Source organism: Gelidibacter salicanalis (genome assembly GCF_007997285.1).
Classification (GTDB): domain Bacteria; phylum Bacteroidota; class Bacteroidia; order Flavobacteriales; family Flavobacteriaceae; genus Gelidibacter; species Gelidibacter salicanalis.
In genome coordinates, this window is sequence record NZ_VORX01000004.1 from 173,014 (window position 1) to 230,684 (window position 57,671).

A 57,671-nucleotide genomic window follows, 5' to 3' on the forward strand; every position below is an offset into this window, starting at 1 on the left:
GATGATGTCATTCAAAACCCCGGTGAAGGCGGTACAGAACAACCTTCAGGTGCTGTAGCAGGCTTCTATGTTTTGAATGAAGGCAATATGTCCATGAACAAAGCATCGCTTGACTATATGGACTATGAGTCTGGAACCTATAAGCGAAATATATTTAGTCAGGCCAATCCAAATCTGGTAGGAGGGTTAGGAGACGTGGGCAACGATCTGGGCATCTATGGCTCAAAATTGTATGTCGTGGTCAATGCATCTAATAAAATTGAAGTGCTTAATGCCGAGACAGGTGTCCGCATCAAACAAATAGATCTTGCTAATGGTCGCTACGTTACGTTTTATAAGGGGAAAGTTTATGTGAGTAGTTATTTGGGCAGCATTGGAGATCCTAAAGCACCCCAAGGCATCGTGGCCGAAATTGACACCACGAGCTTAAACATTACGCGTCGTGTAGAAGTAGGGAGGCAGCCTGAAGAGCTGGTAGCTTACAATGATAAAATTTACGTAGCCAACTCAGGAGGCTATAGTCCGCCAGATTATGAATCTACCATTTCTGTGATTGACATCCCTAGTTTTTCGGAAAGTAAACGCATAGAGGTGGCGGTAAATTTGCACCGTTTAAAAATTGATAGTGAAGGCGATTTATACGTGACCTCTAGGGGTGATTACTATGAGATTCCGTCAAAATTATTTGTAATCGACACAAAAACTGAAACGATTAAAAAAAGCTTCGATATCGGCGTGACTGATTTTACCATACATAATGATGTGGCCTATATGTACAGCACAGAATTTAGTTATATATCAGGAGATTATGATATTTCTTACCGAATGCTGGATACACAAACTGAAACCTTTTTGGAAACTACATTTATTTCTGACGCACACAAAGCACTTATTGAAATGCCCTATGGAATTGCGGTTCATCCGGAAACTGGCGACGTTTTGATTACGGACGCCAAAGATTATGTGACCCCAGGCACCCTCTATTGTTTCTCTCCTGAAGGCGCCTTGAAATGGTCGGTTGAAACAGGTGATATTCCTGCGCATATCGCTTTCAAATACAAATAATCTAAATCTTAAATAACAAAAAAATGAAAACAAATTACAACCAACTATTACTGGCCTTTTTCAGTATCGCTTTTTTATTAACCTCGTGTTCCAACGATGACGATAACGGAGTTTTAGCACCTGAAGTGGCCATGGCCGTTCAAGAACAGGCGCTGCAATATTACGTTGGAGACATTTCAACCTTCTCGGCCATTAATGAAAATAATTCAGTGTACACGGAAACCTGGTCTTTGGGCGATAGTATTGTATCTAATGCTGATACCTATATTTTTGTACCGAAAAACTCGGGGACTTATAAGCTTAACTATGCTGCCGTCAATGAAGCAGGAACGTTCACCTATGATTACACCATTACGGTACTACCAAAATTAAGACCCATCACGGACGACAGCAAGGCTTTCGTAACGGAACTCATAGAATATATGCCTTCTCCGGGTCAGTTTATCAATAAAAAACCAGGAAATTTAGAAAGTGCAGAAGGCGTTCTTGGAGGTCGTGGCCTGGTAAGTTTAGGAGGCTGGGGAGGTTCAGTAACCTATGCATTTGATCATACTGTTCTTAATCATGCTGATAAAAATGACCTGATTATTTATGGTAACGCCATGCCAACATTCTCTGAGCCGGGGATTATTTATGTAATGCAAGATGATAATGCTAACGGATTACCAGATGACATGTGGTATGAAATTAAAGGCAGTGCTCACGATTTGGAAGGTACGGACCGTGCTTATGAAATCACTTACTTCAGACCTGTCACTGCTGAAGGGGATGTGGATTGGAAAGATAGCAAAGGCAACACGGGGGTGATCGCCAAAAACGCGTTCCACAAACAAGCCTATTATCCTGAATGGATTACCGAAGATTCCTATACCATTTCTGGCACCTTGTTGTCCGATAGTAATGTTGACATGAGCAATCCTTCATATATCACTAGTAAACCTTTTGAATACGGTTACGCTGATAATACGAGCGGTGGCGATCAAATTGATTTAGCCGATGCTATTGATGCTGAGGGTAACCCCGTTAATTTAAGCGGAATTGATTTTATCAAGATTCAAACCGGAGTACAGGCCAATATGGGCTGGTTGGGCGAACTGTCTACTGAAATTACCGGGATTGCTGATTTAAATTTAATTGACTAATTTTTATATAACTAGAACCACATGAAACTAAAATTTTCTTTTTTAAACCGACTTTTCTTCCTCGTTTTTGCAGTGAGCATTGTAGGCTGTAGCAATGATGACGCCGTATTTATCAATCCTCCGTCTGTAGAGGGTGCTCAACAATTGCTAGATACCATCACCATGGGGGAGAGCCTTTTGCTAAGCCCAAAATTCAGCAATGCCAAAAATTCAATGTTTGAATGGAAAGTAGATGGCGAATTGGTAGGCAATGATTCGACCCTTGTATACATTCCTGAAGCCCGCGGAACACATCAAATAAGCGTTCTAGCAAAAAATGAAGGAGGTGAAGCTTCTTTAACTTACGACATCCACACTTGGGGCGCTTTTGAGAATGGTTTTTATCTCATTAACGAAGGTTGGTTTGGGCGTGGTACCGGAACCGTTGGGTTTTACCGTTATGATACTCAAACCCTGGAAGACAGTGTGTTTGTAAAGACCAATCCAACTAAAGACCTATTACCTTTAAATTCTACTTTAGGTTTTGGGGCGATCCATAATCAAAAATTATATCTGGTGAGTAAGGTTGGAGGTCCCGTTGTGGTTTCTGATGCGTATTCATTAAAAGAAGAACAACGTATTCCAGCCAGTTCCGGAAACAATTGGCGCGCCTTTGTGGGAGTTTCAGACACCCAAGGTTTGTTAAGTTCTAGTAATGGCATCTACAAGGTCAATCTTGAAACGCTGGTCTTAGAAGGTACTTTACCCGGTATTGAAGGACAAATTGGCGATATGATGAAAGTGGGCGAACATATTTTTGTATTATCTCAGCGCGAAGGTGTTATTGTATTAAATGCCGCGACTTATGAAGTTGAAAAACGCATCCCGGACATGGCTTTAGGTTTTGCGATAACTGAAGACCATACCGTTTGGGCAGCCGGTGGTACATCATTGGTTAAAATAAACCCGAGTACTCTAGAAACAAAAACTATTGACCTTGGCTTTAAGGCAAATAGTAGTTGGGGAGCGTGGCATCCAAGTTCTATTACCGCCAGTGCCAATACCGTTTTTATTGCTAAAAACGGTTCTTTTGGAGGTGGAAATGAGATATATAGCTATTCTAATGACCCAAGCTCTTTGCAAACTCCATTTATCAAACTTCCAGAAACAGAGGTTCTTTATGGCCCTGGATTGGCATTTAATCAAGCTAAAGGCCAATTAGTAGTAAGGACAGTGCGTGATGGTTGGGGCGAAAACTTCAGTTATAATAAATTGCATTTTTATAATGCCAATTCTGGAGTTTTAGAAAAAACCGTTGCCTATGATGGCTATTACTTTCCAGCATCTCCGGTATTTCACAACTAGTTAAACAATTATCTGGGAGCATATGTTTTCAGAGGATAGGTGTAAAGGCTCCAAAGTTTTGGAGCCTTTTTCTTATTAATACCAGAGCTCAGGTGTTCCTTTTTTTCTAAATGTTTTTTTGATTTTTACCTTTTAATATCAGTGATACGAAATACCCTAGAAATACATTTTTAAAGATGTGTTACCTGCTTGTTGGGCTTGCATATTGGCGTGAAGCCAGAAACCTTACATCAAATCGGGATTTAAAATATGGCGCTCTGAATCATTTCGATAGCATAGATGATCCTTTTAATAGGAGCCAAATAAAATATTGGTCACCAGAAAGGAACATTTTCAGGTTCCGTTTCATTTAGGGTTAAGTGGGTTATCTAAAAGATGTTGGGCAACCTGTAAGTACCTTTCGCCAATTTTAGGCCAGATGATGTCCTGACCATAAACCACAGCTTCCTTTTGAATTGTCCTTAACATTTCTGGATTATCTAGAAGCTCGGTCAAAATTATTGCCAATCCCTTTTCGTCTTTAAAATTAAATAGGCGACCCTTATTTTCTGAAAGTAATTCAGCCGCATGCCAGTAAGGGGTAGATACCACAGCGCAGCCAGAACCCATGGCATAGGTCAGCGTGCCACTTGTAATTTGAGCTTCATTAATATATGGGGTAATATAAATATCGCAGGCCGCCAAGTACTTAAAAAGTTCTTCTTCTTCAACAAACTTATTAATCAGAATCACATGATCGCCGAGATGTAATGATTTTATGAGTAATTTGAGCTCATTTCTGTAAATTTCTCCATCACTTCTGAGCACGTTTGGATGTGTTTTTCCCAAAATAATATAACACACTTCGGGGTGGTCTTTAATGATTTGCGGCAACGCTTTTATGACTGTTTCAAGGCCTTTATTCCGTCCAACGAAACCAAAGGTTAGGAGCAGTTTTTTCTCAGTCATTTTAAATTCAGCCCTTGAAGTCTCTTTGTCAAATTTTAGGTCCGGAACGCCGTGCTCTATTCTGACGATCTTTTCCGAAGGGACATCGTAAATAGACTCCAGAAACTGAGTGGCTTTATGGCTCATGACCACCACTTTATCTGACGTTTTACAAATTTCTTGCAAAACGGCTTTTTCGGAAGACGATGGACTGTCAAGTATGGTATGCAAGGTTGAAATCAAGGGAATCTGCAACAGTCGTAAAAGAGGTAAAATGTAGACGCCGCTCTGCCCGCCGTAAATACCAAATTCATGTTCAATAATACAAACATCTGCACCACTCCTATTAATAAAATCTGCAGCCGCCAAATAATCTATTGACCGTTCTTGATGGATAATTAGCTCTACTTCTGGAGGAAAAGCATAAGCCTCATGGCTATCGGTCATTGCTATAATGATCATTTCATGTGCATCCCTATTGTTAAAGGTCATGGCATGGGCAAGACTGTGCGTAAATGTACCAATTCCGCAATGTCGAGGTGGATATGTCGCAATAAAAGCAATCTTCATATATACCTGATTTACTCAATATTAAATTTAATTGTTGGGCTAAGAACAAGTCTTTAAGTCCTCTAAAATGTCATCGTTGCTGTAAAATATTTAAAGTCACTTGTAGTTTAAATCCGTAAACTACCAATGATATTAATGGGACTGCCGTAAATGTTCTTCTCGAATTGTATCAAAAAAGGGTGTCCTTCGCAATTGCACACAGGTTGCAGCGTACAGATAATTAGAAGCGCTCCACGTTTGCCAATCCTGACCCATGGGTTCACCATTTTGAGCTTTGTACCACTCGTTAAAACTAAATTTCAAATCAGTAGTTCTACCTTTCTGGATGAGTTTGGTCAAGGCTAAAAGTTTTTCCTCAGCCAACTCAAATTCTTTGGCTGCCACTAGCGCTGCAATATAGAAACCACTAATAAATGGCCATATACCGCCATTGTGGTAGTCTCCAGGTTTATTAAAATCAGTATATCTTGGAAGCCAGTCCAGATCTCCGGGTTGAATATATGGGAAGAAATTTGGTGTTAAATGGGGTATTAAGACTTTTCTTTGTGCCATGGATTTGCATTCCTGTTCTATCCATTTGACCATGGCTTTATTTTTTTCAGGAGTTGATAAACCAGACAAAATGGCCAGACTGTTTCCCAATAAATCAAAGCGGTTACTGCTATATATTTTGTAAGACCATAAGGCGTAATAAGGTTGGTCACTAATGGCGAGTCCTTCATGCGGACCGCTATGTGATGTATCTGAAGCAGAGGTAAACTGTCCTATAGCATCACTTAGATTATTAGCTTGAGTTTCCTTTTTTAAAAATTTAAGTCCACTATAGGTGAGGGTATTCACAAAAAGTCCGAATCCTAAAACCCATTGTTCATCGCGCCAATCACTGGTAGGCTGCTGTGCGATTAGAAAATAATTGGTGGGGCACTGATAATCCATCCAGAGCAGTGCTTTTTTGACCGCCTCTTCTAAAAAATGAGAATCGTCAAGTAGGGGTCTAAAAATACCGACGGCCATCAGAAAAAGTGGTGTAGTATCACTTGAGCCTAAATTGTTTTTGTCATGAACAATGGAGGGGATTTGTCCACGTTCGGATTGATTCGATGCCAAGGTTCTAAGTACATTTTCCATACTTAGCATCAGTTCCTTATTTCCTGAGATGGCGATGCCCAAAACTGATATTAAAAGATCTCTGGTATAGGGCTCTGGATACCCCCATCCGGCGGTGCGTGGCAAATTGGCAATTGTACCTTTCGCATTATGCAACAGCACTTCAATGGCCGCCTTTTTTGCAGAGGTGATTAATTTTTTGTCTTCTGAATTCATTTGAAAACTATTTAATTCCTAATCACTAGTGTACTATACACAGTATGATCGCTGCGGTTATAGTTCCGCTTGCAATCAGGAAAAGATCAACCGCTTATTTTTAATAAGCTGACTACCAATTGAATTGTAGTCTTAATTTGTCCAATCGTTTTAAGTAAGATTGGTTATAACACAAGTTGTCATTTTTAAATTACACAATCAGATCACGTTATATATGGGTTTGCAAACTTTCCTCCTGTTTTACCGGACACCGATGTTTCCTAATCTATCTTCTATAATTTGCAGAAATTTTTTAGTCACCACTTTATAATCGAAATGTGCTACAGCGCGTTCTCGTCCTGCAGACCCCATCTTTATTCGGAGTTTTTCATTCTCCATCAGCTGGAGCAAATATTTTGAGATGTCTAGAGTGTTGGCCCGATAATCTACGGTTCTGGGCAGGTCAAAATGAATTTTACGGTTGCTTTCAAAACCCGATTCTTCACCTAAAACCACATCTTTGACCACGATTTTTTTGGCGACTTCCGCTAAAAAGGCGGTCTTGTTGTGGATTAGAGTATCCAACATACCCATGGCATTAATTCCAATAACCGGTTTGCCGCAGGCGCCCGCTTCAACTTGGGGCATTCCAAAGCCTTCTAAACGTGAAGGTGCAGCGTAAATGTCGCAGGCACCAATCAGGTAGGGCATAAAGTTTCGGGACACCGTATTGGTGGCGTAGGTGATGTTTTTTTCGAGCCCCAAAGATTCCGCCATTTTGAGGTCAATCATGTTTTGCACCATCGTTCGGGGTTGTGGCCATACTTTACAAACATACTTCCAATCTGGCGCCCTGGTATCTATCATGGCTAGAGCCTGCATAACTTCCTGTGCGCCTTTAGAGGCAGCATCGCCGCCCACGGTCAGGATCATGATTTGATCTGGTGCAATACCCAAAGCGTCCCGCACTGCTACAATTTTCGGGTTATTTTTATCAAAAGGCTTAAATGCCTGCGTATCAATTCCAACAGGTAGAACTTCTATGTTATCAGGATGGATGCCATCTCTCACATACATTTCCTTAACCCAAGTGGAGGTCACTAAAATAAGCGGCAATGCATTTAAAACTTCTTGATAATTAGCTATATAGCCATCTGCTACCAGCCATGGCACGGCCAGAATGCCATAGCGCTGCGGGTGAAGTACCAAGTGTGGGGTATGTCCCCAATAGCCCACCCCAACTACAACATCAGGTTCAAACCAACGGTAATACCATTCTTTTTCTTGTGCCGATTCAAAATGAACTGCATGGGCATCCACACCCAACTCGAGCAAGCCTCTGTAAAGCATGTCGCCTTGTGTGGCGAGACCACCTGGAGAAGGTGGATAGTCGTAAAGTACAAGTACTTTCATTAGTGCTGTTTCAATCTTTTACCTTGGCTTCTTTTTGATTAATCCATGTTAGTGCGTCTTCCGGATTTTTAAACTGCCAAAAGGCTTCTTTTTCGGGAGTGGTCTTGGCCTCAAATCCAGATTTTTCGAATCCGTAGTTTTCCGTAATCATTTTATATTTTTCTAACCATATTTTTAGAGGTAACTTTTTGCACCTATGGGCGACCTCTATAGCGCGAGGATAATAAGTTCTGTTTCCATCTTCGTAAGCAAACAGCCAAAGCGCCTTGGTGGCTATTTTGTGTTGCAGCCATAAATTGATGACTGCTTTGCCAACTTCCTCATGACGTAGATGTCTGGTGTATTCTCCAAAGGGACTGTGGGTTATGATAAGTTCATAGGTTTTTTGTGGGAGGAGTTCTAATATCATATCCTCCACAATTTTTGATGGTAAAGGAATTTGCTCGGGGTCATCATCTAAATTACCCATTGCGCCATGAGCACCATAACGAGCAAGAGCTTTCCTGAATCTTGGAGCTCTATCTATATCATATTTTCTACAGATACTTAGTATAAACCAGTAATCATTTGGATGCATTAAAAGTGCACCGCCGCACCAAAGCGTTTCATCATCGGGGTGGGCAACAAGTACGGCATTATGTTTGTAGGACTCCATCTTGCTTCTGTCTAAGGCTATTCATAACCACTTTTGATAATTGTAGAGATCATAATGAAACGTTCGTTGGCGCTCACGGTATTTTTAGAATGTGCTGGGATAATTATACATTCGCCCGCCATTAGAGTAAATAGATTATCATCGATTTGAACGCTAGCGCTCCCCTCAATTATGTGAATAAAATGATCAAAACGTGAAAAGCCTTCACTGATGTGTTCGCCTTTGGCCATAAGCACTGCGTTTACATGGCCTGTCTCTTTTTTTAGAATGGATTTCATAAACCGTCCTTGTGATCCGTAGGTAGCCATACCAGCAACTGTAAAAATTATTGATTTCTTAAATTCAGAAGTATCCATTGCATGTCCATTGAATGAGTATTTAATTAAACTGGATCCATTTCCTTATAGAAAATTTCATTTTAAAATTCGTAAATTCTTTAAGATGATGTGTTATATCGGTAATCTGAAGTGTTGTAAGAATCCCACATTGATGAGATGAGGTTTGACGCTTTAACAGTGAATTTTGTATTTACAATATTAGCATTTATAATTCATCAGAAACAGTCCCAGAAGTTTTTACAGTGGGCCCTATCAAAGATCTTCTAAATTCCTAAGCTTTTTATTTTTAAGCGACTTAAAATAGGAGGGTGCAAGACCTGTTACTTTTTTAAACTGATTGGAGAGATGTGCAACACTGCTGTAATGCAATTGATACGAAATTTCTGTTAAGTTCAAGTCTTCATAGAGCAATAATTCCTTAACACGCTCAATCTTATGATGGATAATATAGTGTTGAATGGTAATGCCTTTAACTTCGGAAAACGTATTGGCTAAATAAGTGTAATCATACCCCAACTTTTCACTGATATAATCAGAATAATTCACTTTAGGTTGGTCTTTCGAATAGTGAATCATTTCGATAATAACCGCCTTGATTTTTTCTATAAGAATATTTCGATTATCGTCAAGAAGTTCGAGTCCGTATTTTTTGAGATTTTTACCGAGTTCCTGTTTGCGGGAATCCGATATCTTTTCCTTGATTTCTATTGTACCCAATTCTACTTTGATACAGTGTAAACCAATTTTTTCTAGTTCTTGTTGAACGACCATTTTACAACGTAAACTCACCATATATTTGACATACAAGAACATGCTTATCGATTTTTTATAGGATTGTTTCCGCAGTAATCAAGTCTCTGAATGATTTGATTTTAGCAAGAATGTGTTATCTGAATTTAATTAATATCCTTAACATAAATGTCTTAAAATAACCTTGGGTAATTATCTTATAAACTAAAATTACAAAAATTATAAAGATTTTAATTGTTTTTACACTTTTAAAGGTGGATGTAAAACACAAAAACTTCGGTGAGCCTAATCAGTGCCTATGAATAAAATAATAAATCTTACGAATCTGTGAAATATGTAACGAATTATAACTTATATGTAGTAAAGACGTAATAATTCTGTCGGATCTTAGTGAAACCCAAAACCTAAAAGCGAAGCGCATTAGGTTTTGATGGTTGAACTAATCCCGCTTTTTAGCGGGATCTCAAGGTGTTTGTCCTGAAAGTTGTTCTATTATAAAAAGCGAAGCGCATTAGGTTTTGATGGTTGAACTAATCCCGCTTTTTAGCCGTAGATAGTCTACGGATTCTTCATTAATTAAAATCGAAGGTTAGAATCCATTTGATCCTTTCCGTTTAAAATCTATGTAATGAGCAAGAAACTATATCCTTTAAAATTTGAGCCCATATACCAGTACCGATTGTGGGGAGGAAGACGCTTGGAACATTGGCTATCCAAACCGCTCCCTAAGAATGAACCCATTGGTGAAGCGTGGTTATTGAGTGATCGAAAAGAGTATGCGAACAAGGTCACCGACGGGTTTTTAAAAGGAAAAACCATTACGGAATTGATGCATAAGTATCATGACGAGCTAATGGGTCTCAACACAGATCAAATCGAGCGTTTTCCGCTGCTTTTGAAATTTTTGGATTGTCATGAAGTCTTATCGGTGCAAGTACATCCTTCTGACGATCAGACAGATTATATTCCAGAAGGTGATACGGGAAAAACCGAAGCCTGGGTGGTTTTGGAAACAGCGGACGATAGTATAATATATTCTGGGTTGATCAAAGGAACCACCAAAGAAGATCTGAGGGATGGTATTAAAAACAATATGGTTTCAGAGAAAATCCACAGGTTTATTCCGAAAATTGATGATGCAGTTTTTATCCAGTCGGGCACCGTTCATACACTAGGTGGTGCCGTGGTTTTTGAAATTCAGGAAAACAGTGATGTGACCTTCCGACTCTACGATTGGGATAGAAACGATCCTAAAACAGGAAAACCTCGGGAACTTCAGGTAGAAAAGGCGATTGCGTGCATTGATTATCATCAGGTAGAGATAGGTCCGGTAATTCCTTTAAAAAGTTCAGAAGATAAAAACACAGAACTGCTTTTTGACAATGATCATTTTAAATTATGGCGTATTCAGAGTGATGCTCCCGTTGAGGTTGGCTTTATAAATGGGCCGGCCGTTTTAGTGTGCCTCGGTGGAGAAGGGGAAATAACCTACCAAAGCAAAACCTACTCCCTTGTAAAAGGAGAAGTGATGCTGCTGCCAGCAGTTGTTGGGCAGCTTGTTCTTGATCCCAAATTAAAGATCAGCTTGCTGCAGATTGCAATTCCCAAAAAGAAACCTATAAATCAGTCATGAAAAACTTAATTGTTTTTGATTTAGACGGCACATTAGCACAAAGCAAATTGGCCATTGATGAGGACATGTCCCAACTCTTTAAGAAGTTACTTGAGGTAGCCCAAGTAGCAATTATTTCTGGTGGCGATTGGCCTCAATTTAAAAAACAAGTATTGGATCATTTACCGATAGATACAGCGTTGCACAAATTGACCATTTTACCCACCTGCGGAACTAAGTTTTATTACTATAAAGAGGGATGGGAAAGACTATACGCTGAAAATTTCACTGAAAAAGAAAGACATACAATATTAAACAACCTGCATCAGGCTCTCGAAGCCTCCACTTTAGACATAAAAAAGACTTGGGGCGAACAAATTGAGGATCGTGGTAGTCAAATTACATTTTCCGCACTTGGCCAACAAGCACCTCTCGAAGAGAAAAAAAAGTGGGATCCTGACTTTATAAAACGCCAGAAAATCGTCGCGCTCCTCAAAAAACCATTACAAGCGTTTTCCATTGGACTAGGGGGCACCACTTCCATAGATATTGTAAAGCCCGGAATTGACAAGGCTTATGGAATTCGTAAACTTACAGAAGTTTTGGGTGTTGCGATTCCTGAAATGCTGTTTATTGGCGATGCCTTATTTGAAGGTGGCAATGATTATCCAGCGCGAAAATCCGGTGTGGATTGCATTCAGGTGAGAGATCCGGAAGAAACGAAAACTATCATTCGAACCATAATCTTATGTGCAACATAAATTAATACAATGTAAAACGTATGGTGCCTTTCCAGTTACATAGAATATGTACCCTTATGGAGCCCGAAGCGGGAAATGAATTTGAAGTAGAAGGTGTGCTTAATCCAGCAGTGGCACGTGGACCAGATGGAGAACTTTATATTTTCCCAAGATTGGTGGCCAAACATAACTATTCTCGTATTGGTATTGCCAAAGTGAAATTTAATCAGGATGGAGACCCGGTAGGTGTAGAGCGTTTAGGGATTGTCCTAGAGCCAGAAACGGATTACGAAAAACGTCCTAATGGGTTTGGAGGGTGTGAAGATCCAAGAATAACCTATGTCTCATGCATTGATTATTATATTATGACCTATACGGCTTATGGTCCTAAGGGGCCGCGGATTGCTATGGCAAGGTCCAAAGATCTTTTTAATTGGGAACGGATGGGACTTGTCTGTTTTTCTGCTTATAAAGATGTTGATTTTAATGGCATTGACAACAAAGACGCCAGCTTTTTCCCCACCGATCTTCCCAGTCCACATCACCATATGTCATTGGCCATGCTCAATAGGCCATTGTTTCCCGGAACGCGTCCAGAAGAAATAGTAGAAAATGATGATTTTCATAAAGAAGATCATCATAAAGAAAGTATTTGGATTTCCTATTTCAACTTAAAAAAAGGGAAAGAAACTGTATTGGAGAATGCAAAGTTTACCTCCCATCATTGTTTGGCGCATCCAGAATACCCCTGGGAAAATCTAAAAATTGGTGGAGGTGCCCCGCCTATTTTAACCAAACACGGTTGGTTGTTGGTGTATCATGGCGTCAAAAAACACGAAGATTGTACCAAGCATCAGCCTGCCTTTTATTATTCTGCAGGAGTGATGATCTTGTCGGAATTACATCCTCAAAAAGTGATCTACCGATCACCAGAACCTGTTTTAATCCCTAATTTGCCTGACGAGAAAATCGGGATTGTGGGCAATGTTGTATTCCCAACAGGTACAGATCGTAGAGATGACATTGGTCAACCCAATAGAATAGATGTGTACTACGGTATGGCCGATAATAAAATAGGCGTGGCCAAGATGCTCATTCCCGAGAGCTTGCCTAACTTCTCAACTTCTAAATCATCAGATTCCAAATCTTCAGGTGTCAAGTAGCGCTATTTCTTTTGCCATAGTTTCAATGTGTTGATCAAGCCATTGGTAGAGGCATCGTGAGATGTCACTTTACTGTCAGTCTTCAATTCTGGCAATACTTTTTTTGCCAATTGCTTCCCGAGCTCGACACCCCATTGGTCAAAGCTGAAAATATTCCAAATAACGCCCTGCACAAATATTTTATGTTCATAAAGGGCTATGAGAGCACCTAATGAAAAGGGGTTTATTTCTTTGATTAAGAAGGAATTGGTTGGCTTATTCCCCGAAAACACCTTAAAAGGAACCAATTGATTTTGTTGTGTTTCATCCATCGTTCCCGCTTTCAGTTCAGCGCTTACTTGGTCGGCATTTTTGCCGTTCATTAGCGCTTCCGTTTGGGCGAAAAAATTAGAAACTAATATAGTATGGTGTTCCCCAATTGGGTTGTGGCTAATGGCGGGCGCAATAAAATCGCAAGGAATTATATGCGTCCCTTGGTGGATTAATTGGTAAAAGGCGTGTTGGCCGTTTGTTCCTGGTTCGCCCCAAACAACAGGGCCTGTGCTATAGGAGACGTCGTTTCCGTTACGATCCGTATGTTTGCCGTTACTTTCCATATTTCCCTGTTGGAAATATGCTGGGAAACGGTGCATATATTGATCATAAGGTAAAATAGCTTCTGTTTCAGATCCAAAAAAATTAGTGTACCAAATGCCGATAAGTGCCATAAGCACAGGAATATTTTCTTTGAAATCGGCCGTTCTAAAATGATGATCGCTAGATTCTGCCCCTTTCAGCAGTTTTTCAAAATTGTCATAACCAATGGTCAGTGCGATCGAAAGTCCGATACTACTCCAAAGACTGTAACGTCCGCCTACCCAATCCCAAAACTCAAACATGTTTTCTGGTGCTATTCCGAATGCTTTTACGCCTTCTACATTGGTCGATAAGGCTACGAAATGTTTGGCCACTAATTTTTCGTCTTTAGCCGACTTCAGAAACCATTCTCTTGCCGTGTGCGCATTGGTCATCGTTTCTTGAGTCGTAAAGGTTTTAGAAGCAATGGTGAACAGCGTTTCCTCTGGATTCAAATTTTTGAGGGTTTCCACAATTTGAGTGCCATCTACATTAGAGATGAAATGTGCTTTGATGCCCTCTATCCAATAGGGTTTTAGGGCTTCAGTGACCATAACGGGACCTAAATCACTTCCGCCAATGCCGATGTTTACAATAGTTGTAATGTTTTTACCGCTGTAACCTTTCCATTCGCCATTGTGGATTTTCTGGCAAAACGCTTTCATTTTCTGTCGGGTGGCTCTAATTTCGGGCAAAATGTCTGCGCCATCTACCGTTATCGGTTGTTCTGAAAAGCTTCTTAACGCCGTATGCATAACCGCTCGGTCTTCGGTTTGGTTAATCTTTTCTCCAGAAAACATGGCTGCGATAGCTTCATTTAGCTTGCAGTCATGGGTGAGTTGCAATAAGTTTTTTAAGGTTTTTTCGGTGATGATGTTTTTGGAATAGTCAAAAAGAAGGTCTTCCAAAAGGAGGGACATCTTATCAAACCGTTTTGGGTCTTGCTCGAAAAGATCTTTCATTTGAACGCTCGCCATTTCTGTTTGATGCGCAACTAATGTCTTCCAAGCGTTGGTTTCTGTGGGATTGATTTTTGGGAACATAATCTTGATATTTAAGTATTACTTCTGTTTTTGATTTTTGTAGATGTTGCACACACCTCATAGGTTTTTAAAACCTGTGAGGCCTCCTTACAACTTTGAAGCCGCCGCCGTATCTAAATACCATATGACTTTATGGTCATCAGAATTGATCAATTTGGCCGGATACAGCGCTACTGAACCTGATTTATCTTCTAAGATCTGAAACACGGCGTCGGATTTGTCTTTTCCAAAAACCAAAAAGGCAATGTTTTTGGCTTGATTGATTAGTGGAGCAGTCATCGTAATGCGGTACATGTCCACTTCTTCTACAAACACGGCTCTAATAGTAGCCTCGGTTTCGTTCAACACCTCAGTATTTGGAAATAGTGATGCGGTATGCGCATTACCACCGATACCTAAAAGCAGAAAATCGAATTCCACCGGTGTGTTTTGAAAATGTGTAGCAATAGTTTTTGCATACTTTTGAGCGGCTTGTTCAGGAGACCCAGTGGTGTCCATTTTAAAAATATTCGATTTTGAAATTTTCAATGGCTCGAATAAAGCCTTTTTTGCCATGAGCGAGTTTCTTTGCGAATGGCCTTTCGGAACGAAACGTTCATCCCCAAAGAAAAAATAAGTGTTCTCCCAATCAATTTGATTTTTATACGGATCTGTAGTCAGTACTTTATAAAGTTTTCGTGGTGAACTGCCACCTGATAAAACAAAATTAAACCGTCCGCGAGTGGAGATGGCTTCTTTGGCTACATCACATATTGTTTGGGCCAAAGCCGCTATTAAATCATTCGTGTTGTCGTAAATTTTAATAGTCATAATTAGTCTTTTTTGTTTTTTTCTGGAAGGTTAAACCAATGGTAACCATCTTTTGCGATGAGGGCTTCTGCATTTTGTGGCCCCCAAGAATCGGCCGTATAATTTGGAAAACCAGAATTGGTGTTTTTCTCCCAATAGTTAAGGATTGGCATAATAAGTTCCCAAGCAGCTTCTACTTGGTCTGCCCGCATAAATAACGTTTGATCTCCAGTAATGGCGTCGAGTAGGAGGGTTTCATAAGCTTCTGGCGAATCTGATGTTTTACTTTTAGAATAATCAAAGGCAATATCTACCGTATTTAAAACCATTTCCAGTCCTGGTTTTTTGTTTTGAAGCTGGAATCTGATCGACATATCGGGCTGGATGCTGATGACCAAACGGTTCTGTTTTGGCACTCCAGAATCTTCAGAAGTAAAAATGTTGTGCGGGATTTCTTTAAATTGTATCGTTATGATCGAGGCTTTTTTAAAGAGTCGTTTTCCTGTCCGCAAATAGAAAGGTACCCCTTGCCAACGCCAGTTATCGACATAAAGTTTTAATGCAGCATAGGTGTCTGTGTTGGAATCAGCAGCTACGTTTTTCTCTTCCCGATACCCTAAAACTTCTTTTCCTTCTATCCATCCCGAGCTATACTGTCCGCGGGCTGAAACCGATTCAATTTTGCCCGTTTCAATTTTCCGCATGGCTTTAAGTACATCCACTTTCCTATCGCGTACCTCATCAGCTTCAAAGTTTATAGGGGGTTCCATGGCAATAATGCAAAGCAGTTGCATCAGATGGTTTTGAATCATATCGCGCATCACGCCCGCACGATCAAAATATTTTCCGCGACTGCCCACACCAAGTTGTTCTGTTACTGAAATTTGTATATGTTCCACATGGTTCCGATTCCAAAGTGGCTCCATAATCGCATTAGCAAAACGGAAAGCCATGATGTTCTGAACGACTTCCTTACCCAGATAATGGTCGATACGGTAAATCTGGGTCTCATCAAAAATACTGAGTAATTTGTTGTTCAGTTCTTTGGCCGATTCCAGATCACTTCCAAAAGGTTTTTCTATGATAATACGGGTCGTCTTCGGATCGTTTTCAAGCTTGCTTTTGGCAATATTTTCTGCAATTGTAGAGAAAAAATGTGGTGCCACAGCGCAATAATAAATTATGGAAGGCGTGTGTTTCCATTCCTTTTTGTAGTTTTCAATAACGCTGCTAAATGTCTTGAAAGTTGAAGAATCGTTCAAATCAGCGCTTAAAAAACTAATATGAGATGAGAATTTATCCCAGTCTTCTTTCTTGGCTTTGCCGTTTCGGGAAAATTGATTCACAGCCGCTAAAAGTTCACCTTTATATTTAGTATTGGTTAATTTGGTGGAAGAACTGCCTACGATTGCAAAGTTTTTTGGCAACCACCCATCAAGAAAAAGATTGAAGAGCGCGGGCATTATTTTCCTTTTGGTCAGATCTCCTGTTCCTCCAAAAATGATAAAAATTGTAAACTGAACATTCTTATTCTCTTTTGCCATGATGTTTTATTTAAAATATTCTAATTAATTACCTGCTTCCCATTCGGTGTGAAAGCTGCCTTCTTTTCCTTTAAGCTCATAGGTATGCGACCCAAAATAATCGCGTTGGGCTTGGATGAGATTTGCTGGCATTTCGTCATTTCTGAAATTGTCAAAATAGCCCAGAGCTGCGGAGAAAGCTGGTACAGCAATTCCTTTTAGGGCACAGTCTGAAACGATGTTTCGAATGCCGGCTATGCTGTTCTCGAGATGTAGGTGAATAGTACGGTTTAAAAACAAGTGTTTCAATTCTGAATCGGTTGTATAGGCCGCATAGATGTCTTCCAAAAATTCTGAACGAATGATACAGCCACCGCGCCAAATTTTTGCTATGACATCGAGATTGAGCTTATAGTCATACTCTTCATTCGCACGGTAGAGGAGATGCATCCCTTGGGCGTAAGCTGAAACCATACTGAAATAAAATGCTTGCTCCAGTTTAGCGATCTGTTTATTTGAATTTTGAGAGTGTATATTTTCTGCATCTGGATACATTGTGGACGCTTTGATTCGCAAATCTTTGTACTTAGAAAGATCGCGCATAGATACGGCGATGTCAATTAAAGGGATGGGAAGGTTGAGATCCATGGCAGCTTGTGAGGTCCACTTGCCCGTGCCTTTGGATTTTGCTTCGTCTTTAATGTCATCAAGTAAGAGGTGGTCTGAACCGGTTTCTTTATAGGCAAGGATATCGCTGGTAATTTCTAATAAATAAGATTGCAGTCGGCCTTCATTCCATGTTTTGAAAACAGAATGTATGGCGTCATCATGCAAATGTAATCCGTTTTTTAGTACTTCGTAAGTTTCAGCAATCAATTGCATTAATGCATACTCGATGCCGTTGTGAACCATTTTTACAAAATGTCCGGCAGACCGGTTGCCCATAAAGGCTACTGTAGGGTCTCCGTTTACCTGGGCTGCGATTTTTGTCAGGATAGGTTCTACAGCCTCGTAAGCTTTTTTATCACCCCCTGGCATCATACTTGGGCCTCGTCGTGCACCTTCTTCACCGCCTGATACGCCCATGCCGATAAAATGGTATCCCTTGCTCTCTAAATCCAAATACCGCCGATCAGTATCTAAAAAATGTGAATTGCCACCATCAATAATGATGTCTCCTTGATCCAGAAATGGGAGTAATTCTTCAATAACACTATCAACTATTTTACCCGCCGGAACCAAAAGCATCACAATTTTTGGTGTAGACAAGCTGTTCGTAAAAGCGCTCATATCTGTAAATCCTTGAATGGATTCAGGATTTATAGTGTTAAGCGCGCTTACTTTCTCAGCGCTAATATCGTAACCAGCGCACGCGTAACCATGGTCAGCAATATTTTGTAATAAATTGGAACCCATGGTGCCGAGTCCGATCATGCCGAAAGTGTTTTTTTTAGGTGCTTTAATCATTAGTATGTTTTTAAATTAATGAAACTCAATTTTTAAAAGTTGCGAAGCAATGAATTAAAAATTGTTAGTTGAACTAATCCCGCTTTCTCTCGGGATCCTTGGGTTTTATTCCCCGACGCTCTACGCCGAAATAAAAAAGGAACTTCTACTTAATACCTGGTACCCTTGGGTTGAGGTTGTTCATTTCTCAAGAATATACCTTGTATTTTCAAAGTTTTCATGACGAATACCTTGGATGCCTAATTTTTTTGCAGCATCCACCAGCATGGGTCTATCATCAAAGTAAATACATTCCTGGGGATAAACTTGAGTTATTTTTAGCGCAGTTTCATAAATACGCGGATCCGGCTTTCTACAACGAAGATAACATGATGAGAAATATCCGTCAAACACCTCGTTAAGTTTAAATTTTGCGATGCGGTAGTTGTTGATCTCTAAACTTTCGTTATTAAGGGCGAAAACAGGCAGGCGGGTAGTCTTTTTCCATGATTTTAACCACGACAGCATTTCGGGCAGTTCTACGGATTGTTCGTATATAAATTGCTTCACGTCCGCTTTAGTAAACTTGCGCGATTGGTTAAAGAGCACTGTATCGAGGTAATCATCTAAAGAAACACTCCCAATTTCAAAAACATTGTAAATGAAATGGTGTAAGAGGTCCATTTCTTCATAGTCAAATCCAAAGATTTTTGATGCCTTTTTACGCGATTCATGTCCCCAACCGTTGGTGAGCAAGACGCCCCCAATATCCAGGAACACTACTTTAATTTTAGAGGTTTGAAAACCGATTATTGCGCTCATTTTTTCTTGCGTTTTTGATCGGCGATACTTTTTATTAAATTCTCGAATGCTTTGTTGAATTTACTGATGCCTTCGTTTTCTAACTTTTGGGTAATTGTATCGATATCAATCCCTAAATTTTTAAGCTCGTCCATAGTGGCATTTGTGGCTTTTAGATCATTGGTTATCGTATCTGCTGCCGTGCCGTGATCGCGAAAAGCATCTATGGTTTCCATCGGAAGAGTATTAATGGTGTCTTTACCAATTAAAGCTTCTACATATTTGACATCACTGAAGGACGGATCTTTGGCGCTGGTACTTGCCCAAAGCACCCGTTGGCGTTGTGCTCCTTTGGCTTCAAGGGCTTTAAAACGATCACTTGCCACCATATCAAGATAAATTTGATATGCTAGTTTTGCTGAAGCGATAGCGATTTCGCCCACCAGATGATCAGCACCTTTTTCCTTTAGTATCGGATCGACCATCACATCAATACGGCTTAAAAAGAAGCTGGCTACTGACGCGACGTCCTTTATGGAATGGCCTTCTTTGAGCCGATCTTCAAGGCCGCCCATAAATGCTTCGGTGATTTCGCGATATCGCGGCAGCCCGAAGAGAAGCGTGACGTTAATGTTGATACCCTCGCGTAGACATTCGCGTATGGCAGGTAGACCTTGTGTTGTTCCCGGAATTTTTATCATGACGTTTTTTCGATTGACCTTTTGCCATAGCTCGCGCGCTTGTTCAATAGTACCGTCAGTATCTTGGGCCAAATAAGGCGATACCTCTATACTTACGAAGCCATCTTTGCCTTCCGTTTGATCAAACACAGGTCTAAAAAGATCTGCTGCTCTTTGAATATCAGCAATAGCCATCTCAAAAAATAGGGCAACATTGGTATCTATTGTTTCTGAGAGTTTTATAATGTCATCGTCATAATCATCGCTACCGCTAATCGCTTTTTCGAAAATGGAAGGGTTAGAGGTAAGTCCGCGCAAGTCATCATCCGCTATTAAACTTTGCAATTTACCGGAGTCCATAATGTCACGATCGAGTAAATCGAGCCAGATACTCTGTCCGTGTTCTTGTAATTTATTAAGTGGATTCATGGTCATTAGATTTTAATTATTGAAAGCTTTAGCTTCCTATTAGATTATTTATGTTCCAATTTTTGAATTTTTTGCAATCGCCTCACGTGTCTTTCTGCGCCTATAAATTTGGCATTTAAAAACGCAAGAACAAGTTCTTCTGCACTGGCAGATCCTGTAATCCGGCCCCCAAGGCAAATCAGGTTCATATTATCATCTTCCACACCCTGATGTGCAGAAAAGTGTTCTGTAATCAAGGCCGCTCTCACTCCTAAAACTTTATTGGCGGCAATACAAGCGCCGACGCCGCTTCCACATATGGCAATGCCCCGAAAAACTTCTCCAACCGCAACTGCTTTTGCTAATGGAATGACGACGTCCGGATAATCATCAGTGCTGTCCAATATATTTGCACCAAAATCGACGGACCGGAATTGGTTTTGAATCAAAAAGGGTTTTATCTTTTCTTTGAGTTCAAAACCACCGTGATCGGCACAGATTCCTATTCTTTTAACTGATTCTTTTGGCATTGGATGTTCGTTTTAACTTTTTTACTGTAGTGTGCTAGGCCGGGACTTCAAAATCTCGAAACTCATATATTTTTCACCTCAACAGAGCTCTATTTTATATTATCCATCAATTGTAATGGTTGTTTTAGTTTTAATGAGAAAGCAAAGCTTTTGCTCGTTTTACGACATTTTGTACAGAAAACCCATACGCTTTCATGAGGTCATCTCCAGGTGCCGATTCGCCAAATCTGTCAATACCGATGACATCTCCATCGTCGGTGGTGTATTTTAGCCATCCTACTGGAGAGCCGGCTTCTACTGCCAATCGTTTTCGGACGTTTTTTGGTAACACCTTTTCGCGATAGGAAACATTTTGGCTATCAAACAAACTCCAGGAAGGCATACTTACCACACGTGCTTGAATGTGGCTTTTTTTCAATTCGGTTTGTGCGTCCAAGATCAAATGAACTTCAAAACCGCTGGCCATCAATATAATTTCTGGAACGTTCTCTGAATCCGATAAAATATAAGCACCTTTCTCTAAATTTTTTGCAGGGGCATAGTTGTTTTGATCGAGGATGGGAACGCCTTGTCGGGTTAACACAATGGCCACTGGTCCTTGGGTATGATTGATGGCTGTACGCCAGGCCTGTGCAGTTTCATTGGCATCTGCGGGACGGATGACGGTCATGTTCGGTACTGTTCTGAGGCCGATCAATTGTTCAACGGGTTGGTGGGTGGTGCCGTCCTCGCCTAGACCAATACTATCGTGGGTAAACACCATAATAGGTCGGATTTTCATAATGGCCGCCAATCGTAAGGGTGGACGCATATAATCAGAAAATATTAAAAATGTGGCTCCGTAGGGGATGAGGTAATTACTGAGTGCCATCCCGTTGAGTATGGCGCCCATAGCGTGTTCGCGAATGCCAAAATGGAAGTTTCGACCTTCAGGGTGTTTTGCCGAAAAGGAGGGGTAGGCATTCAGGTAGGTGTCGGTAGACGGCGCTAAATCGGCTGAACCTCCAATCAACTGCGGTAAATAGGTTGCGATGGCATTCAGGGTTTTGCCGGAAGCTTTTCGTGTGGCCATTTTGTCGCCCGGGGTAAACGTTGGAAGTTTGGTTTCCCAATCATCAGGTAATTTTCCCGCACTGATGGTTTCATATTCCTGAGCAAGTTCTGGGTATTGTTTTTTGTAATTTTTATAAAGTGCGTTCCACTCTTTTTCATTTTCTGCGGAAGCCTTTGCCGCTTTATGGTAATAGTCCAAAACAGCAACTGGGATACTGAAATTTTTGTCCGGATCGAAGCCGAAATGTTCCTTGACCAAGCGTACTTCATCAGCGCCCAAAGGCGATCCGTGGGCCTCTGCAGTACCGTGTTTATTGGGGCTTCCATAACCAATAATACTGTGAACAATGATCAGCGAAGGGCGATAGGTGTCTTCTTGGGCATTTTTCGTTGCTTTAGAAATCGCTTCCAAATTATTGATGTCTGGAACGATTTGAACATGCCAACCATAAGCTTCAAAGCGTTTTGCCACATCTTCATCAAAAGTCAAATCTGTATCACCTTCGATGGTAATGTGGTTGCTGTCGTAGAAGTAAATCATATTGCCCAATCCGAGATGCCCAGCGAGGGACGCAGCTTCTGCCGAAACACCTTCCATGATATCGCCGTCACTGCAAATGGCATAAATTTTATAATCAAATATGTTGAAGTCAGCCTGATTGTAACGCGCCGCCATATATTTTTCCGCAATGGCCATGCCCACGCCATTGGCAAATCCTTGGCCTAAAGGGCCGGTGGTGACTTCAATACCTGGGGTCAGACCATATTCAGGATGGCCGGCGGTAATACTGTGCAACTGTCTGAAATTTTTAAGGTCTTTAAGAGTGATGTCATACCCGGTTAAGAACAGATAGCTGTACTGTAACATACAAGCATGCCCGCAGGAAAGGATAAATCGATCGCGGTTTGCCCAATCAGGGTTTTTGGGATTGTAGTGCAACATCTCTGACCATAACACATGACCTAGTGGCGCCAGTGCCATAGGCGTACCAGGATGCCCCGAATTTGCGTTTTGAACCGCATCTACCGAGAGTACGCGAACTGTATCAATACATTTTTGAATTATATTTTTAGTTTTCATGTTTTCACATATAATTACAGGGCTTATAAACCATTGGTTTCCATTGAAATTTTATAGGTACCAAGACGCGCCAAAGCGCTCAATTTTGCCCGATGATAAAGTAACTTTTGTGCGGTATCTACATTCACATCCTGACCTTTCCAAGCCTCTAAACAGGGTTGTTGAATAGCTCTTGCGAAGGAAAAAGCAACGATCCAAGGAAGACGGTCTTTGTAGTTTTTATTGATGGCATTTAGGTGTTGGATGGCTTCTTGCGGCGATTGTCCTCCGGAGAGAAATGCAATGGCCGGCACAGCCGCTGGGACAGCAGATAAAAAGCACTTCACGGTTGCTGTAGCGACGTCATCAACACTGGGATTTTCGTCACTTTCTTTGCCGGCGAGCACCATGTTTGGTTTTAGAATGAGGCCTTGAAGATCAACACGATACTGATATAATTTTATAAAAAGGGCTTTCAGCGTTTGTTCGGTAACCTCATAACAACGCTGCATGGCGTGTGCACCATCCATCAACACTTCGGGTTCTACAATAGGCACCAAGCCTGCTTCTTGGCATAAGGCAGCATATCTAGCCAAGGCCTGTACATTGGCCTCTATACAGGTTTTTGTTGGGATACCATCGCCAATAGTAATGACGGCACGCCATTTGGCAAAACGGGCGCCTAAATTTTTATAGTCAGCCAATCGCTCTCGCAAGCCATCTAAACCTTCAGTAATCATTTCATTAGGGAAACCTGCCAAAGCTTTGGCGCCCATATCTACTTTTATCCCCGGGATAATTCCTGCATTTAGCAATTCAGTAGGTATGGGTATTCCGTTATTGGTTTGCTGCTTGATGGTTTCGTCATACAAAATTGCACCCCCTATGCTCTCGTTCAATCCTGGGGTGGTAGCAATGAGTTGGCGATAGTTGCGTCGCATTTCGAAGGTTTGGGGAATGCCATGAGCTAAAAACCTTTTGTCACAGGTGGGCGTACTTTCATCCATTGCCAAGATACCTTTGCCGTTGGAAAATAATTGCTCGATCGTCTGTTTTAGAAGATTTGATTGCATCACCTGGACTCGAATTTTACACAACTAAAGTTAAAAATCAATTCTCAGGGAAATTTATACTTTCCAAGCTATAACTTACATTATTCTCACTTCAACTATCACTAAAGTGAAGGATGGTGATCAGCAGGTAGGTCAAACTAATAGAGGCGTGTTTATAAGGCTTTTAATTGGGCTATTGTTCGAGCTGGGTTTGTAGATTTAAATATGGAACTCCCAGATACCAGCAAGTCTGCACCCGTAGCAATCAGCTTTGTGGCATTGTTTAAGTCCACGCCGCCATCAATTCCGATGATTGCTTTCGCCTTGTTTTTATCAATGAGTTGGCGGGCAAGTTCAATTTTCCGATAGGTATGGGCTATAAGTTCTTGTCCGCCAAATCCTGGGTTAACAGACATGATAAGCAGTTGTTCAATCTCCTCAATAATGGCGTCGAGAGCGTGGATTGCCGTATGAGGATTTATCGCAATGCCCGCACGCATACCTTCTTGTTTTATAGCCTGCAGCGTGTTGTGTAAATGAGGACAAGCTTCTATATGAACGATTAATGTGTCCGCGCCGGCGTCCTTAAACTGAGTAATGTAGCGTTCAGGCTGGATGATCATGAGATGCACATCCAATGGTTTGGAAGCCAGTTTTTTTATCGCTTTAAGTATGGGAAAACCGAAAGATATATTGGGCACGAAAACCCCATCCATAATATCAACATGAATGCGGTCTGCCGCGCTCTTATTGAGCATTTCAATGGCGCTTGCCAGATGGGCAAAGTCAGCTGAAAGTATTGAAGGCGCGATAAGATGGGACATTTGTTTTTGTTTATGACAAGATAAGCATAAAGCGCATGCAAGTGGTGGGTGTCAAGGATAATATAAAGCAAAATGAAGGTGGGAAAACTGTAAATATTACTTTTGTCTGTGTAATATAATGTTGATCAAAACATCCCAACTTTATACTGCGCTACGATCAATGTCCGGTATAACAGTTAAAAAGTTTGCAAATTCCTTAAAGCATGATGGTTTGAAAACTTGTAAATACACACTTCATTTTTGAAACCAATTTCACTTAGAGTGATTGGGTAAATTTAATTTAGAATAACGACAGTTTATCAGTCAGTTAAAATCAAGTCTTTGTTCTTTTCCCGATAGCAATAGGGACTATAAGCGCAACGATCTTAATTCTTTATCGTACACTAATGCTGCGGGATATTGAAATTTAAAATCCTTGGCTTATTTAGGTAATATACTTAAGTTTAAATCTAGTTTCTCATGACCAAAAAGCTCAATCAACTTGAAGCCACTGCTATTTGTGGTAATGATATCAGTTCTTCATGTCTTTATGTGTCTGCCTTAGCAATAGTTTATGCGGGACAATACGCATGGATTTCGCTTTTAATGGTCGCCACAGTACTTTTTTTCTTCAGAAAAATTTACGGCGAAGTAGTGGGGGCTTTACCGTTAAATGGGGGCGCCTACAATGCCTTGTTAAACACTACCAAAAAATCGACAGCCTCACTTGCTGCTGCTTTAACGGTCCTTTCTTATATGGCCACGGCGGTCATTTCAGGAAGCGAGGCCGTAAAATATGCCCATAGTATTTTGACGAGCATCCCTGTATTACCCGTTACCATTATGTTATTATTGGTATTTATGGGCTTGGTTATTATGGGGATAGGGGAATCCTCCAAAGTTGCGATGATTATTTTCCTTTTTCATTTGTTTTCCTTAATTATCCTCTGTGGATTTTGTCTTCTATATTTCGTTGAAAATGGAACAGCTACCTTAATCTCCAATTTTAAATTACCAATAGAAGGCAGCATTTTTAGTGCTCTGTTTTTAGGCTTTTCGGCTGCGATGCTGGGGATAAGTGGTTTTGAAAGTTCTGCCAATTATGTTGAAGAGCAGCAACCAGGTGTTTTCCCAAAGACCTTACGAAATATGTGGATTGTGGTCACCGTTTTCAATCCTCTGATTGCATTTTTGGCATTGGCCATTATTCCGATCAGTACCGTGGTACACTATCAAGATGCTTTACTTTCTGTTATGGGAATTACAGCTGGTGGCCAGTGGCTTTCTATGTTGGTGGCAATAGATGCTACCTTAGTGCTAAGTGGGGCGGTATTAACCTCCTATGTGGGGGTAGGTGGATTAATGAAACGTATGGCCTTAGATAGAATTTTGCCTAAATTACTGTTGAAAAAAACAAGGAAGGGGAGCAATTATTTCATTTTTATTGTATTCTTCCTATTATGTGTCTCTATTCTATTGGTCACTAAAGGCAATTTAGCAAAATTGGCTGGGGTGTATACCATCGCTTTTCTTTCAGTGATGATTTTATTCGGCATTGGCAATTTACTCTTAAAGCTTAATCGTGCCCGCCTGCCCAGACCAGAAAAATCCAGTTGGTTGGGTTTATGTATTGGAATTTTTGCAGTGCTGGCAGCCATTATAGGCAACGTGATTTTAAATCCGCATTATTTGGCAATTTTTATGGAATATTTAATTCCGACCCTTATTATCGTGTTTTTTATGCTGTATAGAGTGCGTATTTACAAAGCCGTATTGATTGTGTTGGAGTATTGTTTTCCTGAAAAAGGCTACGTATTTAAGAAATTACACCGAAAAATAAAGGAACTGTTATATAATGTCCATAAACAGCAATTTGTGTTTTTTACAAATCATGATGATATCGTGACTTTGAATATTGTCATCTTGTATATCATTACTAACGAGGCGGCCCGAAGACTTAAAATCGTATCGGTTTTAGAAACTGGTAAAAGCGTCAACAACCAATTAAAAAAGGACATAAAAACGTTGGATAGGGCATATCCCAATATCAATATAGACTTTATCGAAGAAACCGGAATCTTTGGTCCCGCAAAAATTAAAGAGTTGTCGACACGCTGGAGTATACCAACCAATTTTATGTTTATGGGCTCACCTGGCGAAGGTTTTCCCTTTAAAATTGAAGAATTGGGTGAAGTCCGTCTTATCATTTAACATCAGCTTATTGATGTTGGGGTCCAAAAAAGAATTCAAGTTTTATAAGCGCATCCCCGCAATGCAGGAGTGCTAATTGTGCGGCGAGTTTTAAGAATGATTTTTCGACATACCCTGTAAAGGTATAAATGAAATAATGAAAGGGTATTTAAAACCTTTGGGAGAAGTCATTAGCACCGAACATTATGATTTGTTTTTGGTTAGAGACCACACCATCTAGATAAAAGAGGACTTTATAATTTAATACCGTATCCATGGTTTATTGCAACCATTGTAGTCAGTACTTTTAAAATAGAAATTTTTAAACCTATGACAACTTCTGATTTCTTATTACGTTTATGTGCTGCTGCCTTGGCAGGACTATGTATTGGTTTCGAAAGACAATGGCAACATCAATCTGCAGGCCTAAAAACCACAATGTTGGTCACTGCGGGAGCTGCAATTTTCACCATGCTTTCCATACAATTCAGTCAGGACTCCAATGATGTGGATGCGACGCGAATAATAGCACAAGTTGTTACTGGGGTTGGGTTTTTAGGGGCGGGTATTATTTTTAAAGAAGGTTTTAATGTTCACGGCCTCACCACTGCCGCCACCATTTGGTGCAGTGCGGCAATAGGTTGTGTAGCTGCTGCTGGATTTTTTATGGAAGCCTTTATCAGTACAGCTTTGGTTCTCATCGTCAATATTGTCTTACAACCATTAGATACTTGGCTTAAGAATCGAAAATGAATTTTAAACGATGTTTAATCTTAGGATCTATCATCTGATTACCCTAAAAAACGCGTCGAATTTACAAAGGTACTTAACGAACGTAGTTTTAGTATCTACTGTGTTTTAGAGATTTCATAAACTCAAGGATGTTTAGTGAAAACTATTCTTTATAATACCGAAATGTTAAATAATCATTTGCTTGTCCGCAACATATCATAAAGCTGTTAATTGTGTCATTATGGTAAGTTATACATGTAGGTACTAATAACAAACATTTGCTTTTGTTCTGCGGTTACCTATGTGATTTGGGGGATAACCTTTCACATGCTCATGGTTTTGTTTCTCGCTAATTGTGCAGATATTGACAGATTTTACATGCGTATGACAAAAAACATAGATACAAATAAAACCATTATGTTTTTTAACTGTGGCTAGCCAGCGTTTGACCTATTTACCTATATGTAGTAGTGTCAATTAACTGGTTATACGTCTTATCATCGTTTTGTTGTTCAAAAATGTTAAATAGAAGTAAAGCTTATTGATAAACGTAAAGCAGTCATGGAAAATTTCAAGAAATAAATGTAAAGTTTGCATCCGCATCGAAACCTGTATACTTAAATGCATTTAGTATTTATAGAATAGCGTTCCTAAAATATTTTAAACCATGCCATCCTCATCACTGTTGCATTCTTTATACATTAATGATTTTCGCCCTGTCTATAATTCATAGTGTAGTGAAGTTATAGCACAACATTTTAGAGAGATTATTAGAGATTATGTGTTCATTTTTTTGTAATTCGGTTACTTTAATCAACAACTTATAGGCTGTCAAGATCGTCTTTAGATTTAATTTAGAATGCTCTTGTAAATTTATTATCTAAATTTAAGTCATGAAATATCTCATCGCCGAAGACGAAATCGATTTGCAACAAGCCATCGCCCACTATTTAACGCGAGATGGAAATATTTGTGAGGTGGCCTCTGATTATCATGAAGCTTCCGAGAAAATCCAGATATACGACTACGACATCATTATTTTGGATATTAACCTTGTTTCAGGGAGTGGACTCGATATTTTAAAAATCTTAAAGAAGGAAAAGAAGAGTGCTGGTGTGATTATAATTTCGGCCAATAATTCCTTACAGGACAAGTTGGAGGGTTTAGATTTGGGGGCTGACGATTATATGACCAAACCATTTCATCTGGCAGAACTTAATTCTAGGATCACCGCGGTATTGCGTCGCGGCAAATTTGGTGGGAATGCAATTATAGAATTTAATGAAATTAGTATCGATACCAGTGCAAGAGTAGCGTATGTGCACGGAAAAGCAATCCAATTGACTAGAAAGGAATATGATTTATTAGTTTTTTTTATTTCCAATAAAGGTCGTGTGCTCTCCAAAGAAACCATAGCAGAGCATCTCTGGGGAGATCATAGCGATTTACTGGACAATTTTGATTTTATTTACGTCCATATCAATAATTTAAGAAAGAAGTTGACAGCTGAAGGCGCTAAGTACCTCAAAACGGCCTATGGCAGCGGTTATAAATTTATTGAAGACTAACTACACGTGAGACCAAAGACCAACCTCCTCAGAAAAACCTCCAAGACCTTTTTGTTAACAGGACTAGTCCTCACGATTTTAAGTTGTATTGCGCTTTATTTCTACACTAAAAACTTACTTCAAGAAGAGATTGAAGAAGAGTTGTATTCTACCGAAGCACGGGTCAGCGACGCTCTGGAACACCACAAAATAGTCTATTCGCTTCCACCCGTCACTGAAATAAAGAAGGTAGCTTCTTTACGGCCTGAACTCCTTAAAGATACGCTTATTTATGATCCCTCTCAAGATGATATGGAACTGTTTAGGGAGCTCTCAACTTATAAAAAAATACATGATGAATTTTATCATATCACCATTAGAACTTTGGTGGTAGAGTCTGAATCGATATTGTTGGCTATTGTCATCTCAAACATCAGTTTGTTTGTGTTGGCGTTTATCTTTCTTTTTTACTTTAATACCACTAAGAATCTTAAAATATGGCAACCATTTTTCGATAATCTAGACGCGATGAAAAAATTTTCATTGACCTCCAAAGAGCCCGTTTTATTAACAGAAAGTGATGTTTTGGAGTTCTCAGAGTTGAAAGATCAAATTGAATTTTTAACCACTAAAGTGAAGGTTGATTATGATAATTTAAAACAATTCACCGAAAATATTTCTCATGAAATTCAGACGCCATTGGCCATTATTCAAGCAAAAATCGATAATATCATTAATGAACATGCCATCAATACAAAGCAATTTGAGCAAATTACGTCCATTCAAAAGGACATCCAACGCTTAAAACAACTGAATAAAAAAATTACAACACTTACCAAAATTGACAATAACCAATATGACAAAATAGAAACCTTGTCGCTAACTCAAGGTATTGACGACCATATTGAGAATTATAAAGAATTAAATATAAATAACATCACCCATGTCTCAAAAGGCACCCTATGGGTATTTATGGATCCCTTTCTTGCGGATGTGCTAATCAATAATTTAATATCCAATGCCATCAAGCATAGTACTAAGGATAGCAGCATTTCTATTGTGACGAATAAACATTCGTTAAAGGTTTTTAATTCAGGCACGGCATCACTCATCCACCCAGAGAAGTTGCATCTCAGATTCTATCGCGAAAACACCAATAATAAGTCTACAGGATTGGGATTGGCCATCGTCAAAAAAATATGTGATCTTTATGGATTCAATCTGTCTTATCGGTTTGATCGACAACAGCATGTTTTTAGTATAGATTTTGCAAAGAGCACTTAAAAAGTCAGCTGGAATCTATTATAGAATTGTAGTTCTATCCTTTTTTTTCTTTGGCTCTATTCCGGAGTAACCTTTTTCAGACTTTAAGTTTTCTTTAGAATCGCATCGTAATTTTGGGTATAATTAAAACTGATTTCAGCGATCCATGTCAAAAATTTTCCCAACGCGTTTTGCGTTACTAAAAGCCTTTTTAGGCCTGTTTTTAATACTTTCCTTTGTCGTAAGACTCAGTTTTCTAATTTGGAATTTTTCTGAAGTGGACAAAGGTGTTTTTGTGTTGGTCAATACCTTCCTGATCGGTTTTCTATTTGATTTGGCTACCATTTCATATCTGCTCATCCCGTATTTGATTTATCTTGTAATCGTTCCAAAGCGCTTATATGGCACTTTAGTGGATAGGATAGTGACCTATTTAGGATTTACTCTGGGTGTGCTTATCCTATTCTTTTCATTTTTTGGAGAATTGACGTTTTGGGATGAATTTCAAAGGCGTTATAATTTTATAGCTGTAGATTATTTGATTTACACCTATGAAGTAGTGAAGAATATTAATGAATCCTATCCGTTGCCTGTCCTAATTTCAGGGATAGTGGTGTTGGTTTTAACCAGTTTTTTTATCGTTCACAAACGTGGGTATTTTTGTAAAACGTTTTCAAGTAACACCCCATTTAAACCCAAATTAATCGTCGCAATGCCTTGGTTGGTCCTGGTAGCACTAAGTGCATTTTTTGTTAGCAATACGCAGGCTGAATTTTCAAAAAACAGATTCAATAATGAGCTGGCGAAAGCAGGCATTTATTCTTTCTTTTCAGCCTTCCGAAACAATGAATTAGTGTATACTGAATTTTATAAGACCTTACCAACGGAAGAGGCTTTTCAAATCCTTAAATCGAGTTTGTCAAATTCTAAGACCACATTCGTAAATCCGAATAAAGCTGCTATTTATAGAACAGTTGTCAACGCTGATAGTGTTTTAAAACCTTTCAAGCCCAACGTGATTTTCATTTGCATTGAAAGTTTGAGTGGCGATTTTTTAAAGGAATTTGGCAATGAAAATAACATCACACCCACTTTGGATTCACTCGCCAATCAGAGTATATTCTTTACAAACCTTTATGCTACCGGTACCCGAACTGTAAGAGGCATGGAAGCCATAACTTTGTCCATACCTCCAACCCCAGGGAGAAGCATCGTAAAACGAAAAAACAATCAGGGCTTGTTTACTATTGGCGAGGTGTTTAAGCAACAAGGTTATGAACGTAATTTCTTTTATGGCGGCGATGGCTATTTTGATAATATGAACACTTTTTTTGGTGGAAATGGTTTTAATATCATCGATAGGGGGAGAGGGTTCTTATTAGATAAAAGTATTGCTACAACCCGCACCAATATTGAAGACAACGAAGTGACTTTTGAAAACGCTTGGGGTGTTTGTGATACGGACATTTATAACAAGGTCATTAAGGAAGCAGACAAAGCCTATAATACTGGCGTGCCATTTTTCGATTTTGTGATGACCACTTCCAACCATAAACCCTATACCTATCCCGAAGGCAGTATCGATATTCCGTCAGGAACCGGACGGGATGGCGCGGTAAAATACACGGATTTTGCCATAAAAGAGTTTATTAAAGAGGCACAGCAAAAACCTTGGTTTAAAAATACAGTAGTTGTGATAATGAGCGATCATTGTGCGAGTAGTGCAGGTCGTTGGGACTTAGATGTGAAGAATTATCATATCCCTGCCCTGATCTTTAATTTGCTAGATCAGAAGGCAGAAAAGGTAAGCACGCTGGCGTCACAAATTGATGTGTTTCCTACACTGTTCGCCGCTTTACATTGGGACTATACATCTAATCTCTTTGGTGAGGATATCTTGTCCATGAAACCTGATCAGGAACGCGCATTTATTGGAAATTACAGAAAATTGGGATATTTAAAAGGAACGGATCTGTTAATTTTAGATGAACAAGCCCATGCCGACTATTACTCTTGGGATCCGCTTGATAATAGTTTAAAAGCAAAATCCTCAATCGCGCAATTTCAAAAGGAAAGTATTGCCTTCTACCAGGTGGCCAATGATCTGTACAGTAATGGAGGGTTAAAGCTTAAGCTCGAATAAAATGCTCAACATTCATTTCATTGTCAACCCGATAGCAGGTTCTGGGAAGCATCGTTTATCTGAAACGCTTTTACAACACTATTTTGAACCTCAAAATTATCTGATCACCCTAAAAACTTCTGAGTATAAAAGTCATGCTTCAGAACTTACCAAAGCGTCCATCCAACAACATGCTGATATTATTGTGGCCTGTGGAGGAGATGGTACGGTCAATGAAGTGGCCTCCCTCTTGGTAGGAACAACAATTCCTTTAGGTATTGTGCCTATTGGTTCAGGCAATGGTTTGGCAAACAATTTGAAGATCCCGACACACTTGGCAGAGGCTCTGGAAATCATCAAAAAAAACCAACCCACAATGATTGATGTTGGCTGTGTCAATCAGCGGTATTTTTTTAGTAATATTGGCTTCGGATTTACAGCCAAAGTCATAGAACACTATGCAGCGTCAGAGAAGAGAACATGGCGTTGTTATTTAAAAGCTTGCTATAAGGCGTTTTGGGCATATTATAAAAAGGAAACCGTGGTCATGGTTATTGATGATAATATTGAGTTGAGGAATCCGTTTTTGTTCTTTATTTCCAATTCAAACGTTATGGGCTACACGATGAGCCTCACGCCAAAAGCTTCCTTAAAAGATGGTCTATTAGATGTGCTTATTGTGCCCAATATCAGCCGATTGAAAATGATGTATCTTGGAGTTTTGCTGCTCCTAAAAAAACCACATGCACTGAAGGAGGTGAGATACTATCAGACCACAGCTTTAAACATAACTCAAAAAGGAGCTCCTATTTTTAGTGCGCAAATAGATGGCGAATGGTCCCAGACAGAGGCAAAATCAACATTGGTTGCTCTAAAAGAAAAAGCGTTAAACGTATTGGTTTAAGATTTATAGTTGGTGAAGCAGAAACTTTAAATTCTCTTAAGAATTTAAAGTTATTTTTGTATCACATATAGGCGGTCTTGGAAGTAAGAAGGACGCGTCAACCTCAATTTTTAGTAGTACTATTTAAAATTATGCAAAAAAATATATCAGTTTTATTATTAGTTATTCTTTTCTGGATTGTTAATTGCCAACAGTCCTTCGCACAGAAATCAGGAATAGAAACCGCGGGAGATATTGGATTGGTAACAGCTCCGGTTGCAGCCCTTACAGTGGCCTTGCTCAAAAAAGATCGTCAAGGAACTTGGCAATTCTCCAAAGGATTTTTGCTAAATCAGGCTGTAACGTTCGGGTTAAAGGTGGGGATTAATAAAAGAAGACCTTTTGACAATGGCGATAACGCATTTCCTTCTGGCCATACATCCACAACATTTCAGGCGGCGTCATTTATCCACAAACGCTATGGGTTTTCATATAGCATCCCATCCTATGCTTTGGCAGGATTTACCGCATTTAGCAGGATAGATGCCCAAAAACACGATGGCTGGGATATTCTTGCTGGAGCGGTCATTGGCATTGGAAGTACTTTGATTTTTACTACGGAATATCAACAAGAGCATATGGAGCTCACTTTTAATACCAAAGATGGGGATTACCTCATGGGCTTCACCTATACTTTTTAAAATTATCAGATTACATTTTTAAAACTTTATGTCGCGAATTCACGATGAACAGAGCGTCAATGTACTGACTTCTAAACTGAGTTTGTGGGTTTAGTCTTAAAACAATACTTCAAATAGATGGACTGATTTTGAAAGCAAAATATGCCAAAAGATAATTTTTCGTATACGCGTTCCTTCAGATCTTTAAATTTTATAAATGATAAGTCAGGTCATTACGGTTAACGAAATACTCTGGCATAAAGCGTTAACATCCGAATAATGAAGGAGTCTTCTCAATTTGAAATGACCTTTATAGCGCTTTCTAAAAATTCATCTGTCCCTGCTCTTACACCTTCAATTGAGGTGTTGACATAAATATCTGGTACTATGCCTATAGCATGATGCTGACTTCCATCGTGGTTCACCACCTTCATGCCAGTCCAACTGATAACGTAATTTCCCAATAGCCTAAATGGATTTATGTTCCCATTAGTGCCTGCTGTTGGTTGCCCTACAATTGTTGCCAATTGATAGTGTTTGATAAAACCCATAAAGCTTTCTGCATAACTGATTGCCCTGCCATCAATAATGAAAACTACTTTTTTAGCTCCCAAATAAGGTTTTCTTGCGGGCATTTCCCAACCATGGTTTTCATAATCTGATACTTTTTGGTGGTCTGGATAAATAATTTTTGGGACTCTCATCCAAGCTTTAGAGGTGTCATTTGTTTTAAGCAGATGCGAAATAAAGTCATGGTTCCCGTTGGGATATCCTCTCAAATCACAAATGATTCCTTTTGCTTTTTCCAATTGTGGCATTAATGCCGTAATAGTATCCATCTCAATAGTGTTGAGATTGAGATAGTAAATGTTATCGTCTAATATTTTATAGTTGTTTTCCTGTATGCTGATGTTATGTTGACCATACTCGAATTTCTTATCGCGCTGTAAAACCACCTTTTTACCGTCAATTTCTAAAGCCAGGGATTCATTCCTTTTACCAAATAAACTGACTTGTTGTGCTCTATAATTAAGCCATCCCTCGGTTCCAGCTGAAATGGTCGAATTGATTTCTTTAAAATAAGCTTCCGAGGTTTGGCCATCTATTTTGGTTACAATATCGCCTACCTTAATTCCAAGATCAGCAGCTTTAATTTTAGTGATAACCAAAGCATTTTCAATCCATTCCCATTGAATAGGAGGGACATAATTTTCAGCATTGCCGCCGGTTACATAAATATGCCCATCCTTTAAAGGCGCCGTAAATTTTTCTAAGGTGATGAGGTGCTCTTGTTCGGTCTGGTCAGTTAAACTTCTTTTTAGAGCCTTTGCCAAATCGAGATCCCAATTGACGTTTACTTCAGCAAAATACGGATAGAAATGTTGAAATACGTTGTAGGTATTAATGACATTGCCTAAGTATAAAGCTTGAATTTCTGAATTGGTATCCCATTTATTTAAGCGGGATTTAAATTTAGTAAACGTCTTGCTTTTTGGATAGGTGTGCTCTTTGGTGGTGTACAAGGTCAGGGGAATTTGACAGAACATACCCGGCCCAATTTCTTTTTCTATGAGTTCTCCAAATTTTGGCGCGGCATCAAAAAGAGGCTCCTCTTTTAGTTTCTTAGAATCTGAATTATAACTGATCCTCACACTTTGTCGTCCTTCCTTAACGTCAGTAGTTTCTAAGGCGTAGGCATAGCCTTTGCTAGCGCCGGTCCATGGCGTTGTGTCGTTTTTTGAACCAATGGTTTCCGCTTCAAAATTGTTGTTGACTATGGGGATTTCAATCCATTCTCCTTCATTCTCATAGTAAAGGTGCACATCATCCACATACAAGCTGCCTTTTCCTATAAGGAAAGATCCCAAGAACAATCCAGATGCCAAGGCGTCTACCTCGCCAATAATCTCATACTGTTCCCATGTATTACTTTTGATCGGCCTATTGCCCATATTATCAAAAAAGCCCATTTTCTTATTCGGCTTATCTACTCTAAGCCATAAATGTCCAGTGCCCTGTGAGCCGTCCTTAAGTTTTACCCAAGCGGTATATTTAATTTTCTTCCCTCTATATGCTTCTGGATTAATGCCCGTCGCAAGACTTCCAAAACCATTAGTTTGCACAGCTTCCTTATATCTATTCACTCTAACACTGCTGTAGATGCCACCCTGATTAATCATGTCTTTAGAAACCCCTTTGTGTTGCCAATAGGTCAACTCGTAATCTTTGGTGTTCGGAGGAATTAGGATGCTGTTATCATAATTCTGTTTTGAATTTGAAAATACAATGCTAGGGGCCATAGGTTTAAAGAGCGCGTTGAGTGTTGTGATGGCCTCGACGCTATTCTCGGCTTTTAACATTTCGCTGGCTCCAAATGCAGCAAAATTATTCCAATCGATTTCTGAAGCTTCGTCACTAGGATGAAAGTATTTGACATACCCATAGGCCTTGGCAAACGCTTGTAAATTAATAGTGCGTTGGTCTTGCTGAGCAAAACTTGAACTTAGTAATAAAAGCGAGCAAAGTAGTAGAAGGTTTTTTTTCATTAGATGCCTAAGTGGACTCGGGATTTAAAATTGAAATGCTAAGGTTCGTGTTTAAAAGTAGTAAACTCATCTTCAAAAACCATTTTTTTAACAAAAGGGATTTACTTACACGGAGGTGTGGCAAACCGTGGAAAAATACAATTATGTGAAGTAGATGGGTGTTGCCCTATGAAATAATACAATCCTTCTCCGCAACAGGGTATGTGAATAATATTAAAAAATAACGGTACTCCTTTTTAACAGAATCCGTTTTATGCTCCCATTGGACAGTAAGTACGCTGCTGATTCCCTTGATATGTGATTTTGAAGGACACTATTTATTGTAGGAAGTGAATAGTGTGTTTGCCATGGAATTACATCTGAACAGTAAGATAATAGGTTACCTATAGTGAAGATGTTCCACAGTAAAATTCCTGATTTTGTGAAATAAATTTTAAAAAAGCGCCTTGCAAAGCCATAGTTGAATTGACATTGCCGACGCTATAAATTGCACTGATTTTATAAGGTTACAAATAAAAAAAAAGGATCATCAGTAACGACGATCCTCTTTGTAAACTATATTATTATGTATTAAAGAGCTTTGGCTCCGGCTTCTGCTACTGCGTGATCGTTGTCAACAGAACTTCCGCTTACACCAATCGCCCCGATGATATCTCCGTTTGAATTGGTAATTGGAATACCTCCTGGGAAGGTAATAAGTCCACCATTAGAGTGTTCAATGTTGTATAAAGAACCTCCTGGTTGGGATAGTTCGCCTACTAATCCCGTGTTCATATCAAAAAAACGTGCTGTTTTTGCTTTTTTAATTGAAATGTCAAGAGAACCTAACCAAGCGCCATCCATACGTGCAAACGCTACTAAGTTAGCGCCAGCATCTACCACCGCGATATTCATTTTGGTGTCTATGGCTTTTGCTTTTTCTTGTGCTGCTGTGATGGCCTTTTCTGCCTGTGCTAATGTGATATTCATAATTTTTATTTTTTAATTTTAATGTTGTTATAATGTTACAATATACGTTGTAATGTCTTTGATAAAGTTATTAAAACAGTTCAATAACTTATGAAAAAGGCTCAAATTAGTGAGCTATTAAACCGTGTGGGTCTATCACAAACTTTTTAGCTACTCCAGAATCAAAAGCGGCATAGCCTTTTGCGGCGTCTTGCAGACTGATGACCTCTACGTTGACCGCTTTTGCGATATCTATTTTATCGTGCAAGATAGCATTCATCAGTTGTTTGTGATATTTCATAACTGGTGTTTGACCTGTATGGAATGAATGGGATTTTGCCCATCCCAATCCGAAACGGATTTTCAAGCTGCCTTGTTTTGCAGACTCTTCTTTAGCTCCTGGATCTTCAGTAACGTAAAGTCCCGGAATACTAATTTGACCACCAGCTTTGGTAATGGCCATCGCCTGGTTCAATACAATGGCGGGCATTTCTTTTCCTGCACTGTCGCCATGACCACTAGCTTCAAAACCTACACAGTCAATAAAGCAATCCACTTCAGGGATACCAACAATCATGGCAATTTGTTCTTGCACCGGAATCCCGTTGGTTAAATTAATGGTCTCACAACCAAAACTTCTAGCGTGGGCAAGGCGTTGTTCATTAAGATCGCCTACAATAACTACTGCAGCGCCTAATAATTGGCAGCTTGATGCAGCAGCGAGGCCCACTGGTCCTGCACCGGCAATATACACCACTGAACCCGCAGTTACTCCTGCCATAACAGCGCCGTGAAATCCAGTTGGTAGAATATCAGAAAGCATGGTCAGGTCCAATATTTTTTCCATGGCCTGATCCTTGTCAGGAAATTTAAGCAAGTTAAAATCGGCGTAAGGTACCATCACATATTCCGCTTGGCCTCCAATCCATCCGCCCATATCAACATAGCCATAAGCCGCACCCGGGCGATCGCCATTTACGTTTAAACAGATGCCTGTTAATCCTTTTTTACAGTTATCACAGCGTCCACAAGCAATATTAAAGGGCACGGATACCAAATCTCCTTTCTTGATAAATTCAACATCCCGTCCTATTTCTATGACCTCTCCGGTAATTTCATGGCCTAGAACCAATCCTTTTTCAGCTGTGGTTCTACCTCTTACCATGTGTTGGTCTGAGCCACAAATGTTGGTAGCTACAATCTTTAAAATTACGCCGTGTTCACATTTTCGGTCTCCCAAAGCTAATTTGGGATAATCTATTTCTAATACTTCCACTTCTCCTGGTCCTACATAGGAAACTCCATGATTTTTACACATAATTGTATAATTTATTCAAATTAATATAAAATTTTAATCAAAAAACTTGATAATATGCAATATAATCCTTATTGTGCGTTCAAAGGTTATGAAAACAGGTCAATCTTTAAATAAGTTGCAAATGGCGGTTTTGGCGTGAGGTATTTCGTTAACTATTGGGTACGAGCCCTAAGTCGTAATTCTAGATATTCCTGTCCTTTAAAAAAGTAATGGAAAGTATTTCACTAATGTAACGGAACTCAATTTTTTAAAGCTGACGAACAATCTTGGTCAAAATAAGTTGCGGGTTTACGTACGGAATTTAGTAAATAAATACTAAAAATATAATGGGGATGTAGAGAATGCCAAGTTTTTTTTAGGGCTTTTCAAGTGAGATCAGACAAAACCATATCGTTGTTAATAAGTTGGTTGCAAGCAAGTTTTAGTCCCGAAAGCTATTGGTGCTTACAGCGCGGCGATCGTGATTCTTTTTCGGACATCAATTAATTTTTTTATAAACTTTGTTTTAAAATCCATTTTTTGGTCGGTTCAATCCACGCCAGTAATGGTTTATACAAAAATCCATGACCCAAATTTGTATTCAATTCTAGTTGTTCAAATTTCGTGGTAAAATTGTCAGACTTTTTCCAGTAGTCATAATTTTTTCCAGCAATACTATCGGATACTTCGTAAATGCCTAGTACCTGCCCATGAAATTTCCAATCATTAGTCGATTCTTGAAAAGTATTGTTTCCGGCAAGTAGAACATAATTGATTGGATTTAAATTTAGGTCTGAAATATTCGAAGCAATTATGGCCCCCTTAGATGCTCCAATAACCGTAATGTCATTCGGTTTGATGCCTGACTGTAGAAGGCTATCTATTTGTTTTGAAATCTTAATGGCATACGCTCTTGGTTCAACATCTTCTTTCCTAACCTCATAATAAACGTGGGATTTTTGAAACTTTAATGCCGAAATAATGCTGTCTAATTCATAACTGCCAAATACCTCACTATAAACATTTTTACCTTGCTCTTCAATTATTCGACCGTGAATGTAAAATAGATGTTTCCTGTTATTGGTTTTGCTTGCATCCGATTGACAACTGAATTGAATCACTGTTATAAGCGCTGATAAGATAAATAATTTCATGTCAGTGTTTTTATTTTGGTTGGCTCACAACTTTTTCTTTGTTAATCGTGATACGCTAAGTTAAGGAAAACTACCAATAGGTCTGGTAACTGGCAATCCTGCCTTTGTCGCTAGGCGCCAAGGATTTTTAATTTTTTGAAGCATCGTGAGAACGCTTTTTTGGCACGCTTAACCCGTCCATGGAGTTAAGTAAGGTAAACATCATAGGATTGACCTAGGCCAACTAGGGTCTTGCATTTGGCCACCATAGTATTCTATCCTAAAAACATTAGAAGTGTACCCGGAAACTTAACAAAAGTGCTACAAGAGTATTTGCCTGTGTGTTTCATAAAATGAGGACGCTCCGGAACTTGACACATTTGTAATTAAGCCATTTAATATGATTCTAAATTTGGCGCACAAAAAATAAGAAAGCCCTAAAAAGGGTTTAAACATTATGATTATGATCACTTTATGGGGTTGTGCAACAAGTATCGGTGTTGGCTGTAGTTATTCGTTGCCTATTTTCATATTATAGTTTGTAAAATAATCAAGCAAGAATTCTACTTTTCCTTTATCAGAGTTTTTCATTTCTCTGTAAAGTTTTTTTCCTAATACTTTGGGGATGTCTTTAAAATCTGACTTAGAATCTATGATATGTAAGCCGTCCAAATCTTGAAAGTATATTGTTTGGGATTCAATAAATTGATCTTTTTCCATATGGGATGGCCACTCTACACTTTCTTCTAGAGGTAAAACTTTGCTTTTTAAATATATATTATCGTGTAAATATAAATTTAGCTTCCCTTTTTTAAGTTCACTTTCTGAGTTTTCTATTAAAACAGTCATAAATGCATTTCTTTTTGCCGCACGGCTAAAAGTTTTTCTTTTGAAGGGCAATGATCTAAGAGTTAATGTTTTTCCTTCTGAATTTTTCATTAACAAATATGTGAAATCATCAGGATTTATGGTTTTTTCATCTCCGGTTTCATTAAGGTATGTAAAACCTCTTTGTATGGTTCTAATTGGTAGTTTTTCACCATATATTAGTGTTGTATCACTTTTTTTATTTACCAAATAATAAATTATTGGTTGTTCATTACTTGAATTCAGCTTATTTATACTCTGAATTTCTTGAGAATTGCCAAGTGATATAAATGCTATAGCGATAGCAAAGAATAATCTAGTTTTCATAGGTTTTACGGTTTTGTTAAAATTGGTTTAAACTTCTAATGGAATAGTATTCCTATAAAAAAAGAATCTTTTAATCATAACACTAATATTTAAGATTATTCCCATCAAAAACCAATCCAAAAATTTAACTAATAATTATGATTCTTGGTTTTGATTTATATTTTTGAGATCAACGTTTAATATATAAACTGTGGTGAGGCGTCATAACGGGCTTATACATCGAGTGCTCAACAGAGAAAAATCCGTTCCCGAAAACAATCGGGATTACAAGTAGACATGGACAAGTTTTATTTTTTACACGTTGTGGCGCTGTGTTTTAATTTAGCGCTTTGTAGGCTTCCCCATAAAACATAGCGTTTAAATTCACAATAACTTTTGGATTGGCACTTAGCCAAATCTTTGATAGGGAACAACTTTTTCAATATTACAGTCAAATCAAAGATTTGGCGGACTTCACAAACACACACAAACCTTTCGGAAAGCATTAATTAGCTATGTTTCATACACATCTTTGTTGTGCTTTCTTACTTTTACACAACTTTTAATTCTATAGACAATCCCAGCGCATTGGCAATCAGGGCGAAATTGGATAAACGAATATCTTCACCGTTTTCAATTCGTGAGATATATGGTAGCTTTTTTCCGACTTTATCAGCTAAGTCTTCTTGGCTCATATGCAATTCCTTTCTTCTGTTTTTTATGATTTCTCCAAAATAATAGGAAGAAGCATCCTCTCGGAATTTCTCACGTTCCTTAGTCCCTTCTTTCCCGTATCGCTCAGCAATCAGTTCCTTTGCATTTATTGACTTTCCCATATTTACTTTTCTTTAAGATATTCTTCTAATATTTTTTCAACTTGTTTTACTGCTTTTTTTAATCTTTTGTGGATTTTTTTAGAAACCCGCATTGACAAACAGCATTGGTGAATTCTGGGAAATTCAGATGGTCTATTGCGAAAATTATAATTCGATATCCATTACCTGCTTTCATTCGCAATTCATAAAATTGTGTTGATTGCAGTTTTTTAAGGAAGTTGGTGTTTACAACTTTAACCTCTCCAATAACTTCAATGAGTTGGAAGAATTTAAGAGCATCTCTTTCGCCTTAACTGTCAATAAATTTCAGACATTTTTCTATAATATTGATTTCTCTCATATTCAAATGTAACGGATTAGTTACAATTTTGTTTCAATCTGTTTGATTTTTTTAAAGACGGAATTTTCTTCAGTATGAAGCACAACGAGCATGAATTCAACATTATGTTATATATCCTGCCAATTTAAGATATAACGAAGATATATTTTGCACTTATGGGTTGAACTCAGCTTTCATTAGTGTCCGGTAAAAATAAATAATAAATTAACAAACTCATTTAAAGCAAGGGACATTAGAAGATTTTCGAAATGAGACCTTGCATTTTAGAAACTGTTTCTACCGAGAGGGAATGTGCGATTTTAATTTTAATGATTGTTGTTTGTCAGTTAGTTGCAAACAAGTCTTAATTCTTTATTCTAACAGCGCAGCGGTCTTGATTCTTTATCGGACAACAATGATCTCTTTTACATTTCTGCACCTATTTTAGGTAAAATTCATCACCCGATTGTAAAAATTAAATAATACCAGAGGTTCCTAAATGGAAATTTTGCAGTCAAAAAAAGAATCAACTGGAGAGATGTATGGGAATTAAATTTTATTTAAGTAGGCGTTCACTATTGTAACTAAAAAACAAAATATTTTAAAGGCAATCCCCCACTTAATTAATTACGATTTCTGATAATTAAAGAAACTATTAAAGTTTCAATTGCTATTCGTGTAAAGTCAATATATCTTCTTTGGGAATAATTGCATCCAGTTTGCTCACAATCCTTGAGGTATCGTAATTGTTGCTTTGCCTAATTAACTGACCTAAAATGTCATTAGTGCTTAGTACGACCTCACTCTTATCAATAAATCCATAACCTTCATAAATTCCATTTACCATATATATAAAAGCGTCTTCGTGATGGTGGCGTCCCTTTAGTTTATAGATTTTACTAGATTTCCTATTCTTAAATTGTCTAAAAGCGTCTTCAAATCGCTCGTTATATGCAGTAATTAGCGTTTTATCCGCACAAACGCAAGGTGTCTGTTCACGAGTTACTTTACTGCAAGGACCCTTAACTTTTTCTATGCCGCAGTGTTTTCTACACAAATTAAACTCATTACAAAAGTTTTGGAGAGATTGCTTTACGGATACTCTATTAAAATAACGTTCTGGCAAGTTGTCAATGATATCCTTTCGTGTGATTTGTAGTTTGTTGATCCCACTGGCGGTTGTTGCTTTGTTAATGATATATGGCGCCGGATCTTCAACCTGTTGCGTATTATAAATTGGTTTTAAATGCTTAATATGTGCTGATTCTATGAGTTGTGCCAGAATATCGTTTCCGGAAAACTCCACTTGAATCGATTTTATTTTGGAATAATCAATCATAGTTTCTTTTGACAGGTTTGAAAAGTGGCTTTGTAAACGTTTTCTGATTTGACTGGCCTTTCCTACATAAATCACCTCTTGTAATTCATCTAGAAAGAAATAAACTCCAGGCGACAATTTATAATCTGAAATGTGTAGTGCCTCATATGTCTCAGCTTTGGGAAATGTTTCTTGGAGGGTGAGTTTATGATCATAATAATGCGCCATCAATTCAACAAAACGCTCAGCATAATCTGAACTATGATTTCCCAAGTTTTTAGTGGTTTTCAAATAGTCCGAAATAGAATTTGTTTGCGTTTTATCAGTGGCATACATGAGGTATTTGGGAAACACATTAAAATTATAGCCAATAATTTTAAATTGAGACTTGAGAAGCAAAAATTGCTTTACCTCCAAAAACACAAGTTGATGGTTTTTAAACACTTCAATTAAGTCGTCTGCGAGATCACAAAATGGCGGTGAAGATAGTATCTGTAACCTGTCTAGACCCTGTAACTCATAATCTTTTTTAGAAATGCTCATAGGAGGTCTAAAATTAAAGCTTAAATAAGGTTGGGATTCATCATCGCTTTTTAATACTAAACGATAAGGAATATCTCTTTTTTTGCCCGCTTGAAGTGTTTGAATGTAGATCCAGACCATAAGAGCAAAAATATGAAGTTTTAGCGCTACAGAAAATATTTTTAACTTCTCAATATTCAATATCTTTACAAAAATGATCATTTTGGAAAATCATAAACTGAACGAAAAGCAGAAAAAAGCAGTCGAATATGAAGGTAGACATTTACTTGTCCTAGCTGGTGCAGGCACAGGGAAGACACGTTGTATTGTTGGTAGGGCTGCTTACCTTATTGAACACGGCACTTCCCCTGAAAAGATTCAAATCCTTACCTTTACCAAACGTTCTGCAAACGAAATTGTGGAGCGGGTAAAATCTTCGCTTTCTACAAATCAAGCCCAAAGTTTAAATGGCTCTACTTTTCATTCGTGGTGCAATCAACTCATTGTGCGTTATCCCAATTTATTTGGTGCTTCAGGCTATACGGTCATTGATCCGGACGATCAATTGAGTGTGATGAAAATGGTGTGTGGTGATCAAATTATTGAGTATAAAGGAATCCGGATTAAACCGCAACAATTAATAGATATCTATTCTTACGGACGTAATACGCGACAAAATTTATCCAATGCCATAAGGGAACAGGTTTATAAAGGTAAAATGGATGATGAAACCAACGATGAAATTGACATCATCCGTCCAAAAATTGAAGTGTTATTGAAGGCCTATCAAACTAAAAAAGGCGAAGGTCGGTATATCGATTATGATGATCTTTTATTGGTAGTGGCAAATCGATTGCGCAACGATAAAGAGGCCAGAGATATATTAAACAAACAGATAGAACATTTATTGATTGATGAATTTCAGGATACAAACCCGCTGCAATGGTACTTGTTGGAGCCTTTTTTAGAGATCGCCCATTTTTATTGTGTTGGTGATGATGCCCAATCGATTTATTCATTCAGAGGTGCCGATTTTAAGAATGTGCATTTATTTAAAGAGCGAGTGCCCGATTCTGAAATCATGATCTTGGATAAAAATTATCGGTCTACCCAAGAAATTTTAGATATGTCCAATTGGCTGATTGATGCATCTCCTTTAGATTACAAAAAACAATTGGTGGCCGCTAGAGGCTCGGGAAGAATTCCGAAATTGATAAATATTACCAGTCAATGGGAAGAAGCCAATTTTATTGCTGAACATATCCTGGAAAATTTTACCGAAAACAACAAGCAGTTTTCAGACCATCTGATCCTTTCAAAATCTACCTATTATACCAAACCTTTACAAGCCGTTTTTATTCAAAAGAAAATTCCATACGTCACCTACGGAGGGCGGAAATTCATGGAGGCTGCGCATATTAAAGATGTCATTTCGGCGCTCCGGGTTGTAAATAATCACTTAGATGAAATAGGCTGGATGCGATTTTTAACCTTTTGGGATGGCATTGGCGAGGTCAAGGCTGGTAAATACATTTCTAAATTAATCGCTTATGAAGATCCCTTGCAGTGTGCACAAAATTTGGGGGATATTGTGGGAGGTTCAGAAGGGGAGGCGATAAGCGATATCTACAATACCATCTTTTTAAATGCGGGAAATGTGAAAGTCGCCTTGCAGGAAACCTATGCCAGGATGGAACTACCATTAGCATTTAAATACCGCAAGGACTGGGAAGAGAAAAGGAAATCGGATTTTCCGGTTTTGGAAATGTTAGGCGATAATTATGCTTCTATTGGTCAGCTTATTTCTGAAGGTGTTTTAGAAAATGCAAAACAGCTAAATGGAGCGCCTGTTTTGGAAGGATCTGCAATGAGTGACAGCGAAATCAAAGATCATGTTATCATTTCTACAGTACATTCGGCTAAAGGTTTGGAAGCGGATGTCTGCTATGTCCTTAACGTTTCACCCAAAGTGTATCCCAGTGCGTGGAATCTTGGGAGTGATGATAAGATTGAAGAAGATCGACGTGTGCTCTATGTGGCTCTTACCAGGGCGAAAAATGAATTGATTATTACAAGGGATACAAATTCTATAAGCACCGTCAATAAAGCGAAAACCGTTGGTTTTAACTCGCAATACTTTTTGGAAGAACTTCCAGAGCATCTGACTGAACAATTTATCAATCCATATAATATCATAAGGTCGAAAGATATCTCTAAACCAAATGCTATTGACCTTTCCTTTGGAATGGACTTTTCATAAAAACAACACCATAATATCTGAATCTTATAAGGGGACAAGTGGGTTTGGAACTGTAATTTTTAGGAGCTGTTGCAGAATAGCGTTTTTTGGCAGAATGTCATACCTTCTATGGAGCGTGATGGCTGATGTTTTCACAAAACACCTTTATTCTAAAGTTTTAATCGCTCCGAAAGATTGGAGAGACGTTGTTAAGATTTAACAAAGTTGGGTACACCAGATTTTACAATTCCATCCTGAAATGATACCTTTGGCGCCGCTTAGTGAAGTGCGTTTAATCCGTAGAGGTTTTTCAAACCCAATGTTATTCCTGCACTTTTAATGAGATGGATCAACTGCAAATAGATTTTTGGTTGCTGAGCGTTATTCAGAGGTCAAAATAGAATGTACGTCATAGTCCGAGCCACTTTAAAGATAAAAAATGATTACTACAGATACCACCTTACAACTTTTAAAAACCCACTTCGGATATCGTAGCTTTCGACCCCAACAAGAACGAATCGTCCACGATATCATCAATGGAAACGACGTATTGACCATTATGCCCACGGGAGGGGGAAAGTCGGTGTGTTTTCAATTGCCCGCCCTGGCGCTTTCAGGAACGGCGATTGTCATTTCGCCTTTAATTGCGTTAATGAAAGATCAGGTGGATGCTTTGTTGACCAATGGCATAGCTGCTGCCTATTATAATAGCAGTCAAGATGCTACCGTTCAGCATGCTACCCTCCAAAAATTGCAAAATGGCGATTTAAAGTTGATTTATGTGGCACCAGAAAGCTTGCAAAACCTTTCATCATATTTTTCTGAGATAGAAATTAGTTTAATTGCGGTTGATGAAGCGCACTGTATCTCATCATGGGGTCATGATTTCAGACCCGCTTACACCACATTGGGTTACCTGAAAAAGCAGTTCCCCAACACACCAGTCGCTGCCTTTACGGCCACTGCGGATGGGGCTACGCAACAGGATATCATTACGCAGTTGAAAATTAGGGACGCCAAAGTCCATTTGTCTTCTTTTGATCGGAAAAATCTTTATTTAGAAGTGCGGCCGGGTAATGATCGCATCAATCAGATTATACGGTTTTTAAAGACAAGACCCGATGAAAGTGGTATTATCTATTGCTTGAGCCGAAAAAGCACGCAGGAGGTGACCGCAAAACTCAATAAAAATGGATTTAAAGCCAAAGCCTATCACGCTGGGCTTACTGCCGACAAACGAAACAGCATTCAGGAAAGTTTTATCAATGACGTTACTCCGATCATTGTGGCCACCATCGCCTTTGGGATGGGTATTGATAAAAGTAACGTGCGCTGGGTGATCCATTACAATATGCCCAAAAACATTGAGGGCTATTACCAAGAAATAGGGCGGGGTGGACGCGATGGACTTCCTGCCTATAACATCCTGTTTTATTCCTATGCGGATGTGGTTCAGCTGCGGAAATTTACCGAAAAGGCTTCCAACGCCGACTATCAAATAGCGAAGCTGAACCGAATGCAGCAGTTCGCTGAGGCTCTAAGTTGTCGTCGCATTGCGCTTCTCAATTATTTTGGAGAACACCATACTGAAAATTGCAACAATTGCGATGTTTGCAAAGCGCCACCGCGTTATTTCGACGGTACTGTTCTTACCAAAAAAGTATGTTCAGCAGTTTATAGGCTTAGGGAACAAGAGTCTACGGGAATGGTTATAGATGTGTTGAGAGGTGCTCAAAATGCTCAGGTTTTAAGTAAAGGATATCATACCATCAAAACTTATGGCATTCTTAAAGAGATGTCTTGGATGGATTTGCAACAGTACATTATTCAGATGCTGAATCAAGGGATTTTGGAAATCCGGTTTCATGAAAATGGACGTTTACTATTGACGCCATTGGCCAATGCTATTCTTTTTGATGACCGACCGGTACGTTTGGCCACCCCTCGAAAACAAGTGCAGGCCACCAAGGTTGAGCGTCCTAGACATTCCGCGAATTCCATATTATTTCAAAAATTACGTGAACTCCGCGCAGCTATTGCCAAAGAAGCGAAAGTTCCGGCATATGTTGTTTTTAGTGATGCGACTTTAAAGGATATGGAAATGAGACGGCCAAAAACCAAATCAGAATTTAAAGAAGTCTTAGGCATCGGAAAAGTGAAGGCGGAACGGTACAGTCGTTACTTTTTAAGTGCAATCGCTTCATTTGAATCACAAGAAGTATAACATACATCCTATCGACGGTGCACATATGACGCACTGGCGAGCTTTAGGTTTTCCCATGAATTTCAAAAAACAGTAATTTATTTATAGCAACTTTAATCCTCTTTTTAGTCAGAGTGCACCTAATTAATGGCTAAAACTTTGAATGATAAGCCTCGGTGCAGTTCAGTGTTACTATGTTTTTATAATGCAATGTTTTGAATATGTGCCTCGTTTCAGCACGAATTAATAGTACCCCACGGTCATTTATAGAATTTTGGGTAACCTTAGGAGCTCGCTGTTAAATCCTCTGGGAATTTTGTTTCCTATATCTATGTTCATTAGTGTCCGATAATAATAAATAATAAATTAACAAACTCATTAAAAGCAAGGGACATTAGAAGATTTCCGAAATGAGACCTTGCATTTTAGAAACTGTTTCTACCGAGAGCGAATGTGAGATTTTAATTTAAATGATCGTTGTTTGTCAGTTAGTTGCAAATAAGTCTTTATTATTTATTCTAACAGCGCAGCGCCTGCCTGCCGATGAGGCAGGGTCTTGATTCTTTATCGGACAACAATGATCTATGTTATAATCAGAAAAGCCCTTACAGGGATTATTTAGGCGCATCTATACTCAAATTTATAGTTTTAGGAACCAATTACAGTTGTTCTCGCTCATAAAAGTGACCATCGTCACCTGCCTTTTCCAAACTATGCACGATTAGAAATTGGAAAAATGCATCTTAAAACTCTTAAGCCTTATTATTTCTCGTTGTTTTACGGCGACCTTCTTTTTTTTGGTTTTCACTAAAATGGTGTTCGTTTTGGACATTATCAAACCTATTTTGAGGGTTTTAGGACTTTTCACATGTATAATTAAGCCTCTAATGATCTTTATTTGAAATCGGCCATTGCGTAATTTTATAAAAGTATTAAGGGTATTTAACTGGAATAACTATACTTTCGCTTTTTATAAATTAATAAACATACAAATCTTATGAAAGAACTTATTGAGAACATGCAAAGCACTTATGAATCCTTTGAAAGTGATGCTAAGTTACAGTTAGAAAGCGGAAATAAATCAGCAGGTACAAGAGCCAGAAAATCATCATTGGCTTTAGAGAAATTATTGAAAGAATTCCGTAAGGTTTCAATTGAGGAATCAAAAAAATAAAACATTACCTGCTAACCAAATTGGTTAGCAGGTAATGCTTATTATTAATATAATTTAACCCCTTCAGATATGGAGGGGTTTTATTTTTTAAATTCCAAAAGATCCCATAGGGATGCAGTTTATAAAGCTCCCATCTCACTATAAAGTGCTGACCTGAAAAAACGGACATACTGAGTTTTACAAGGGTTTTCATCACTATTTTATGGTCTCATCACATTTCTGTATGTAGAACATTAAACTGTACAGGGATTGTAATAATTTTTATAAAAGATATGTTGTATATCCGTATGTGTCAGACGAGTAAAAATCTGCGAAACTCTGCGAAATCAGCGGGAGACAAAACCATGAGCATGTGGAAGATGATCCCGCAGATCACTGTTATAATCGCAGAATAAAAACAAATGTTTGTTATGAGTGCCATCATATATAAATTATCATAGTGTCACATTTAAGAGCTTTATGATATGTTGCGGATCATCATAAAATATCTTCCTAGAGTGATCAATGACATCAATTAAAATAATTAGCGTTTGTCAGTTAGTTGCAAGCAAGTCTTTGTTCTTGTCCCGATCGCTATCTGGACTAAAAGCGCAGCGGCCTTGATTCTGCAACGTACAACAATGATTAATCCTAATGAACCTACTGGCCTTACCCGATGCCGCTCGTTTCTTGTATGTTAGTTTGTCAAGATTATTTTTAATGCCTTTTCTTCAGCTGCATTCCCAAACACCTCATAAGCGTGGATAATGTCATCCAATTTAAAGCGGTGTGTAATCAATTTTTCGGGTTGAATTTTACCAGAGGTCACCGTTTTCAGAAGCATAGGAGTCGTGTTAGTATTTACCAGTCCCATGGTGATGGTGATATTTTTAATCCATAAATCCTGAATTTTTAAATCGACGCTTTTTCCATGCACACCAATATTTGCAACATGGCCTCCAGGACGTACAATTTGCTGACAGATATCAAATGTTGCGGGAGCACCAACGGCTTCTATAGCTACGTCCACACCATCTGCTGTTTCTGAAAGTATCTTTTTAATGGCATCTTCTGTGCCCGAATTAATGGTATCTGTTGCACCCCATTTTTTGGCCAGTTTTAGACGATTTTCATCCAAATCAACCATGTAAATCTTAGCAGGAGAATAAAACTGCGCGGTAAGTAATGCCGACATTCCAATGGGTCCCGCACCAATAATGGCAATGGTGTCACCTGGTTTTACACGTCCGTTTAAGACACCAATTTCATGACCCGTAGGTAATATATCACTTAACATTACTAAGGCTTCTTCATCAGCTCCTTTAGGAATCGGGTGGAGACTATTATCAGCATGAGGAATGCGCACATATTCCGCCTGTGTTCCATTAATAAGGTGTCCTAATATCCAACCCCCATCTTCGCAATGAGCGTACATCTGCTTTTTGCAATATTCACAAGTTCCATCAGATGTGATACAGGATATAATAACATGGTCTCCTTTTTTAAAGTTTCGTACTGATTCGCCAACCTCTTCGATAACACCAACACCTTCATGTCCGAGCGTAGTACCTGGTTTGCAAGTAGGCGTTTTGCCATGTAAGATGCCTAAATCTGTTCCGCAAATGGTGGTTTTTATAATTTTTACAAGCGCATCTGTTGGTTTTTCAATGATGGGCATTGGTACGTCCTTATAGTCTATCTTTCCTGGACCATTATAAACAAGACCTTTCATGGTTTTGTTACCTTTACCCGAAGGAGTGTTTAGCGGGTCTTTCTTAATTGGATCTTTTGCGTTGGCCATCTTTTCTAGAGTTTAAGTTACCTGATTATTAGTATTTTAACTTTATGAAGGTAGACTAAGATTTAAGGAAAAAGTATGATAAGTATCAGTTCTACTATATCTTTACAAAGATTAGTGTCCGGTAATAATATAAATTAACAAACTCCTTTAGATCAAGAGACATTAGGAGATTTTCGAAATGATATCTTATTTTTTAAAATCTTTTTCTACCAAAAGTAATGTGATGATTTTGAATTTAACTGATCGTAATTTGTCAGTTCATTGCAAGCAAGCCTATGTTCTTTTCCCAAGCGCTATCGGGACTAACAACGCAGCGGTCTTGATTCTGCATCGGACAACACTGAAAGAAAATAGAATACAATCTTTAAGCTGTTGCCATAAATAAATGGAATCGTCTTGAAATCCTGTTATGTTTGTAACTTATTTAATAAACTCGTAAACTAAATGCACTGGGCTTAACGCGACAACAATGAACAAGAAAAAATTAGCATTACTTAAACAAGAGCTGGAAAGCGTCATCGAACAACTGCAGAACGTGTCAGTGCCCAAAGATGTGAAACCTATCAAACGAAAAACATCAAGTGCAGACAACCTATTACATTATGCTTCTATTCGTGAACTCGATTTGAGCGAACTTCAAAAAAAGCTCAAGAAAATTGGTGTTTCACGTCTTGCGCGTTCGGAAGATCATATCATGCATTCCCTGCATCTGATACATCAATTGGTCTGTGCGCTATTGAAGGAGCCAAATGACATCAATAAACAAAAGTATATCACGATTGCTCGTGCCGAAAAAAAGCTCATCAAAAACACCAAATTGCTTCTGGGCCGAAAAACAAAAAAGAAGCGGGTAAGGCTTATGGTCACCATACCTTCCGAAGCTGCCACAAACTATCAATTAATCGAGGATTTAGTGGTGCAAGGCATGAATTGTGCACGAATTAATTGTGCGCACGATACTGAAAAAGAATGGGTTGCTATGGCAAATCATATTCGTAAAGCAGCTTCCAAACACCAACGTTTGGTAAAAATTGCCATGGATTTAGGCGGTCCTAAAATCAGGACTTTATTGACTTCTGAGGATGTAGATTTCATGTTGCTCAATAAAGGGGATACTATCGAAATTATTGATGACAGTTTACCGCATACCAAGGAAATAAAACAAATACGATGCACCTTTCCGGAAATTATTTCAAAAGTAAAACCAGGAGAACCCATTTATTTTGATGATGGTAAAATTGAAGGAACCATTACTTATGTAGAAGACAAGAAAATAGGCATCAATATTACACGGTGTAAGCTTGAGGGTTCGAAATTAAAAACTGATAAAGGCATCAATCTCCCTGAAACTAATTTAGGAATTGCCGGATTGACGCCGAAAGACAAGGAGGATTTTGCCACCATAGCCAAAATTGCCGATATTGTTAATTTCAGTTTCGTCAATACTACAGATGATTTAGATGATTTATTCCAATTGATGGAAACTCATAAAGCCAACACTATCAGCATCATATTAAAAATCGAAACTAAAAAAGCCTATAACAATTTAAAGGATATTCTCTTGGCCACCATGACTAAAGAGAATGCGTTTGGAGTAATGATTGCACGAGGCGATTTGGCAATTGAAGTGGGTTGGCTAAATAGTGGTCGCGTTCAAAATGAAATTCTGCGCATGTGTACCGCAGCGCACACACCTATTATTTGGGCGACTCAAGTGCTGGAGAATTTAGCGAAAAACGGAATTCCTTCCCGGTCGGAAATTTCAGATATCAACAATGCCTTAAAAGCGGAATGTATTATGCTCAACAAAGGACCTTATATGCTTGAGGTGATGCAGTTTTTAAATGAAGTTTTACAAAACGAAGAACTCTTTCAAATTAAAAATGAGGCCATGCTTCCTAAACTGAAACGGTTATAGCGTTTTAATGGCCAAATATTAGATTTCCACCGTAATTTAAGTGGTAATTAGATGTATTGAAAATGGCGTTTTGCTTTTTAGAAACTATTTTTACCGAGAATAATTGGGTGATTTTAATTGTAATTGTGCTTGTTTGCTTGTTGTTGAAAGCAAGTCCCTGCCTGCTAGTGGTCAGGTTTATTCTTGGTTCTAGAAGACGTTGCGGTATTGATTGTTTATTGAACACCCGTAAATTAAATATCAATTTGACATAACGCTATAAATAACCAAATACTAATACAATGTGATTGATCATTGGGTTAATGCTAATTAACTTTCCCTATTTTAGAGGCTCAATAATACGCTATAGCATTTAATGGCATTATTTCAACCATCAGTAATTAAATCCCATCTCGCTTTACGCGATGAAGCAGTAGTCGATAAAGCATACAAAAAGTATCAAAAATACTTATGGAATACGACGATACAGTAAAAGATCATAAGCGCCAAAGAAGAACAATATCAAGCAACCTTTCTAAAGGAGTTGTTTGTTAATATTCTAAGCTACCACAAACGTTGTGCGTCAATTTAGAAAAACCTTGTAACAGAACATATGACCGAAAGAAAAAAAGCAGTATTTAATTGGAGTGGCGGCAAGGACTCTGCCTTAGCACTTCAAAAGACACTTAAAGAAAATGAATTTGAGGTCGTTTCACTATTGACAACTATCAGCGAAGAAACACTGACATCTTCAATTCATTCTATTCCTCTGAAACTATTATTAAAACAAGCGGACAGTATTGGAATTCCGCTTTATACTGTTTCCCTTTCTAAGAACACTAAAACCTATGAGGAAGGAATGACCGAAGCAGTAGGACATTTTAAAAAGCAAGGCGTAACACATTTTATTTTTGGTGATATATTTTTGGCAGATGTGAAATCATATCGGGAGAGTAAGCTAAATCCATTAGGAATTGAAGTAGTTGAACCTCTTTGGGGCAAAACTTCCGAAGAAATTTTTAAGGACTTTTTAAATTCAGGTATTAAGACAAAAATTATTGTGACACAGGCAGACAAACTTGACCATACATTCATTGGAAAAGAAATTAATGATGACTTTTCTAAATCGCTGCCAGATGGTATTGACTTGTGCGGTGAAAACGGAGAATATCATACCTTTTCTTATGACGGAGATCTTTTTAAAACTAAGATTGACTTTGAAATTAACAAGACAATCAAAATAACTTATGACTTTAAAATGGACACGGGAGAAATGAAAAGTTATGATTATTATCAAGCAGAAATAATGATATAATAAAGAAAACCGAACGCACAAAAACACTTTTACGCAAGCAGGGGTGTGTTTAATTGCCCACGATAACCTAACAAAAAGAAAAACAGATGGAAGAAAAGAAGAAAAAAAGCGTCATAGAATTCAAGAAAAATTTAAAAAGCCAAAATCAAGCTGAATATTTTAAAAAATATAATGCGAAATTAGTGTATAGATTTTACGATAAAGACAAGAATTTAGTGACTGACATTATTCTGAATCCGAATGAATATTAGAGCCGAACTCTGAATTGAATAATCTGATAAAACAACTAAAAAACAACAAAATAGCTATTGCTTAGTCGATTCACACTTGGGAAATCCTGCGGATTTTATCAAGCCAGTTTTTATTTGGAGAGGTTTGTGCCAACACACGCCACAACTCATATAAACGTTACGCGGCATCTTAAAACAACACGATTTATTATTAACGAGAATTGATGATTTATAATCGAAAATTTACAACCATCCTGATAATTATTTAATGACCATGACTAAAAAGCTGCTGTATTCAATCTTTTCAGTTTTCTTGGCCTATCCACTAGGGGCAATTCTTAAATGTTGGTCTTTCACTAAGGCGAAGTATTCTCAAATTTAATTTTTTCTATTAAATCCTTGAAATATTCGGGACTCCAAATATTTAGGACAGCATCATTTGGGATGAACTTAACAACATCTTCTTTAATTCTGTTAAAGGAAACCGATTTGATCTTGGCGTCCAATAGACCTATAATCTGTTCGGTAGTAATGCTATCGTCTGTCCAGTCCTTAGTATCTTTCGCTCTGGTTAAGAAATGATTTACATCCAAAGGGATTCCCTTTTTGATGTACCATTCCAGGTCGTACCAATCCCTTCCTTTCACCCTGTTCAGCCATTTTCTAAATAGCAGGGCATGCATTTTGCCCGCGAACAAACTTGGTTTGGTAAAGCATTTCACATAAAAGGAAAATGGACGGAGCACTAACTTTTCTTCGGTTTTGAAATTTAATGGAGGCTGTCTGTCAACTTCTATTTTTATCTTCAAGGTCTTGTTAGAGCGCACCCCGGTTTCTTTGATGATATCTTCGAGCACAATTTCTTGCCATATTGTTTCGGCTTTCCGAAATGCAGAATCAATAGCCGTTTGTCTTGTTTTTTTCTTCTCCCTAATGCTAACAGTCAGTCCCAATGACTTAAATTCATCTATAACGGGGTTAAAATAGGGCTCAATTGAAAAATTCGGATCAGGTTTAAGTAATGAAAAATCCAAATCTTCTGAATACCTATCCAGTCCATAAAAAATCCGGAGCGCAGTTCCGCCATAAAAAACTGCTTTCTCAAAAAAATCAGTTCTTGATAGGCCTGCCAAAGTGATTTCTTGCATTATTTCTCGTAATGCGGATAATAGTTCCTCTTCATTTTGAGGGTTATATTCCGCGATCCATTCTTTAATCATAATTTTCTCAGCGTTTTAATAAGCATTTCCAGACTACTTTTTTTAGGGGCATGTTCAATCCATAATTCCATGACATTCGTATCTAAGGTGCTTAATGGTTCACTGTCCATACGAAGATCCTCCATTAAAAAATCTTCGGTTTGTTTCATGGTTCTAAGATAGATTTTTGGTGTTAGCACAACTTTGTCACACAAAGCTTTTTCAGGAGAGGCAACCAACATTGTTTGCTTGGGTGAATGGTCTATGTTTTTTATTCCATAAGAATAATAGGGGATCTTTAATTGCTTGTAACTAAATCGTCCAACAGGAGTTTTATATAACTTTGAAGTTTTTATGGTCACTGAACTTATTTCATAAACTTTTTCCGGTATCATGTTCCAATAGGACAAGGCAGATTCTAATGACACATAGCTCGGTCCTCTCAGATGGTTTGCTATTAGAAAAGGTTCCGGTGCAGGCAAGTCTAATCTAGGTCCGGTCATATATAACCCTCTTCTAATAGAAATAAGTTCCTTGCTTTTAAGTAGCTCACTAATCTTATCGTTTGGCCGCTGATAATCACGTAGTAGATCTAAGATCAAATGTCTGGATATCGGGGTTTCTGCATAGTCCCTTATCAAGTTTCTAAAATCCATAATGTAATTATTGTGGGTGATAATCGGATTGCTTCCGATTAACTAATGTAAATATAGCGTTTATATGTGAAAAAATAAGCACATAATCGGATATATTCCGATTATGTGTTTAGATTATTACAATTATTTTGTAGGCGGCTATTTTAAATGCTTCGTTATTTTCACATAAGAGCATGTTTTACAAAAGCAGGCGTGGAGGCAATCTGATTATAGTCTTTGAAATATCCAATATTATTCTGTAATGGAAGTAGAGGATTAAAGAGTTGAAAACGATGTTGTTTTGAAGTGTAGCTTTTGACCTTCTACAAAACTGCCATATCTTGATGTTTTATAAACGCATCGCCGGAATATGTATGTAATTAATACCACATTCTTTGAGTTGTTGGGTTGCATTTTTAGAAATATACTCTGCGATTAAATAATTGGCTCAATGCTTTTGTTTTTCATTTGTTCTAATTGAAATAAAATAAAATCCAGATTTGATGTTCTAATAGCAAACCTAGTCTCCATAGTGAATTGAGCATTGCCGATAGTCAAGACGGCATCAGAGTTTTAATTTATATTGTCTACCATTATTTAAATATTGAGTAGCTCTTTTAATTTGGAAGCAGCTTCGTAATTGATTTCATTATTGCGATCCATAAT

The 57,671-nt window shown here is 38.5% G+C and carries 45 protein-coding genes (1 of these 45 running past the window's edge); 19 read left to right on the forward strand and 26 right to left on the reverse strand.

The window, feature by feature from the left end:
• The 3 genes in view from ES711_RS10150 to ES711_RS10160 are tightly spaced (at most 23 nt apart) and all read left to right on the forward strand, a layout consistent with a single transcriptional unit that may run on beyond the window.
• Positions 1-1,065: the 3' portion of a YncE family protein gene (locus tag ES711_RS10150; RefSeq protein ID WP_317129867.1), read on the forward strand. The gene continues 75 nt to the left of window position 1, outside the view; 1,065 of the gene's 1,140 nt are visible here — the last part of the coding sequence; its start codon lies beyond the left edge, outside the window; its stop codon occupies positions 1,063-1,065.
• A 23-nt stretch (positions 1,066-1,088) separates the two neighbouring features.
• Positions 1,089-2,207, forward strand: a complete 1,119-nt coding sequence (locus ES711_RS10155) for a cell surface protein (RefSeq protein WP_146893183.1) — start codon at positions 1,089-1,091, stop codon at positions 2,205-2,207.
• Positions 2,208-2,228: 21 nt separating this feature from the next.
• Positions 2,229-3,551 (forward strand): DUF5074 domain-containing protein, encoded by a 1,323-nt coding sequence (locus ES711_RS10160; RefSeq protein ID WP_146893184.1) that lies wholly within the window; start codon positions 2,229-2,231, stop codon positions 3,549-3,551.
• Positions 3,552-3,896: 345 nt separating this feature from the next.
• Here ES711_RS10160 and ES711_RS10165 read toward each other — a convergent pair whose 3' ends face one another.
• From ES711_RS10165 to ES711_RS10190, 6 genes are all read right to left on the reverse strand, one after another.
• Positions 3,897-5,048: a glycosyltransferase family 4 protein gene (locus tag ES711_RS10165; RefSeq protein WP_146893185.1), complete on the reverse strand. Its 1,152-nt coding sequence runs from the start codon at positions 5,046-5,048 to the stop codon at positions 3,897-3,899.
• A gap of 132 nt (positions 5,049-5,180) precedes the next feature.
• Positions 5,181-6,371 carry a glycoside hydrolase 100 family protein gene (locus tag ES711_RS10170; RefSeq protein WP_146893186.1) on the reverse strand — a complete coding sequence of 397 codons (1,191 nt, stop codon included), beginning with the start codon at positions 6,369-6,371 and terminating at the stop codon, positions 5,181-5,183.
• A gap of 240 nt (positions 6,372-6,611) precedes the next feature.
• Positions 6,612-7,763, reverse strand: a complete 1,152-nt coding sequence (locus ES711_RS10175) for a glycosyltransferase family 4 protein (protein ID WP_146893187.1) — start codon at positions 7,761-7,763, stop codon at positions 6,612-6,614.
• Between the two features lie 10 nt (positions 7,764-7,773).
• Positions 7,774-8,418 (reverse strand): PIG-L family deacetylase, encoded by a 645-nt coding sequence (locus tag ES711_RS10180; RefSeq protein WP_146893188.1) that lies wholly within the window; start codon positions 8,416-8,418, stop codon positions 7,774-7,776.
• 17 nt (positions 8,419-8,435) lie between these two features.
• Entirely contained in the window at positions 8,436-8,774 is a 339-nt protein-coding gene (locus tag ES711_RS10185; RefSeq protein WP_146893189.1) for a cupin domain-containing protein, read from the reverse strand.
• Positions 8,775-9,008: 234 nt separating this feature from the next.
• On the reverse strand, positions 9,009-9,569 hold the full coding sequence (locus tag ES711_RS10190) for a helix-turn-helix domain-containing protein (protein WP_211363067.1): 561 nt from the start codon (positions 9,567-9,569) through the stop codon (positions 9,009-9,011).
• A 565-nt stretch (positions 9,570-10,134) separates the two neighbouring features.
• On the opposite strand from ES711_RS10190, the gene ES711_RS10195 reads away from it, so the two are divergent.
• The 3 genes from ES711_RS10195 to ES711_RS10205 are packed head-to-tail and all read left to right on the forward strand — an operon-like array spanning position 10,135 to position 13,021.
• Entirely contained in the window at positions 10,135-11,139 is a 1,005-nt protein-coding gene (locus ES711_RS10195; protein WP_146893190.1) for a type I phosphomannose isomerase catalytic subunit, read from the forward strand.
• Positions 11,136-11,879 carry an HAD-IIB family hydrolase gene (locus ES711_RS10200; protein ID WP_146893191.1) on the forward strand — a complete coding sequence of 248 codons (744 nt, stop codon included), beginning with the start codon at positions 11,136-11,138 and terminating at the stop codon, positions 11,877-11,879. Before ES711_RS10195 ends, ES711_RS10200 begins: the two co-directional genes overlap by 4 nt.
• 56 nt (positions 11,880-11,935) lie before the next feature.
• Complete coding sequence (locus tag ES711_RS10205; RefSeq protein WP_211363068.1) at positions 11,936-13,021, forward strand: glycoside hydrolase family 130 protein; 1,086 nt, start codon at positions 11,936-11,938, stop codon at positions 13,019-13,021.
• A 2-nt stretch (positions 13,022-13,023) separates the two neighbouring features.
• On the opposite strand, the gene pgi is transcribed toward ES711_RS10205, so the two are convergent.
• The 10 genes from pgi to rpe all read right to left on the reverse strand — a co-directional run bounded on the left by pgi (position 13,024) and on the right by rpe (position 24,845).
• Entirely contained in the window at positions 13,024-14,679 is a 1,656-nt protein-coding gene (pgi, locus tag ES711_RS10210; protein WP_146893193.1) for a glucose-6-phosphate isomerase, read from the reverse strand.
• Positions 14,680-14,766: 87 nt separating this feature from the next.
• Complete coding sequence (pgl, locus tag ES711_RS10215; RefSeq protein ID WP_146893194.1) at positions 14,767-15,489, reverse strand: 6-phosphogluconolactonase; 723 nt, start codon at positions 15,487-15,489, stop codon at positions 14,767-14,769.
• 2 nt (positions 15,490-15,491) lie between these two features.
• The gene (gene zwf, locus ES711_RS10220; protein ID WP_146893195.1) at positions 15,492-17,012 is read right to left on the reverse strand and encodes a glucose-6-phosphate dehydrogenase; all 1,521 of its coding nucleotides are present in this window, start codon (positions 17,010-17,012) and stop codon (positions 15,492-15,494) included.
• Between the two features lie 24 nt (positions 17,013-17,036).
• Positions 17,037-18,458 (reverse strand): NADP-dependent phosphogluconate dehydrogenase, encoded by a 1,422-nt coding sequence (gene gndA / locus ES711_RS10225; RefSeq protein WP_146893196.1) that lies wholly within the window; start codon positions 18,456-18,458, stop codon positions 17,037-17,039.
• A 180-nt stretch (positions 18,459-18,638) separates the two neighbouring features.
• A complete protein-coding gene (locus tag ES711_RS10230; protein ID WP_146893197.1) occupies positions 18,639-19,259 on the reverse strand; it encodes an HAD family hydrolase in 621 nt (206 codons plus the stop codon).
• Positions 19,256-20,347, reverse strand: a complete 1,092-nt coding sequence (gene tal / locus ES711_RS10235) for a transaldolase (RefSeq protein ID WP_211363069.1) — start codon at positions 20,345-20,347, stop codon at positions 19,256-19,258. The genes ES711_RS10230 and tal overlap by 4 nt, the downstream gene beginning before the upstream one ends.
• 44 nt (positions 20,348-20,391) lie before the next feature.
• The gene (locus tag ES711_RS10240; RefSeq protein WP_146893199.1) at positions 20,392-20,856 is read right to left on the reverse strand and encodes an RpiB/LacA/LacB family sugar-phosphate isomerase; all 465 of its coding nucleotides are present in this window, start codon (positions 20,854-20,856) and stop codon (positions 20,392-20,394) included.
• 130 nt (positions 20,857-20,986) lie between these two features.
• On the reverse strand, positions 20,987-22,990 hold the full coding sequence (gene tkt, locus ES711_RS10245; RefSeq protein WP_146893200.1) for a transketolase: 2,004 nt from the start codon (positions 22,988-22,990) through the stop codon (positions 20,987-20,989).
• Positions 22,991-23,013: 23 nt separating this feature from the next.
• Positions 23,014-24,042 carry a class I fructose-bisphosphate aldolase gene (locus ES711_RS10250; RefSeq protein WP_146893201.1) on the reverse strand — a complete coding sequence of 343 codons (1,029 nt, stop codon included), beginning with the start codon at positions 24,040-24,042 and terminating at the stop codon, positions 23,014-23,016.
• 152 nt (positions 24,043-24,194) lie between these two features.
• Positions 24,195-24,845 carry a ribulose-phosphate 3-epimerase gene (gene rpe, locus ES711_RS10255; protein ID WP_146893202.1) on the reverse strand — a complete coding sequence of 217 codons (651 nt, stop codon included), beginning with the start codon at positions 24,843-24,845 and terminating at the stop codon, positions 24,195-24,197.
• 459 nt (positions 24,846-25,304) lie between these two features.
• On the opposite strand from rpe, the gene ES711_RS10260 reads away from it, so the two are divergent.
• The 7 genes from ES711_RS10260 to ES711_RS10290 all read left to right on the forward strand — a co-directional run bounded on the left by ES711_RS10260 (position 25,305) and on the right by ES711_RS10290 (position 34,262).
• Positions 25,305-27,035 (forward strand): APC family permease, encoded by a 1,731-nt coding sequence (locus tag ES711_RS10260; RefSeq protein ID WP_146893203.1) that lies wholly within the window; start codon positions 25,305-25,307, stop codon positions 27,033-27,035.
• Between the two features lie 309 nt (positions 27,036-27,344).
• Positions 27,345-27,767: an MgtC/SapB family protein gene (locus ES711_RS10265; RefSeq protein ID WP_146893204.1), complete on the forward strand. Its 423-nt coding sequence runs from the start codon at positions 27,345-27,347 to the stop codon at positions 27,765-27,767.
• Between the two features lie 872 nt (positions 27,768-28,639).
• Positions 28,640-29,314, forward strand: coding sequence for a response regulator transcription factor (locus tag ES711_RS10270; RefSeq protein ID WP_146893205.1), 675 nt, complete (start codon positions 28,640-28,642; stop codon positions 29,312-29,314).
• Positions 29,315-29,320: 6 nt separating this feature from the next.
• Positions 29,321-30,577 (forward strand): sensor histidine kinase, encoded by a 1,257-nt coding sequence (locus ES711_RS10275; RefSeq protein ID WP_146893206.1) that lies wholly within the window; start codon positions 29,321-29,323, stop codon positions 30,575-30,577.
• A gap of 145 nt (positions 30,578-30,722) precedes the next feature.
• On the forward strand, positions 30,723-32,699 hold the full coding sequence (locus ES711_RS10280; protein WP_146893207.1) for an LTA synthase family protein: 1,977 nt from the start codon (positions 30,723-30,725) through the stop codon (positions 32,697-32,699).
• A gap of 1 nt (position 32,700) precedes the next feature.
• Positions 32,701-33,582, forward strand: a complete 882-nt coding sequence (locus ES711_RS10285; RefSeq protein ID WP_146893208.1) for a diacylglycerol/lipid kinase family protein — start codon at positions 32,701-32,703, stop codon at positions 33,580-33,582.
• A 131-nt stretch (positions 33,583-33,713) separates the two neighbouring features.
• Positions 33,714-34,262 (forward strand): phosphatase PAP2 family protein, encoded by a 549-nt coding sequence (locus tag ES711_RS10290; protein ID WP_146893209.1) that lies wholly within the window; start codon positions 33,714-33,716, stop codon positions 34,260-34,262.
• Positions 34,263-34,534: 272 nt separating this feature from the next.
• Here the strand turns inward: ES711_RS10290 and ES711_RS10295 are convergent, their stop codons facing one another.
• The 7 genes from ES711_RS10295 to ES711_RS10330 form a co-directional block, all read right to left on the reverse strand.
• Complete coding sequence (locus ES711_RS10295; protein WP_146893210.1) at positions 34,535-36,787, reverse strand: S41 family peptidase; 2,253 nt, start codon at positions 36,785-36,787, stop codon at positions 34,535-34,537.
• A 570-nt stretch (positions 36,788-37,357) separates the two neighbouring features.
• Positions 37,358-37,756, reverse strand: a complete 399-nt coding sequence (locus ES711_RS10300) for a GlcG/HbpS family heme-binding protein (protein WP_146893211.1) — start codon at positions 37,754-37,756, stop codon at positions 37,358-37,360.
• A gap of 106 nt (positions 37,757-37,862) precedes the next feature.
• Positions 37,863-39,053 carry a formaldehyde dehydrogenase, glutathione-independent gene (gene fdhA, locus ES711_RS10305; protein ID WP_146893212.1) on the reverse strand — a complete coding sequence of 397 codons (1,191 nt, stop codon included), beginning with the start codon at positions 39,051-39,053 and terminating at the stop codon, positions 37,863-37,865.
• 491 nt (positions 39,054-39,544) lie between these two features.
• The gene (locus ES711_RS10310) at positions 39,545-40,186 is read right to left on the reverse strand and encodes a hypothetical protein (RefSeq protein WP_146893213.1); all 642 of its coding nucleotides are present in this window, start codon (positions 40,184-40,186) and stop codon (positions 39,545-39,547) included.
• 489 nt (positions 40,187-40,675) lie between these two features.
• Complete coding sequence (locus tag ES711_RS10315; RefSeq protein WP_146893214.1) at positions 40,676-41,359, reverse strand: hypothetical protein; 684 nt, start codon at positions 41,357-41,359, stop codon at positions 40,676-40,678.
• 530 nt (positions 41,360-41,889) lie between these two features.
• The gene (locus tag ES711_RS10320; RefSeq protein WP_146893215.1) at positions 41,890-42,174 is read right to left on the reverse strand and encodes a helix-turn-helix domain-containing protein; all 285 of its coding nucleotides are present in this window, start codon (positions 42,172-42,174) and stop codon (positions 41,890-41,892) included.
• A 989-nt stretch (positions 42,175-43,163) separates the two neighbouring features.
• Positions 43,164-44,555, reverse strand: coding sequence for a GIY-YIG nuclease family protein (locus tag ES711_RS10330; protein ID WP_146893216.1), 1,392 nt, complete (start codon positions 44,553-44,555; stop codon positions 43,164-43,166).
• On the opposite strand from ES711_RS10330, the gene ES711_RS10335 reads away from it, so the two are divergent.
• The 3 genes from ES711_RS10335 (at position 44,548) to ES711_RS10345 (ending at position 49,949) form a co-directional block, all read left to right on the forward strand.
• Positions 44,548-46,593 carry an ATP-dependent helicase gene (locus ES711_RS10335; RefSeq protein ID WP_246139174.1) on the forward strand — a complete coding sequence of 682 codons (2,046 nt, stop codon included), beginning with the start codon at positions 44,548-44,550 and terminating at the stop codon, positions 46,591-46,593. The two genes, ES711_RS10330 and ES711_RS10335, sit on opposite strands and share 8 nt — an antisense overlap.
• Before the next feature lie 418 nt (positions 46,594-47,011).
• Positions 47,012-48,796, forward strand: coding sequence for a DNA helicase RecQ (gene recQ / locus ES711_RS10340; RefSeq protein WP_146893218.1), 1,785 nt, complete (start codon positions 47,012-47,014; stop codon positions 48,794-48,796).
• A 976-nt stretch (positions 48,797-49,772) separates the two neighbouring features.
• Positions 49,773-49,949: a histone H1 gene (locus tag ES711_RS10345; protein ID WP_146893219.1), complete on the forward strand. Its 177-nt coding sequence runs from the start codon at positions 49,773-49,775 to the stop codon at positions 49,947-49,949.
• Between the two features lie 676 nt (positions 49,950-50,625).
• Here ES711_RS10345 and ES711_RS10350 read toward each other — a convergent pair.
• On the reverse strand, positions 50,626-51,729 hold the full coding sequence (locus ES711_RS10350) for a zinc-dependent alcohol dehydrogenase family protein (protein WP_246139175.1): 1,104 nt from the start codon (positions 51,727-51,729) through the stop codon (positions 50,626-50,628).
• A gap of 469 nt (positions 51,730-52,198) precedes the next feature.
• On the opposite strand from ES711_RS10350, the gene ES711_RS10355 reads away from it, so the two are divergent.
• The 3 genes from ES711_RS10355 (at position 52,199) to ES711_RS16265 (ending at position 55,192) form a co-directional block, all read left to right on the forward strand.
• The gene (locus tag ES711_RS10355) at positions 52,199-53,647 is read left to right on the forward strand and encodes a pyruvate kinase (RefSeq protein ID WP_146893220.1); all 1,449 of its coding nucleotides are present in this window, start codon (positions 52,199-52,201) and stop codon (positions 53,645-53,647) included.
• 592 nt (positions 53,648-54,239) lie between these two features.
• The gene (locus ES711_RS10360; RefSeq protein ID WP_146893221.1) at positions 54,240-54,941 is read left to right on the forward strand and encodes an adenine nucleotide alpha hydrolase; all 702 of its coding nucleotides are present in this window, start codon (positions 54,240-54,242) and stop codon (positions 54,939-54,941) included.
• 86 nt (positions 54,942-55,027) lie between these two features.
• Positions 55,028-55,192 (forward strand): hypothetical protein, encoded by a 165-nt coding sequence (locus ES711_RS16265; RefSeq protein ID WP_170245263.1) that lies wholly within the window; start codon positions 55,028-55,030, stop codon positions 55,190-55,192.
• Positions 55,193-55,527: 335 nt separating this feature from the next.
• On the opposite strand, the gene ES711_RS10365 is transcribed toward ES711_RS16265, so the two are convergent.
• Positions 55,528-56,391, reverse strand: coding sequence for a nucleotidyl transferase AbiEii/AbiGii toxin family protein (locus tag ES711_RS10365; RefSeq protein ID WP_146893222.1), 864 nt, complete (start codon positions 56,389-56,391; stop codon positions 55,528-55,530).
• Entirely contained in the window at positions 56,388-57,026 is a 639-nt protein-coding gene (locus ES711_RS10370; RefSeq protein ID WP_146893223.1) for a type IV toxin-antitoxin system AbiEi family antitoxin domain-containing protein, read from the reverse strand. Before ES711_RS10370 ends, ES711_RS10365 begins: the two co-directional genes overlap by 4 nt.
• Positions 57,027-57,671 lie beyond the last annotated feature (645 nt).

Coding starts and splice junctions, on each gene's coding strand:
- pgl (WP_146893194.1), bottom strand. CDS start 15,489: ATGACTATTAAAATTTACGACAACACGAATGATTTAATAGCGGCTTTG.
- ES711_RS10250 (WP_146893201.1), bottom strand. CDS start 24,042: ATGCAATCAAATCTTCTAAAACAGACGATCGAGCAATTATTTTCCAAC.
- ES711_RS10260 (WP_146893203.1), top strand. CDS start 25,305: ATGACCAAAAAGCTCAATCAACTTGAAGCCACTGCTATTTGTGGTAAT.
- ES711_RS10310 (WP_146893213.1), bottom strand. CDS start 40,186: ATGAAATTATTTATCTTATCAGCGCTTATAACAGTGATTCAATTCAGT.
- ES711_RS10185 (WP_146893189.1), bottom strand. CDS start 8,774: ATGGATACTTCTGAATTTAAGAAATCAATAATTTTTACAGTTGCTGGT.
- gndA (WP_146893196.1), bottom strand. CDS start 18,458: ATGATTAAAGCACCTAAAAAAAACACTTTCGGCATGATCGGACTCGGC.
- ES711_RS16265 (WP_170245263.1), top strand. CDS start 55,028: ATGGAAGAAAAGAAGAAAAAAAGCGTCATAGAATTCAAGAAAAATTTA.
- ES711_RS10170 (WP_146893186.1), bottom strand. CDS start 6,371: ATGAATTCAGAAGACAAAAAATTAATCACCTCTGCAAAAAAGGCGGCC.
- ES711_RS10290 (WP_146893209.1), top strand. CDS start 33,714: ATGCAAAAAAATATATCAGTTTTATTATTAGTTATTCTTTTCTGGATT.
- ES711_RS10155 (WP_146893183.1), top strand. CDS start 1,089: ATGAAAACAAATTACAACCAACTATTACTGGCCTTTTTCAGTATCGCT.
- tal (WP_211363069.1), bottom strand. CDS start 20,347: ATGAATCCACTTAATAAATTACAAGAACACGGACAGAGTATCTGGCTC.
- ES711_RS10300 (WP_146893211.1), bottom strand. CDS start 37,756: ATGAATATCACATTAGCACAGGCAGAAAAGGCCATCACAGCAGCACAA.
- ES711_RS10165 (WP_146893185.1), bottom strand. CDS start 5,048: ATGAAGATTGCTTTTATTGCGACATATCCACCTCGACATTGCGGAATT.
- ES711_RS10230 (WP_146893197.1), bottom strand. CDS start 19,259: ATGAGCGCAATAATCGGTTTTCAAACCTCTAAAATTAAAGTAGTGTTC.
- fdhA (WP_146893212.1), bottom strand. CDS start 39,053: ATGTGTAAAAATCATGGAGTTTCCTATGTAGGACCAGGAGAAGTGGAA.
- ES711_RS10200 (WP_146893191.1), top strand. CDS start 11,136: ATGAAAAACTTAATTGTTTTTGATTTAGACGGCACATTAGCACAAAGC.
- ES711_RS10180 (WP_146893188.1), bottom strand. CDS start 8,418: ATGGAGTCCTACAAACATAATGCCGTACTTGTTGCCCACCCCGATGAT.
- ES711_RS10265 (WP_146893204.1), top strand. CDS start 27,345: ATGACAACTTCTGATTTCTTATTACGTTTATGTGCTGCTGCCTTGGCA.
- ES711_RS10240 (WP_146893199.1), bottom strand. CDS start 20,856: ATGCCAAAAGAATCAGTTAAAAGAATAGGAATCTGTGCCGATCACGGT.
- ES711_RS10160 (WP_146893184.1), top strand. CDS start 2,229: ATGAAACTAAAATTTTCTTTTTTAAACCGACTTTTCTTCCTCGTTTTT.
- recQ (WP_146893218.1), top strand. CDS start 47,012: ATGATTACTACAGATACCACCTTACAACTTTTAAAAACCCACTTCGGA.
- ES711_RS10270 (WP_146893205.1), top strand. CDS start 28,640: ATGAAATATCTCATCGCCGAAGACGAAATCGATTTGCAACAAGCCATC.
- ES711_RS10330 (WP_146893216.1), bottom strand. CDS start 44,555: ATGATCATTTTTGTAAAGATATTGAATATTGAGAAGTTAAAAATATTT.
- ES711_RS10175 (WP_146893187.1), bottom strand. CDS start 7,763: ATGAAAGTACTTGTACTTTACGACTATCCACCTTCTCCAGGTGGTCTC.
- zwf (WP_146893195.1), bottom strand. CDS start 17,012: ATGGCAAAAGAGAATAAGAATGTTCAGTTTACAATTTTTATCATTTTT.
- ES711_RS10360 (WP_146893221.1), top strand. CDS start 54,240: ATGACCGAAAGAAAAAAAGCAGTATTTAATTGGAGTGGCGGCAAGGAC.
- ES711_RS10370 (WP_146893223.1), bottom strand. CDS start 57,026: ATGGATTTTAGAAACTTGATAAGGGACTATGCAGAAACCCCGATATCC.
- ES711_RS10205 (WP_211363068.1), top strand. CDS start 11,936: ATGGAGCCCGAAGCGGGAAATGAATTTGAAGTAGAAGGTGTGCTTAAT.
- ES711_RS10335 (WP_246139174.1), top strand. CDS start 44,548: ATGATCATTTTGGAAAATCATAAACTGAACGAAAAGCAGAAAAAAGCA.
- ES711_RS10195 (WP_146893190.1), top strand. CDS start 10,135: ATGAGCAAGAAACTATATCCTTTAAAATTTGAGCCCATATACCAGTAC.
- ES711_RS10365 (WP_146893222.1), bottom strand. CDS start 56,391: ATGATTAAAGAATGGATCGCGGAATATAACCCTCAAAATGAAGAGGAA.
- ES711_RS10355 (WP_146893220.1), top strand. CDS start 52,199: ATGAACAAGAAAAAATTAGCATTACTTAAACAAGAGCTGGAAAGCGTC.
- ES711_RS10315 (WP_146893214.1), bottom strand. CDS start 41,359: ATGAAAACTAGATTATTCTTTGCTATCGCTATAGCATTTATATCACTT.
- ES711_RS10190 (WP_211363067.1), bottom strand. CDS start 9,569: ATGTTCTTGTATGTCAAATATATGGTGAGTTTACGTTGTAAAATGGTC.
- ES711_RS10285 (WP_146893208.1), top strand. CDS start 32,701: ATGCTCAACATTCATTTCATTGTCAACCCGATAGCAGGTTCTGGGAAG.
- ES711_RS10280 (WP_146893207.1), top strand. CDS start 30,723: ATGTCAAAAATTTTCCCAACGCGTTTTGCGTTACTAAAAGCCTTTTTA.
- ES711_RS10350 (WP_246139175.1), bottom strand. CDS start 51,729: ATGGCCAACGCAAAAGATCCAATTAAGAAAGACCCGCTAAACACTCCT.
- tkt (WP_146893200.1), bottom strand. CDS start 22,990: ATGAAAACTAAAAATATAATTCAAAAATGTATTGATACAGTTCGCGTA.
- ES711_RS10320 (WP_146893215.1), bottom strand. CDS start 42,174: ATGGGAAAGTCAATAAATGCAAAGGAACTGATTGCTGAGCGATACGGG.
- ES711_RS10345 (WP_146893219.1), top strand. CDS start 49,773: ATGAAAGAACTTATTGAGAACATGCAAAGCACTTATGAATCCTTTGAA.
- pgi (WP_146893193.1), bottom strand. CDS start 14,679: ATGTTCCCAAAAATCAATCCCACAGAAACCAACGCTTGGAAGACATTA.
- rpe (WP_146893202.1), bottom strand. CDS start 24,845: ATGTCCCATCTTATCGCGCCTTCAATACTTTCAGCTGACTTTGCCCAT.
- ES711_RS10295 (WP_146893210.1), bottom strand. CDS start 36,787: ATGAAAAAAAACCTTCTACTACTTTGCTCGCTTTTATTACTAAGTTCA.